Annotated in this window: 38 protein-coding genes and 1 pseudogene (1 of these 39 running past the window's edge); 6 read left to right on the top strand and 33 right to left on the bottom strand. The window is 43.2% G+C overall.

Annotation, left to right across the window (positions count from 1 at the left end):
• Positions 1-806: 806 nt before the first annotated feature.
• The 4 genes from AC58PV_RS21415 to AC58PV_RS21430 are packed head-to-tail and all read left to right on the top strand — an operon-like array spanning position 807 to position 4,913.
• Complete coding sequence (locus AC58PV_RS21415) at positions 807-2,411, top strand: spore germination protein (protein WP_497434443.1); 1,605 nt, start codon at positions 807-809, stop codon at positions 2,409-2,411.
• Positions 2,408-3,583, top strand: coding sequence for a Ger(x)C family spore germination protein (locus tag AC58PV_RS21420; protein ID WP_497434444.1), 1,176 nt, complete (start codon positions 2,408-2,410; stop codon positions 3,581-3,583). The genes AC58PV_RS21415 and AC58PV_RS21420 overlap by 4 nt, the downstream gene beginning before the upstream one ends.
• Positions 3,580-3,804 (top strand): hypothetical protein, encoded by a 225-nt coding sequence (locus AC58PV_RS21425; protein WP_497434445.1) that lies wholly within the window; start codon positions 3,580-3,582, stop codon positions 3,802-3,804. Before AC58PV_RS21420 ends, AC58PV_RS21425 begins: the two co-directional genes overlap by 4 nt.
• A 14-nt stretch (positions 3,805-3,818) precedes the next feature.
• Positions 3,819-4,913, top strand: a complete 1,095-nt coding sequence (locus AC58PV_RS21430) for a GerAB/ArcD/ProY family transporter (RefSeq protein WP_497434447.1) — start codon at positions 3,819-3,821, stop codon at positions 4,911-4,913.
• Between the two features lie 117 nt (positions 4,914-5,030).
• Here AC58PV_RS21430 and AC58PV_RS21435 read toward each other — a convergent pair whose 3' ends face one another.
• The 28 genes and pseudogenes from AC58PV_RS21435 to AC58PV_RS21570 all read right to left on the bottom strand — a co-directional run bounded on the left by AC58PV_RS21435 (position 5,031) and on the right by AC58PV_RS21570 (position 45,032).
• Positions 5,031-5,957, bottom strand: coding sequence for a dihydrodipicolinate synthase family protein (locus tag AC58PV_RS21435; RefSeq protein ID WP_497434448.1), 927 nt, complete (start codon positions 5,955-5,957; stop codon positions 5,031-5,033).
• A gap of 26 nt (positions 5,958-5,983) precedes the next feature.
• Positions 5,984-7,012, bottom strand: a complete 1,029-nt coding sequence (locus tag AC58PV_RS21440) for a succinylglutamate desuccinylase/aspartoacylase family protein (protein WP_497434450.1) — start codon at positions 7,010-7,012, stop codon at positions 5,984-5,986.
• A gap of 16 nt (positions 7,013-7,028) precedes the next feature.
• Entirely contained in the window at positions 7,029-7,763 is a 735-nt protein-coding gene (locus tag AC58PV_RS21445; RefSeq protein ID WP_497434452.1) for an MBL fold metallo-hydrolase, read from the bottom strand.
• A gap of 3 nt (positions 7,764-7,766) precedes the next feature.
• On the bottom strand, positions 7,767-8,783 hold the full coding sequence (locus AC58PV_RS21450; RefSeq protein ID WP_497434453.1) for a Gfo/Idh/MocA family protein: 1,017 nt from the start codon (positions 8,781-8,783) through the stop codon (positions 7,767-7,769).
• Positions 8,784-8,810: 27 nt separating this feature from the next.
• Positions 8,811-9,986 (bottom strand): pyridoxal-phosphate dependent enzyme, encoded by a 1,176-nt coding sequence (locus AC58PV_RS21455; RefSeq protein WP_497434454.1) that lies wholly within the window; start codon positions 9,984-9,986, stop codon positions 8,811-8,813.
• Between the two features lie 99 nt (positions 9,987-10,085).
• Positions 10,086-11,591, bottom strand: coding sequence for a glycoside hydrolase family protein (locus AC58PV_RS21460; RefSeq protein WP_497434456.1), 1,506 nt, complete (start codon positions 11,589-11,591; stop codon positions 10,086-10,088).
• Between the two features lie 31 nt (positions 11,592-11,622).
• Positions 11,623-12,513, bottom strand: coding sequence for a carbohydrate ABC transporter permease (locus AC58PV_RS21465; RefSeq protein ID WP_497434457.1), 891 nt, complete (start codon positions 12,511-12,513; stop codon positions 11,623-11,625).
• Between the two features lie 13 nt (positions 12,514-12,526).
• Positions 12,527-13,456, bottom strand: coding sequence for an ABC transporter permease (locus AC58PV_RS21470; protein WP_497434458.1), 930 nt, complete (start codon positions 13,454-13,456; stop codon positions 12,527-12,529).
• 154 nt (positions 13,457-13,610) lie between these two features.
• On the bottom strand, positions 13,611-15,161 hold the full coding sequence (locus tag AC58PV_RS21475) for an extracellular solute-binding protein (protein WP_497434460.1): 1,551 nt from the start codon (positions 15,159-15,161) through the stop codon (positions 13,611-13,613).
• A 219-nt stretch (positions 15,162-15,380) separates the two neighbouring features.
• On the bottom strand, positions 15,381-17,636 hold the full coding sequence (locus AC58PV_RS21480; RefSeq protein ID WP_497434461.1) for a helix-turn-helix domain-containing protein: 2,256 nt from the start codon (positions 17,634-17,636) through the stop codon (positions 15,381-15,383).
• 365 nt (positions 17,637-18,001) lie between these two features.
• Positions 18,002-18,190 (bottom strand): annotated as a pseudogene (locus tag AC58PV_RS21485) (IclR family transcriptional regulator domain-containing protein); the annotation flags it as partial.
• Between the two features lie 32 nt (positions 18,191-18,222).
• The gene (locus tag AC58PV_RS21490) at positions 18,223-18,615 is read right to left on the bottom strand and encodes a RidA family protein (protein WP_497434462.1); all 393 of its coding nucleotides are present in this window, start codon (positions 18,613-18,615) and stop codon (positions 18,223-18,225) included.
• Positions 18,616-18,853: 238 nt separating this feature from the next.
• Complete coding sequence (locus tag AC58PV_RS21495) at positions 18,854-26,602, bottom strand: S-layer homology domain-containing protein (protein WP_497434463.1); 7,749 nt, start codon at positions 26,600-26,602, stop codon at positions 18,854-18,856.
• Between the two features lie 32 nt (positions 26,603-26,634).
• Positions 26,635-27,000, bottom strand: coding sequence for a cytochrome-c oxidase (locus AC58PV_RS21500; RefSeq protein WP_497434465.1), 366 nt, complete (start codon positions 26,998-27,000; stop codon positions 26,635-26,637).
• Positions 27,001-27,038: 38 nt separating this feature from the next.
• Positions 27,039-27,791 carry an SDR family oxidoreductase gene (locus AC58PV_RS21505; RefSeq protein ID WP_497434466.1) on the bottom strand — a complete coding sequence of 251 codons (753 nt, stop codon included), beginning with the start codon at positions 27,789-27,791 and terminating at the stop codon, positions 27,039-27,041.
• Positions 27,792-27,849: 58 nt separating this feature from the next.
• Positions 27,850-28,305: a DUF2269 family protein gene (locus AC58PV_RS21510; RefSeq protein ID WP_497434467.1), complete on the bottom strand. Its 456-nt coding sequence runs from the start codon at positions 28,303-28,305 to the stop codon at positions 27,850-27,852.
• Positions 28,306-28,791: 486 nt separating this feature from the next.
• Entirely contained in the window at positions 28,792-30,846 is a 2,055-nt protein-coding gene (locus AC58PV_RS21515; RefSeq protein WP_497434469.1) for a LuxR C-terminal-related transcriptional regulator, read from the bottom strand.
• A 114-nt stretch (positions 30,847-30,960) separates the two neighbouring features.
• Complete coding sequence (locus tag AC58PV_RS21520; RefSeq protein ID WP_497434470.1) at positions 30,961-31,776, bottom strand: carbohydrate ABC transporter permease; 816 nt, start codon at positions 31,774-31,776, stop codon at positions 30,961-30,963.
• A gap of 15 nt (positions 31,777-31,791) precedes the next feature.
• A complete protein-coding gene (locus AC58PV_RS21525) occupies positions 31,792-32,685 on the bottom strand; it encodes a carbohydrate ABC transporter permease (RefSeq protein ID WP_497434758.1) in 894 nt (297 codons plus the stop codon).
• A 121-nt stretch (positions 32,686-32,806) separates the two neighbouring features.
• Positions 32,807-34,129: an ABC transporter substrate-binding protein gene (locus tag AC58PV_RS21530; protein ID WP_497434471.1), complete on the bottom strand. Its 1,323-nt coding sequence runs from the start codon at positions 34,127-34,129 to the stop codon at positions 32,807-32,809.
• An 11-nt stretch (positions 34,130-34,140) separates the two neighbouring features.
• Positions 34,141-34,971, bottom strand: coding sequence for an HAD-IIA family hydrolase (locus AC58PV_RS21535; RefSeq protein WP_497434472.1), 831 nt, complete (start codon positions 34,969-34,971; stop codon positions 34,141-34,143).
• Positions 34,972-35,192: 221 nt separating this feature from the next.
• Complete coding sequence (locus AC58PV_RS21540) at positions 35,193-35,741, bottom strand: glycerol-3-phosphate responsive antiterminator (protein ID WP_497434474.1); 549 nt, start codon at positions 35,739-35,741, stop codon at positions 35,193-35,195.
• 97 nt (positions 35,742-35,838) lie between these two features.
• Positions 35,839-41,247 carry a glycerophosphodiester phosphodiesterase family protein gene (locus tag AC58PV_RS21545; protein WP_497434475.1) on the bottom strand — a complete coding sequence of 1,803 codons (5,409 nt, stop codon included), beginning with the start codon at positions 41,245-41,247 and terminating at the stop codon, positions 35,839-35,841.
• 262 nt (positions 41,248-41,509) lie between these two features.
• Positions 41,510-41,992, bottom strand: a complete 483-nt coding sequence (locus AC58PV_RS21550) for a hypothetical protein (RefSeq protein ID WP_497434476.1) — start codon at positions 41,990-41,992, stop codon at positions 41,510-41,512.
• A 121-nt stretch (positions 41,993-42,113) separates the two neighbouring features.
• Positions 42,114-43,337, bottom strand: coding sequence for a C39 family peptidase (locus AC58PV_RS21555; RefSeq protein ID WP_497434477.1), 1,224 nt, complete (start codon positions 43,335-43,337; stop codon positions 42,114-42,116).
• 259 nt (positions 43,338-43,596) lie between these two features.
• The gene (locus AC58PV_RS21560; RefSeq protein ID WP_497434479.1) at positions 43,597-44,103 is read right to left on the bottom strand and encodes a hypothetical protein; all 507 of its coding nucleotides are present in this window, start codon (positions 44,101-44,103) and stop codon (positions 43,597-43,599) included.
• 131 nt (positions 44,104-44,234) lie between these two features.
• On the bottom strand, positions 44,235-44,672 hold the full coding sequence (locus AC58PV_RS21565; protein WP_497434480.1) for a hypothetical protein: 438 nt from the start codon (positions 44,670-44,672) through the stop codon (positions 44,235-44,237).
• A gap of 117 nt (positions 44,673-44,789) precedes the next feature.
• Positions 44,790-45,032: a hypothetical protein gene (locus tag AC58PV_RS21570; RefSeq protein ID WP_497434481.1), complete on the bottom strand. Its 243-nt coding sequence runs from the start codon at positions 45,030-45,032 to the stop codon at positions 44,790-44,792.
• A gap of 219 nt (positions 45,033-45,251) precedes the next feature.
• On the opposite strand from AC58PV_RS21570, the gene AC58PV_RS21575 reads away from it, so the two are divergent.
• A complete protein-coding gene (locus AC58PV_RS21575; protein WP_497434482.1) occupies positions 45,252-45,395 on the top strand; it encodes a hypothetical protein in 144 nt (47 codons plus the stop codon).
• 122 nt (positions 45,396-45,517) lie between these two features.
• Here AC58PV_RS21575 and AC58PV_RS21580 read toward each other — a convergent pair whose 3' ends face one another.
• From AC58PV_RS21580 to AC58PV_RS21600, 5 genes are all read right to left on the bottom strand, one after another.
• Complete coding sequence (locus tag AC58PV_RS21580; protein ID WP_497434484.1) at positions 45,518-46,783, bottom strand: hypothetical protein; 1,266 nt, start codon at positions 46,781-46,783, stop codon at positions 45,518-45,520.
• A gap of 12 nt (positions 46,784-46,795) precedes the next feature.
• Complete coding sequence (locus AC58PV_RS21585) at positions 46,796-50,170, bottom strand: ABC-three component system middle component 1 (RefSeq protein ID WP_497434485.1); 3,375 nt, start codon at positions 50,168-50,170, stop codon at positions 46,796-46,798.
• A 22-nt stretch (positions 50,171-50,192) separates the two neighbouring features.
• Positions 50,193-51,893, bottom strand: coding sequence for a carbon-nitrogen hydrolase family protein (locus AC58PV_RS21590; protein WP_497434486.1), 1,701 nt, complete (start codon positions 51,891-51,893; stop codon positions 50,193-50,195).
• Between the two features lie 75 nt (positions 51,894-51,968).
• Entirely contained in the window at positions 51,969-52,253 is a 285-nt protein-coding gene (locus AC58PV_RS21595; RefSeq protein WP_497434487.1) for a hypothetical protein, read from the bottom strand.
• A gap of 2,359 nt (positions 52,254-54,612) precedes the next feature.
• A complete protein-coding gene (locus AC58PV_RS21600; protein WP_497434488.1) occupies positions 54,613-54,873 on the bottom strand; it encodes a hypothetical protein in 261 nt (86 codons plus the stop codon).
• A 1,871-nt stretch (positions 54,874-56,744) separates the two neighbouring features.
• On the opposite strand from AC58PV_RS21600, the gene AC58PV_RS21605 reads away from it, so the two are divergent.
• Positions 56,745-57,671: the start of a fibronectin type III domain-containing protein gene (locus AC58PV_RS21605; RefSeq protein ID WP_497434490.1), read on the top strand. It continues 1,953 nt past the right edge of the window; 927 of the gene's 2,880 nt are visible here — the first part of the coding sequence; the start codon lies at positions 56,745-56,747; its stop codon lies off the right edge, out of view.

Consider the following 57,671-nt stretch of genomic DNA (forward strand, 5'->3'; position numbering starts at 1 on the left):
CGCCAGCCATACTAACAAGTATTGACAGCAAAACACGCAATGAAGCAGAACGAACCGCACAAACTACACATTTTCATTCATCATATCGTCGCGTAGCGGCGGGGAGACTACTGTGAAATCAAGCTCATTCAACGCGACGGGCATTATGGTAACTTCCGGCCACAGCTCCAGCTAGATATCACAGGCACTGAGCAACACTATCGTGTCATGAGAAATGGTGCAAGTGGCGGCGGAGGTCAAACCCAAATCACCTTCCTTGTTTCACCGCGTTTACCTGACAACTTAGAGGGCTTGCATTTTGCCCTAATTCCATATGCCAGCCCACTCGAATCTCCGCCTAAAGAGATCATTTTGGACCAGGAAGTTCGATTTGATTGAAATGTACGCGTTTATAGCAAAAAAGCCCATCACTGGGCTTTTTTTCATTTCATATAAAGAATAGGCTACAAGCTACTTCGCTTGTTCTATGTTGCTAATCGCTACCGTTATCGTCAGTGCTGCAAGGTATAGAGCCAGAGGTGAACGTCTGCGCTTTGCGAGTTTTTTACTCAAACTTCATCCCTCCTAGATATGATCTTTATAAGAAGAATTAACCAATCTAGGGAGGGATGAATCATCTACCTCTTTATTTCCAATCTTATAATGAGGCACATTTTTAACAGCAAGAATTTTTGTAAATATTACTATCGCTTCCATTTTTGTAATAATCGGATTAGCTGGTGGAGATACTCTAATATATAGAAGATGCTTTATTTAACAGCATTGGAATAGCATAACTTCAGCCAAGATGAGGGGATATACTGATCATGTCGTTATTTCAATGGCTTAGCCGGAAGCAATATAGAAGTGTGAACAAGCATCAGAATGAGGAAGCCCCCCTCACCAATCAAGGCCAAACTGATGCTGACATTGCCATAATAACCTCTCTACAACTTGAGAAACGGCTGGACTGGATTCATCAACAGTTAGCCAATTGTTCTGATGTGGTATATCATACATTTGTTGCAGGGCCTGATCAAAAGTGTGCATTGGTCTATTTGAGCGGAATGGTTGATTTGAAGACGATACAAGAGGAAATTCTGAATCGTATCCTTTCTCTTCATGCACAGGACGCGAAACAATTTCGTAGTCAAATCTTTGAGCACAAGCAGTTGTCTGTAGCTGATCAAAACGAGATAACAACCTTGCAGCAAGGAGTATCAACAGTTCTAAATGGACATGCCCTGCTGCTTGTCGAGGGCGAACAGAGAATGATCGATTTCTCAATCACTTCCTATGAGACTAGATCAATCGTAGATGCACCGAATGAAGCCGTGTTACGAGGACCACGAGAAGCTTTTATAGAAAACATTGACATCAATCTGACCCTGATCCGAAGACGACTGAAAACTTCTGATTTAAAAACGGAAACGATGTTAATCGGAACCCTGACGCAAACCCGTGTAGTAGTCGCGTATATTCATGGAATTTGCAAACAAGAGTTGATAGACGAAGTGAACAAGCGATTGTCGGCTATTGAAATCGACAGTATTCTCGGAAGCAGCTATATAGAAGATTTCATAGAGGATTGTCCATTTTCACCTTTCCCTCAGTTGCAATATTCCGAGCGGCCTGATACAGTTACGGCTTCCTTATTGGAGGGACGGGTGGCCATTTTGGTAGATGGCACACCAATCGCTTTGCTTGCACCGACTACTTTATTTATGCTGATGCAGTCCGCAGAGGACTACTATCAAAGGTATATCGCAGCAACATGGATCCGTTGGATCCGTTACATCTTTGTCATGGTTTCTTTGTTCTTGCCCTCCTTTTATATCGCAGTCACAACGTTTCATCCAGAGATGATCCCAGCTAAACTGCTTATCACGGTAACGTCTTCCAGGGAAGTTGTGCCCTTTCCTGCACTGATAGAGGCACTCATTATGGAAGTTTCCTTTGAAGCTCTGCGTGAAGCGGCCGTCCGAATTCCCAAAGCGATCGGTCAAGCGGTGTCCATTATCGGGGCGCTCATTATCGGTACTGCCGCCGTTCAGGCTGGGATTGTATCCGCATCGATGGTCATTATTGTTTCATTAACAGGTATTGCCTCCTTTATTAATCCGCACTATGATCTAGGTTTGGCCTTGCGGTTGTTACGGTTTCCAATCATGATTTTGGCTGGGGCCTTTGGCTTATTCGGAGTATCCTGCGGAATACTTCTTATCTACATTCATCTAGTCAATTTGCGTTCTTTTGGTACGCCATATCTGTATCCAATCATGCCTTTGGTGATACGTGATCTTAAGGACACCTTATTTAGGGTCCCCTGGTGGCTTATGAAAAAGCGCCCTTTAATTGCTGGAACAAATCCTTCAAGACAACCGGTAGTTTCCCGTAAATGGGCGCAAGGAATGGAGGAGGAAGGGGATTGAAATGCCTATATGCTTTACTGCCCCTGCTGATACTTACCGGTTGTTGGTCATCCGTCGAATTGAATGATCGTGCTTTTGTGCGAATGGTGGTTTTGGATAAAACCAATTCTGGTCTCGAGCTCTCCCTCGATTTTACGTTGCCCAGCCGACTAATTCCCGGATCGGCGGGAGGAGGAGGAGATCAAGCAGGTAAGCCCTACACGTACTTTTCCAATACTGGAAAGGATATTGTTGAGGCATATCGTAAAATCCAATCAGATTTGTCACGGCATATCAGCTTCGGCCAAACACGAGTGATTGTCATCGGCAGGCAATTAGCCGAAGAAGGAATAGAACCGATTCTGGATTTCTTGGCTCGTGAACCGACGATGCACATGAATGCTTACCTGTTTGTAACACCGGGAAGAGCTAAGGAAATCGAGGTGATCTCGCCCATCATGGAAAGGTTTCCTACAGATATCTTAGTGGGATACGCCAATTCACAAGTAACTGTTGATACCACAATTAAAGATTTCCTTATGCTCAACTACACCGGAGGTGACATTATTTTGCCTATGCTTAAATTTGGAAATAAGAGAATTGAAAGCGAAAAAGAAAAGAATCAAAAATGGATGGGAACCAGTGGTGCGGCTCTTTTTAAGCAAGGGAAGATGGTGGATACATTAAATGTTAGTGAAATGCGAGGAGGATTGTGGATTCTTGGAAAATTGAAGGATGCAGAGATCTCGATTCCTTCTCCGACCGATGGCAAAGACATAAGCTTTATGGTCAAAAGGCCGGAAACTCATATCATTCCAAAAGTTAGAGAAAATGAGATTGAAATTCTCATTCAAAGTAAAGCCGAAGCTGAAGTGCTTTCTACCAATTCGAATATCGATTTACTGGAAAGTAAACAATTAGAGAAACTGGGTCAAAGTCTTGACATGGAAGTAAATAAACAAATGACTAGTACGATTGACAAGACAAGAAAAGTACAATCGGATCCCTTCCGTTTTGGAGAATACATCGATTGGAATTATCCTAGGAAGTGGAAAAGTATGAAGCCACGCTGGCGGGAGCTATATAGCAGCGTCAAGATAGAGATGCAAACGAACATCAAGGTCAAGCAGGTAGGTACTTATCGTAATTATGTTCATGTAACAACAGATCCACTAAATGAGGTGGGGAAATGATCATCATTAGTATCCTGTATGCCTTCATTATTTGGTACGAATGGCGCTATATGAAAAATAAAAAACGCAAAAAGCGTACTTTTCAATATGTGATTGGTACTGCAACCTTGTTATTTCTATGCTTGGAAGCATTATACTACTTCAGGGAACAATGGACTTTGGCTGAGGGAATTCAATCCATTTTCAGACCTATTGACCAAATCATTCGAATAGAAAAATGAAAGGGGATAGCACCTTGGAGCGGGTATCCCAGTTGCAGATTTATATGCTGTTCTCTCATTTTCTCTTTACAACCACACTGGGTTTCTTTATGAGTACACTATCTAAAAATGCCCATTACATGTCATGGCTATCCTTAATTCTTGGCGCTGCTGTGGGGCTTATGATTGCTTACTTGTCCTATAAGCTAGCAATCAGGCGGCCTACTCAATTCTTAGGGAATTATGGCAAGGAGATTGTAGGGTGGCTGCACTATCCACTAATTGGCACCATGATTATCTCTTTCTTAATATCGGCAGGTACTGTTCTAAGACAATTGCAGGATTTTATCGTCATAGTTTACTTGCCAGGCACACCAGAATGGGCTGTTTCAGCACTGTTCGGAATTTGTCTTGCCTATTCCGTTCGTTCTGGAGTTGGATCCATTTTTCGCAGCTCACAAGGCATCTTTTTTTTGAGCGTTATGGGTGTGTTGTTTGTTCCCTTTTTTGTGCATCATGAAATCAAGCATCAAATGGCGATAGCATTGGTGAATCATTTTGATTTCAAAGGGGTTTGGAACGGCGCCTATTTGGTCACATCTCTTTATGCAGAAATGGCGTATATCCCGCTCATATTTCCTTTTTTCGCGAATTATACGAAGACAATGAAGTCTTTGGGATGGGCAACGGTTACATCGGTAATTATTGTGTTATCCAATCTTATTCCTGCTATTCTAGTCTTCGGCCCCTATTTAGCCGCTAACCTGCCCTACCCTCAGCTCGAATTGATACGCAACATCCGTGCCGGCTCCACGCTCGAAAATTTGGATCCTGTGCTCTTTGCTGTTTGGTTAGCCAGTTTGTTTATCAAAGTTAGTTTATTCATATATTTAGCTGTTATCGGCTTAACGCATACTTGCTCGTTAAAAGATCATAAGCCATTTTCCTTCTCCATGACAGCTATGGTGGTAGGCCTCGCCATCTTCTTGGTCAGGTCGAAGCCTGAACTAGATGAATTATTTAGAAACGGAGAATTCGCTCTTCTCTTGATTACGGGATTAATTCCAATTCTCTATTTAATAGTAGATTGGCTACGTTCTTCACGTTGGAAACAGGGAAAACCCGGTTGAACAGTTGGGATAGTTGGGTATCAAAAAAATCTACCACATCTACAGAAATATAGAGCCCACTTGCAAGCGGACTCTACTCGATAAGTTAATCGTTGATTAGCTGTATAAATGCATGTTTCATTCAGGAACCAGCCTCACCATCTCACTGATTGCCTGCATAATTTTCCTATGTATTTTCTGCACAAGCGGTGTTTGAGACTCTTGTATTTCTTCCATCGGCGCACGGACTGTACCGCAATTAATCCCCCTTAAGCGCATGATTTCTTTCAACGCAGAATGGGTTGGGAGTGTAAGCAGATCGGAAATAATATCATTTATCGAAGACTGTAGAAGCTTGGCTTCCGTCAACATACCTCTGACATAATACTGTTCAAGACGCACGAATAATTCAGGCATGCAACCGTAAGTCCCGCCGATACCGCCATCTGCCCCCATAACTCGACCAGCCAAATATTGTTCATCGGGACCATTGAAGACCAGGAAGTCATTACCACCGATTGATTTGAAGCGCTCCAGCTCGAAAGTGCTGCTTACCGATACCTTGACGCCGATAACCTTAGGATTAACAATCATTCGGCGTAACAGGTCCGTTGTAAGATTAAAGCCTGTTGTTGCGGGAATATGGTATATGATAAATGGCAGTTCAGTGCTGTCCATTATAGCCGTCCAATGTTTTTGCACCGTATCCTCACTGTGCCGGTAATAGAAAGGTGGGACCGCTGATATAGCGTCAGCTCCAACACGCTCAGCGTGAATCGCAAGTTCAATACTATCCCTCGTATTCATTGCTCCGATATGTGCAATGACCGCAATCTCCCCTTGGCTTTCCGCAATTACTGCTTCTAGCACCAGCTTTCTCTCCTCTACACTCTGCAGCAGACCTTCGCCGGTGCTTCCACATACGTAGACCCCGTTCACTCCACTTTGGATCAAGAACCGAATCATCTGTTTGATAGCGTCCGGGTGGACATCCCCTTTATTATCGTAACAGGAGTTTATAGCAACTGTAACACCTTTAAATTTATCAGAGTCAAATGACTTCATTGTCTGTTCCTACCTTCTATATATGGTTATATATGAGCGAAGCTACCGCTCATTTCCGATGCTAGTAAGTATACAGGGTCTCCCTTTCGGAGGACGGGAGTTCCTATAATCATAACGAGAAAACCATCGCTGCCTGCAGTAATCCGCTGACGCTCTGAACCGTCCAATCCATATATCGTTCCTACTAAGTCCCCCTGCCTAACTTTACTCTCCAGTGAAATTGCAGGAACGAAGAAACCATCCTCCTCAGCTGTCGCCGAATGATCGAAATTGCCGTCACTGTATATCGTTTTACGTTCAACATCCAGCTTGCCGACGGGCCATTCGAGCGGATCAGCAAGCATTTCAAGATGGTTCATGAGTCGAATGGTACCGTCATAGAACAATCTCGCGTCTTCTTGGCGCACCCTGCGTCCTCCATAAGCCTCTGTGTATAGCCATGGAATACCCAGCGATTGGGCCGATGATACGCTTCTACCAGGCGCGATCACGTTGTGAGCCCATAGCAGTGAAGCTCCGAACGCTTCTGCAGCCTCCCTGCATCGGCGACTGAATGCAGATTCTTCTTCGTGATAATAGCCAACGAGTGACGCAACGGCATAATGGGTTCCACCACTGTGCAAATCGAGCATGAAATCTGCATGGGCAATCATGCGATGATGAAGCTCATAAGCCAATTTCTCCGTCACCGTCCCCCTCTGTCTTCCTGGGAAAGCACGAGCCATATTCACACCGTCATCCGGGCTTACTCGAGCCCCCCCACGGTAAGCGTAGGGATTCGCACAAGGGATCATCAAAATATTCCCTCTAATATCTCCGGGCTGCATAGTATTGAATAATCGCAGAATTGTCTCGATCCCTTCATATTCATCGCCATGAACCCCTGCTAGAATCAGTAGATTAGATCCATCTTCCTCACCTGCCAATTCGAAAGCAGGGATCGATATTTCTTCCTCATCCGTATTGTTTCCTAATAGTAGCTGATACGTATGTTTCACTGCACGTGAACTTCGATTCCATGTAAATTGTTCGATCGGCATCCGTTCTGCTGTCACCTGACACATCTCCTCCTTATACAATACTTAACGGCGGGCGCTCCTGCTCGAAACGCTCATGAGCAAGACGCACGGCATCACCACCGCGTTCGAGCATGGCTTCTCCGTGTCCAGCAAACAACCGTTCAACGCTCAAGGAAAACAGTTTGGCTATTGTTGATCGGTACTCTTTCATAGAGAAATCCTCTGTACCGATTATAGCCAGCTTGCCCCCCATGAAGACAGTATCTGCGGCAAATAGCGTCTGAGAATTGTCATCGAATAATGCGATCATGTCTTTGCTATGGCCGGGAACATCCAACACTCGCAGCCGATAATCCCCTATGGAAATGATATCTCCTTCGCGAAGGATACGATCCACAGGACATGTCTTGAAAAGGTACGCCTCAGGATAAATCCCGTCACGTCTTGCCTGTACGAGCCCGAGTCGCTCCTCATCCCCGCTTTCTATGATCGCTGCAGTATGCTCCGAAGCCATCACGAACAAACCAAGCTGATCTTTTAAACCTCTTGCGCCTCCAGCATGATCGGAATGGGCGTGTGTAAGCACCAGTGCATTCACACGTTCAGGCATAAGCCCATCCTCCCTCAGCCGATCTAGAATCGCAGCTTCTCCAAGCCCGGATCCGGCATCTATTAAGAGTACGCCTTCCTCGCTATCAATCGCATACACATTGCAGTCATAGGGACTACTTAATCCGTAACCCAAGCTGCCGCCTCCAACGACATAAACCCGATCAGTCAATTTCACACTTTACTCCTTACCAATCATCGGCAACAGGTTCATAGGCTGTCCCGTCTTGGCTGACTGAAGCACAGCCCATGCAACACGCACCGCACTGTAAGCATCTACTGGCTTCAAAATATCCGACTGTCTGCCAGCGGACACACAATTGACGAAATGTTCAAGCTCGTCAACGAGCGGACCTCTCAGACGTCCGTGTGTTTCATGAAAGTTAAGGAGAGCGGGAACATCCATTCCTGATTCGTCGATATACGTAACGCCGTATTCAGGGTCTATGATTTGAACGCTCCCCGATTCAGCCATAATTTCCATGCGGACGTCCTGGGGGGAAGGACCATGATCAGGCAGGAGCCAATTGCATTCAATGATCCCGATACCTCCCTTATTAAAGTGGAGTATAGCCCAGTTCATATCAGCAGCTTCAGAACCGTCTGGTGCGGAGCGGGTCGCATAAACCTGACGTACATCGTCTTCCATGTACCAATGCATAAGATCAATATCGTGAATGCCAAGTATGAATACGGGCTCTATACGGTTATAAGTGGAGAAAGCGGTCTTCCAATTGTTACGCTTCGCATAAATAGAGCGGATGGAGCCGAAGTCTCCTCTAACAAGACGCTCTTTGACGGCCGCATACCTCGGGTCAAACCGCAACAGGTGACCGGTCATCAATAAGACTCCGTTCGTCTCCGCCTGCAGCACCAATTCGGCAGCAGATTCAGGATTATGCGCGAGCGGCTTCTCGACGAATACGTGAAGTCCTAAGCTTAGGGCCGCTTTGACAGGATCCATATGAAGATGCTCCGGCGTTAATACATCAACGGCATCCAATACGGTGGTGGCTAACATATCAGACCATTCCGCATAGTAACGGGCATCTGGGAACCATTCTCTAAAGCGGGCATGTCTTTCGGGATTACGGTCGCAGAGGGCCACAACTTCAACGTTCGGAAGACGGCTTAATATGCGGGCATGTAACTCGGCGAATCTGCCGAGTCCAATCATACCCAAGCGAATCTTAACCATGGAAACATTCCCTCCTCTGTGATAGCTTTATATTTCCAAATGGTCGACATCCAGGCAGGGAACATGGATTGCTGAGGTCATAGCCGACAATCGGTTGCCATCCTTGAAGCCGTTGCCGCTAATCACACAGACAACTTTATCCAATGACCGACCGGGGTTTTCCTCACAATCGCGAATCAATCCAGCTACAGAAGCTGCACCAGCCGGCTCGCAGAAGATGCCTTCCTCCTCCGCAAGTAATCTCTGAGTCTCCCAAATGAGCGGATCGCTGACAGCTATGCCTTTGCCTCCGCCACGATTCATAATTTGCAGCGCCAGCTTGCCGTCTGGAGGATTCGGTACTTGTAAGCCTGAGATTTGAGACGTTGACGAACCGGGCAATGGATCCATAGATCCGGTTTGATACGCTCTTACGATATTGGAACAGCCCTCAGGTTGAACGGCAACCATGATAGGTGCAGTTGCCGTTCGCACACTATCCGAAATTTCATTAAAGCCTTTCCAAATACCGCAGTATAATCCGCCACCGCCTGCAGGTGAATAAACATGTGAGGGCATGCCCTTCAATTCTTCAAAAATTTCATAAGCAATGGTTTTAACACCTTCCATTGCATACGGATTGTAGCGGAAAGCGGTGATCATAACTTCCCATCCATGCTCTGCGGCCCCACCAAAAATACGATCGAAGACTCTCATTCCGATTTCCGGATCGCTTCCGAAATTCTTTATCTTGCGGACATTCGCTTTGTACAGAAGCGACTGGGCCAGCTTAGCCTCTGCCACATTCTCAAGGACGAATAAATGGTATGGCATACCGGCACGGGCTGCATAAGCCGCAATAGCGGCTCCAGCATTACCTGATGAAGTGCCGATACAGGCCCCCTTTCCCTGTCCAAGAGCCCAGGATAAACCCATAGCAGCAATTCGATCCTTGTAAGAACCGGTCGGATTACCGCCTTCATACTTAAAATACAATTCACCGATACCTAGCTTCCTTCCAAGACGCGCACTCGGGATAAGTGGCGTCATGCCTTCTCCCAAGTAAAGCCTGTTATTCTCAGGCACCGGGGGAAGACTCGCATGATAACGCCAGATTCCTTTCTGCGTGCTGTCGCTCATCGCGAAATGACGGCTCTCATACTGCGGGAGCAGAATGCCTTCGCACGATGCGCACGCGTACACGTAAGAATCATGATGTTCCATACCGCACTCTGAGCATATATGCCACACGTTATCACTTCTTTTCTTATTAAATTAAGTAGTGCGGAACGATTCGAAATTAAGGTTGATCACCTGTTCTGTCTAACGTTCAATACGCAATTCTACCCATTGAATCGTCGTAGGCGACTGTTCACTACTGCCAATAGACATGAAGTCGACCATCTGGTAGCCATCCTTCAGAACGCAGACTGGTATGGAGTACGCATATGCTAGCCCTTGAGGTTTAGGCATCGGCAACTCTATTGGATAGCCTATTCCACAAGCCTCTCCATTCACATAAACCTTTAGCTGTTCCAAAGTAACTTCGGATTCTACTGCAATCACAACCGCTGCCTTTTCTTCCGGCAGTGGCTTGTGTCCAATCGGAATGCGAACCTCACAATTCTGACCGGATCTTAGATCAATAGGCAGTACTGTTGCCCGTGGATCCCCGGGTGACCAGGTATCTGCGTATGTAATCACATGGCGCCTTGGCTTATTCCGCAACGTAGCAAGTTCCCCCGCTTCCCGCAGTAGTATGGGGTAATGATGCAAATCCGAGATTGCCGTATCCGCGTCCATATAATTAAACAAGTAGATCCGATCGGCGCCACGCGCAAGGAATGATGCAGCTGCTCCGCGAACCGTCTCTAGCGTATTAGTCTGCCGCAGAGGGCTTGCCGGATACGCACGGAGCAATAATTCAAGTCCTGCAGCCAGCACCGTACCGCTGCCTTCCAACAACCTCTTCCATAGCTCGATCGGCATATCTGTTTCAATTGTCTCCCAGAATGGAGTCGGAACCAGCATATCGGCGAGTCCTTCGCGTGCCCATAGCATCACATCCATTCCGAGATCGAAGGCTGTCTGTGGTCGTGATGGTACACGGCAGCCGATCTTGATTTGAATGCCGCGTTCCGCTCCTTTACGGTCGAGCAATTCCCTAACTCGTCGCAAGAATGCAGTCAAATGAGCTCTACCGGATTCTTCTTCACCCGGTTTAAAGTGAAAGGCAAATCGCATCCAGTCGAGTTCAATTCCGTCGAACTCATATCTGTCCACCACTTCCTCGATTAAACGGAAATGATACTCTCGGGTCTCCTCTTTGCCGAAGTCGAACGCTTTGTCCGTCCACGCTGCGAAGCGATGCTGTACCCGCCTCAGTTCCGGGTGTTCACGCCAGAATCCGCCGATCAACGGGTGAGTCTCATCATTCACGCAGTGAACATCATTCATGCGTACCGACACCCACGGAGAAAGTCCTTTCTCCCTTGCACGTTCCAGTTGAATGCCGCAGAAGTCCAGACCATCCTGATTCATTTGCCAAGCTCGGTGAATCCATGCTCGCGTAGCTTTGCGTGATTCTTCCGGCAGGCTCTGAAAGAGCGGCTGATCGTCTCCGGCCTCTGGATCGTATCCTGTCCAGAATGAATCCCACACTTTACTGTCGAATGAAGTTCGCATGGCATTTACATTAACGAAATATTCCTTTACCTGGGTACCCGCATATTGATCTACAAGCGCTTCGATGTCCGCGCGAGACACCTCACGATCGCGCCGATTATAATAAAAATGGTTGTTGTCCTCATTCATGCACAAGCCAGCCATGTCATCTCTCCCCTTCGAATGAAATCGTTCTTTACCCTTTGACCGAACCTGTTAGTACCCCTTTTACGAAATGCTTCTGAAGAAAAGGATACACGAACAAAATCGGCAATGTCGTCACCATGATAGCCGCTGCCTTGACACTTTCCGCCGTAGGCTTCTCAGCTAAGCTTGCAAAGACCGATTGATTGATATCAACTGCGCTGTATTGAAGCACAATTTGCCTCATTATTGCCTGCACCGGAAGCTTATCGGTGTCGTTAATGTAAATCATCGCGTCAAACCACGCATTCCAGTGACCAACTGCATAGAACAGCCCGATTGTCGCAAACGTCGGCAGACTAAGTGGGACTACGATACTAACAAGTATGCGCAGTGGCGAGGCGCCGTCAATCGTAGCCGATTCCTCAAGACTTTCAGGAATTTGCGTGAAGAAATTTTTCATGATGATTAAATACCAGGCATTGATAAGCCCGGGAAGGATCATGACCCAAAACGTATTGGTCAGATGCAGCCCCTTCATGAGCAAATAATTCGGAATAAGCCCGCCATCGATCAGCATGGTAACGAAGATCAGGGAAATTACCACATTCCGTCCAGGCAACTGCTTACGTGCCAAACCGTAGGCCATCATTGCCGTCAAGATGAGATTGAGCGATGTACCGACAATGACGCGCATAATCGTGATGTAGTACGCATGATACAAAGTTGATGTTCCGCTAAGCAATACTTTGTAAGCCGTAAAGTCCAATTCCTGCGGGAATAGGATGAGGCTTCCTCTGCGGATTAGCTCAGTCTCACTAACGAAAGATGTCGACAGAATCACCAAAAATGGAAGTAGGAACGTCAGTGACACAAGTGTCAAAAACAAATAATTGACGATTTGAAAAAATAGCTCGCCGAATGAAGTTTTTCTATTTATCATAACGATCCACCCTCTACCAGATGCCTTCTTGATTTAATTTTTTGGCCAAATAGTTGGTGCCTAACAGCAAAATCATAGCGATAAACGATTTAAACAGAGCAACAGCCGTTGCGAACGAGTACTGCATCTCTACCATGCCCTTGCGATATACATACGTATCGATGATGTCTGCTACTTTATATACAGGTGGTGAATACAGTAAGAAAATTTGCTCGAACCCCGCATTCAACAATCCGCCTACTGCAAATATAAACATGATGACGACAATGAACATGATTCCTGGAATGGTGATATACCATATTTGTTTGATCTTGCCGGCTCCGTCTACAACAGCAGCTTCGTACAACTCAGCATTGATTCCAGTGATCGCAGCCAAGTATACGATCGTGCCCCATCCGACATCCTTCCAGATACCCGACGTTACAAGCACGCTGCGAAAATAGTTGTTGTCTCCAAGAAAATAAACCGGATTTATCCCAAGCTTCTGCAGAAATACATTGATAATGCCTCCGTCCAATGCAAAGACGGTTGTGATTAAACCCGCCATGACGACCATGGAAATAAAATGTGGAAGATAAGAGATCGTCTGCACGATCTTTTTAAAAGCGGCAATTCTGACTTCATTCATCAGCAGTGCCAGCAAAATCGGGGCTGGAAATCCAAATAACAAACGGTAAAAACTGATTATAACAGTATTTCCTAATATTTCCCAAAAATAGTAAGATCCAGTGAATGCTTGAAAATGCTTAAGCCCGACCCATTCCGAGGTAAATATGCCTCTTAGACCATCAAACGGCGCCACATCTTTAAAAGCAATAATAATTCCGTACAGCGGTATATACTGGAAGATTAGAAAATAAAGCAGTCCGGGTAATATAAGTACATAGTACAGCTTGTTCTTGCGCATGAACTTCATCATACCGTTAGTTGCTTGTGCCTTCATGTTAACGCTCTCCTTCCCCCAAAAATCTCCCGACTACCGTCCCGTCATACAGACCAGTTGCCGTTGATTGGCTGCGAAGAGGCCCGCCCAGCCGAAGCCGGGCGAACACCGCGCATGTACCTATGTTTACCGAGCACTATCGTGCCTGAAACAATTAGTTTTTCGCCGACTTAACCTTCGTATTCTGTGCCGTGTAAGCCTCAATCCATTTGTCCATACCAGCTTTGTTCAACTCTTGAAGGAATTTGTCATACTCCGACATCGGTCTTGCTCCCATGATGAATTTCGTTATTTCTTCTTCCATCATGCGGTTCAAATCCGAAAGTGCAGGCACTTGTTGGTTGATGGCAACGTTATCGTATTTATACGCTTCTTTGGCATCGCCAGGCATTGCAGCACGGTTGGTATTCGTAATATATTTGCGCATATAGTCGAATTGCGGCGCATTGACCGGGTCCTTTGTTTCAAACTGGACCGTATAGGCAAAGGTCGATCCGAGAACCATCTCACCGGCATAATCCGTGTTCAACGTCTCCAACACATGATTTTTCTCATCTACATACTGCCAGTGCTTGCCCTTAATACCGTAAAATGCAAGGAAGTAATTTTCAATATCTGCATGCAGCCAATTGATATACTTCATAACCGCTTCTGGATTTTTAGAGTTTTTGCTGATAGCCCATCCGCTCACATCAATACCGCCCATACTGCTCACGGAACCTTTAGGTCCTTTCAGATCAACGGCAACCTCATATTTGGCATTAGGGTCGTTCTGCTTCAGCGCACTTTCGTTTCCTGCCAATGTCGAGTACCAACCTGCATAACCAGCTGCACGATTCTGTTTGATCAATTCAATGATGCGTTCATTTTTTGCAGAGAATGCTTCTTTATAGATATAGCCCTTCTGATACCAGTCAGCCATCTTGATGATGAACTCTTTATATCCTGGATGCATAACAGCTGGCTTCACTTTGTTGTCCGTATCAACCCAATTGCCATACCCAGTACCCATGAAACCAGCAGCCAGTGAGCCGTTCAAGCCAGACAATGTCGTGAGTAACGGAATCGTTTGGCCAGAACCGGACGGATCCTTCTCCTTGAATGCTTTCAGTACATTCTCTAATTCATCGACTGTGGTCGGCATTTGCATCCCAACCTTGCTCAACCAGTCCTTACGCAAGTAAACCGTATTTCCTGCTATCGGAGGCAAACGAGGAATTCCCCATATTTTCTTGTCAGGTGTCGATACAGCATCCCAAGAGTCTGCCCATTCCTTCGGCCACAGTTTTTTGATATTCGCACCATATTTGTCCAACAAATCGTTCAATGGCAGGAGAGCCCCTTTACTTTGAAAATCGGGGATTTTGCCAGCCAGGAACACATCAAGTGGTTCATTAGAAGCCAACAAGATATTTAACTTCTCCCCCTCTGTTCCTTTTGGAGGAATAATGGGAACGACCTCAATACCAATCTTATCGATGATGGCCTGCTTGACGAGTTCAAGATCCTCAGGTTTACTAATCTTTGTTTGCGATACTTGACCACCATTAGCGTAAGAATAAATTTTTTCTATCTTTTTGGATGCTTCTGACTTTGGAATGGTTGAAGTACTCGTACCACCGTTCTCTTTGGATTCCGATGAACAAGCCGCAACCGATACGACTACAGAACTTGCCAGAATAAGTGAAAATGCTTTTTTCAACATACATTGAGCCTCCCTTATATCGCTAGATGGAACCTGATTGAGTCTGCGGGGTCCGGAACCCGCCATGTGGTTAACCCTTTTCAACATAATAGGAAATCGCTTTCTTAGAAATGCCCCATTCTTGCTCTGCATCTTCCTTAAAATAACTATGTCAAAAAAAAAGCATCCCGAAAAATTGAGGATATGCCTGAAAAAAGAAAAGGACGGATTGCTCCGCCCTCATGTACCATCAAGTTCTGCCGTTCGGACATGCATTTTACGAAACTCTCCCGGTGTCGTTCCTGTGCACTCTTTGAACAATTTGATAAAATAGTTCACCTTTACATACCCGAGCCGTTCGCATATATCCTTGACTTTCAAATCGGAATGAATTAGCAACTCTTTGCTTTTCTCAATCCGAACAGCGGTCAAGTACACAAGAAACGTCTGTCCTGTCTTTTCCTTAAAGCTGCGACTAAGGTAGGATGGATTCAAGCCGAGCTTTTCGGCGATAAGCGTCAGCGACATAGCGTCACCGCAATCCCGTTCAATCATCGCCATCACTTCCTGAACGTGCCTATTCGTCTTCTCCCTATGTTCCATACCAATCGAGTCAGCCATGGCTGAGACGATTGAAGTGAACCAGGTGCGAATTCCATCGAGGTCACCCATGTGCAACAGCTCCGAATACAAGTTGTGCTTAGCTTGCATCGACTTCTGCAAATCAATTCCGTATTGACCTGCAGTATCCATCAACCCTACCAACAATCGTATCAATGATTGCTGCATTTGTCGAAATTGCGGTTTACCTCCCTGACCTTGAACACTCTGATCGATCAATTCACCTAACACGCGAAGAGCTTCCCATTTATCGCCAGTCTTAATATAGTGCTGCAACGAATCTTCTCGGTCCTTCGGATAATGAAAAGTCTTCCCGTTCTCAGGACGAATATCTTCAATATAGATAATATCACCTTGCCCAGTCATATCTCGATAGCCGAGTGCCTCCACTGCTTCTTCGTACGCTACCTTTAAATCCGTAATCTGGCGGCAGTACGTACCAATACCAATTGAGCAGTAAAGTCCTATCTCGCTGAGGATTCCCGTTTGGATTCGTTCAGCAAACGTGAATATATTCGCGAACTCGTCTTCATTGCAATTGACCAGAAGCGCCAACGTGTCTTCGCTCAGTTCAACGAGCACTATCTCACCTAAGCCTACTTGTTGCCGCTCGATCATATCGGCCGCCCGAAGCTTATTCATACTTCTCTTCTCGACATCGATTTTCCGCTCCTTTGGTTCTTCTACCATAATTAATAGCAGCATGATGTTCTCCAACCTAAGGTCGATACCAAGAAAACGGATCCGCTCGCTGATCTCTTCTTCTGTATATGTGCCCGTTTTGATCAAAGTGTGCAAAAACTTTTCACGATAAGCGGGCAAGCTCTCCTTCAACCTTACCTGTAAACTCTTACGGTCCTCGTAAGCTTCTACCAACCAGTTGCGAATTGTCCTCAGTTCACCGAGCTGACCTTGACCGGGAAGGGGAAGTGCCGAAACGGAGTTATTGTTATTGATAACGTAATAGAGCAAATTGCGGATGGGGTTGTAAATGTTGCGGATGGTCAGTAAGGCGAGAAGTGTAGTCGCAACAAACAATAGTGTGCCAATTGTTGCCATAATACTGCGCAAATTGTTGATGCTCGTGTAGAGGACATCTAGATCGGTTAAGCTAACGAATGTCCAGCCGAGCGCAGAGGAATTCTGAAAGGTTGCCATAACGCGATAATGGTCGAGACGAATCTCAAGTGCTCCCCCAGAGTCGCCAAGCAGCTCCGATTTCTGTAAATCTTCTTCAGCCTCCAGAGCCAGCTCATCTGCTTGATCGTATAACATGAGCTTGTGTCCCTGAGAGTAGACTAAGATGCTGCCGTTCTGCTTGCCGCCCAGCCTCTTGAATATGTTATTGTATACGAGCTGCGCATCCAGATTAAAGACAATATAATTGTCTTCGTCGCTGGACCTGAATACGATCGGAATGACTAGTTTGCTCGTCCCGTTCGATTTAACAGCGTTGCGCACATCCATAATGATCGGATACGCATGACTTTTCTCCGACAAACCAAGATCCCAGTCTCTGTCGTAGAAGCGATCTATGGGATATTGCAGATCACTTTGCGTCAACATCATATTTTTGCTGCGATCGAACATGTAAACAGAATCAATAAAGCTGCTCGACATCCTCAGATTATCGATATTAAAGCTCAGCTTCGCCTTACTCATCAAATATTTCTGCAAGCCCGGCATATCTTCAGCATGCAAAGCGCCATTCAATCGCTCATAATATTCTCCCCGGGGAAATTTGGCGTAATCGCGATAGGTACTGTCGGAAATAAATTGCATGAAGCTGATTCCGATCTGATCGATGACGAGCTCCATCGCTTGAACGGATTTGCTAAGCGAAGCTAGATTCGCTGCCTGTAACTCAGTTTTCATCGTTGATCTCGTATTTTGATAAAACAAAAGACTGAGCAGGAGGAGAGGTACCACGGATACGAGCAGCGTAAGCGTTACCAACTTGACTAGAAAATTTCGGCCCTTTGAAGCCTTTATTAGTCTATGGAGCATCAGAATCACCCTCGTCAATAGATTAAAGTCAATTGTACCATATAGATGTAACCCCATACAGAGAATGAAATGATCCATGCTGCATTCCGTTCTGTTGCCAAACTGCGGTATGCCTTTTGTTTTACCTGTCATAAATAAAAGGGAGGCTCCATGCCTCCCTTATCTCTCAACTCTATTTTGCCGCTAAGTTCAATGTTATTTATTTCCTGATGTACGTCTGCTAAGATCAAAGATTATTGATAGCCTAATTTCTGAGAAATCCGACTAGCCGCAGCTTGAATGCTCTGAGCGATAATTAAGAGCTGCTCGTCTGGGAATCGGTGCCTCGCTCCTGATAAGCTGATGGCACCCTCAACCTGTCTAAACATATTGAAAACAGGCGCGGCAATACAACGTGCCCCCTGCACAATTTCTTCACGATCTACAGCAAAGCCTTATCACTGAACCAGCATATCTATGCTTGAACCCGTTTAGATGGGGCATAAGCAATCACATCGATCTCCACCAAATAAATTCCCATATCAACGGGGGCTGTGGTACGAGCAGGATACGGTTGCTTGAAGATTTCTGAATACGCTTGGTTATAACCAGGGAAATCCTGCGTACGACTTACAAAGGCATTGGACTTAATCACGTGATCCAAGGTTAATTCTTCTGCTGCGAGTATTATCTCGATATTACGCAGGCATTGGCGTGTCTGCTCTTCAATCGAATTACCCACAATCTCCCCAGTAGTTGGATCTACGCCTACCTGTCCCGATACATATACGAAATCTCCCGAACGAACTGCGTGTGAGAATGGCAACGGAAACTGCGGAGCTTCTGGTACGTTTTTAGCTATTGACATGGTGCATGTTCCTCTCTTTGGTTAAATTTATGGTTAGATTTAGATAATTCATCTCACGATAAGATAAAGTGAAACCAATGTTTCACTTTTATGTTACAGCAAGATTCCCTATTTTGTAAACACTGATTTTACCAACACGCGGCTTAGGCGAACACCAACAAAACCCAATCCGATTAGGAATGGGTTTTGAATGGTTTTACTCATGAGGCACAACGCTCATTTACAGCTTTCACATCGCCTACCAACGGAGACTGCTGCACAATTTCGTCTTAATGGAAGCTTCTGCTTTCATACCGCTTTTCTTAAACAAATCTTTGATTTTCTTCTGCAAATCAGCTTCTTTGCCCTTCACTGCCGACTTCTTAGGCTTAAGTAAATCAACACGGAAAGGTCCCGCTTCCGCCCTCAAAATAGCCCCATCCGTTCGGCACTTGGTATCTAAATCCTGGCCCCATTTGTACCCTGCCTGTAAATTTCCGATCCCAGCCGTAAGTTTGGCCATTGCCTCCAGGGAGAGCTCATTCTTGGCAATATCCTCGAATGGCGAGATTTCAAGTCCAAGCCCTACACCAAACCCAGTGTCCCCGCAGGAAGATACGCCTTCTTCCGTGACGCACACTTTACCACCAATTCCAACAACGGCATACACAGATGCTCCCACACAGAATTGTCCGCAAGGATCCCGGAACATGATCGGGTTGTTATTGACATAGGTATACATATTTGTTTGACCGCTTTCGAGAAGTATGGGATCACGTGCTGTCCATCGGCCCGAAAGGGAATCATAGTCACGGAATCCAAAGCGTACAAGTCCCGTATCCCAATCCTCCAAACCGCCGGCATAACCAATTAGCAGCTCAAATGCCGAATCTGAATCGGATTGCAACACACCATAGCTGTCATAACGTAGTTCCTTCACCACTGCACCGTTCTCATCCATCACCAATTGCGGAGTGCCTACAGCGTCAGTCACCACATAATAACGCTTCCCGCCACGTTCTAGCGCGATCAGCAGCCCCATCTCATTATAGGAATAGATCGTCGGCTGTCCGCTTGCATCTATGGATGCCGTCATTAATTGCAGAGATTGGGGATTGCCATATACAAATTGTGTCTTGCGTCCCATAATGTCTTCCTTCGCCACTCTGCGGCCAAGGCCGTCATACGTGTACTTGTACGTGCCATTCGCCATACCGTTCATATACGTAGCGCTCGTCACTGTTGCTTCCAGCAACTCGCCTCGTACACCGTAGCTGAACGCATCCGATCCCCGTTGCGTGAGAAAGCCGTCTACATCGAAGCTGTAGGCAAGTGCTCCCACACGCTCCAACACATCGTGCTCTCCGTAAGCACTAACCACTTGTGCAGCACCATTCACCTGACTTGTGATCCGATTTTTATTGGCATCATAGCTGTACGCTTCCGTAACCGTTATGCCTCCCGGCTCTGTCTGAGTCATGCCAATCAGCTGTCCATCCAGATCGTAGTCATAATGCGTGTTCTCTCTGCCTTTCGCGGAATCGACGATGATGTCGGTCACGAAACCTCTCTTATCATACGTGTAGCCTGCCTTATATACTTGGATTCCCTTCAATACATAAGTGACACTGTCGATTTTGCCATACCTGTCGTAAGCGACTTGAATGTCCATCTTGCCATCTGCTATCGAGCTGACTGCCTTCAACGGACCACCACGATTGAATTGGAAAGCGCCAAACTTCGTGAGATTATCTTCGTTATCGTATTGGAATGGTGTGTTATACACTACGCCACCGACCGTCATGGCCATATTCGTCATGTTGAAGAAATCATCATAGGTATAACTAAACAAAGCGTTGGTTTTGCCTGTCAGCACCATTGATTTCATGTTCTCGCCTGTATAATCATAGGCAATCTTTTGTTGTCTAGTGCTGTCTGAAGACATCACACTTTCAATGCTTTGAGCCAAATCCGACTGACCCACGTAAGTAAACGTTCGCTGTATATCCCCATCGTTGATGCCAATAGGCCTCTTGCCTCCGTTTGATTCTAACACGTGGTCTATGACTCGACCGCTGCCCATCGTCGTATTTACTAGATTACGACCGTTATCATACTGAGGATTGTACCAAAGCCCAGAATTTTCTGGACCAAAGCCATCGAACTGACCTAATTTATTATATTGCTGCTCATACTTTGAACCGTCCGGCAACGTGATTCCTGTTAAACTGCCATGATCATCGTATCCTTTGCGATACACTTTATTGCCTGGCGTTGTAACAGAGACAATCCGCCCTGCAGCGTCATATTCGTAGGTCTTCGCGTTTCCGAAGGCGTCGGACTCCTTCTCAATTAAATTTTGAGCATTATACGTGTAACTAACCCATTTCTCACCTTGTTGGACCCGTTCCATCCGCCCCATAGTATCGTAGAAGGATTCAATTGGGAAGAGGTTGGTTCCCGGCCATGCCACTTTAATGATCCGGTCTTTTCCATCGAGATAGGTTTCCGTTTTGGTGCCTTCAGCTGTTGTTTCCGTGAATTTACGATTTGCCGCGTCGTATTGAATCGTGAACACATCACCGTTCAATGTATGCTTGACCGTATACGATACCAACTCGTTGTTATTATTTGTTACTGCGGAACGTTCTTCCTTAAGTGTAGTTACTTTACCGTCAGGAGAAGTGTAAGTCAGTTCCGAAACAAACGGTGTATTTTTGCCAAAACGTGAATCCGTCCCGAACTTCTTACTGATCTTAGTACCGTCCGGTAGTACTGCCATTTCACTCTGCTCATCAATCTTCTCTGTGATCGTTGTGGCCCCGTTCGAATCTGTCAACGTATACAGTGTTTTACCGTCCGTCACCACGGTCTCATACGTCGTAGTACGATTGCTTGGATCCGTAAAGATAACACGAGAACCTTTGTCGATGATCGATTTGTTCAGCGTTTTGACACCCCCCTCTGGATTGGTCGCCTTCACCAACAGCCCGCTGTCATCGTAGTCGTACTTGCTCACACCTTGCACGGGATCCGTATACTCGGTGAGCAGTCCTCCTTCATATTGCATCCGATAAGTTTCGCTTGCCGGGTTGGTAATAGAGCTAAGTTCCCCGCTGCTATCCACCTCCAAGATCGTTCGTTGCCCACCTGGCGCGACAATCGCTGTTGGCTTCCCTTGCGTATCACGCTCGATGCGCGTCAGATTTCCACTGCGATCCGAAATCGATAAGAGGCGTCCGTCATTATCATAAGAGAATGCTTTCAGCTTAGCACCGGACAGGGCACTTTCATTATGCAGGATCTTTCCGGTTGTTAAATCAAATACATTAACTGACAAGCCATCCTCCTCTGGAATATCGACTTGCTGGAGCTTAGACTTATCAACCCGGTAGATGCCGGAACCCACATACAGATAACTGCCGTTATAGTCTATCGCTGCTAATGAAAGATAAGCTTTAGACGTTGCTCTAGCATGCTCGAGGCTAACTTCCTCTATAAGGCCATCCTTCACCTTGTATAGCTTTTCTTGTTCCCAGCTGTTTTTCAATGCTGTGAACATGATGTTTCCTTCCCCATCAATGTACATCTTCAGCATATAAAATAACGCTTTATCAGCAACCAAACCATGATTAATCTCGGAACTGCCCGTATACGTATTTGGTGATTTTCCCGCTATCTTGGTTATTACACCATTCGCATTTATTTTCCTTATTCTTGAAGCATACTGCATGTGATTAAAGTTATCATAAATACGATCATGAATATAAACAGATCCATCCGGTCCTGCTAGGACCGATACCGCCTCGCCAATTGTATTCTTATTAGCCTTTCCGCTGTCTGCCCCTTCACCGCTGCCCATGAACTGAACGCGGCCGTCAGCGCAAATCCGATAAAAAATATTTTGCCGAGAAATAGGGTTGTGCCCTGACACATATAAGGTTCCATCGGACGCTGCAGCCATGCTGTAGACCGTATACAAATTCAATTCTACGGCTTTATCCCCATCGATAATATCGCTGTTGACAGCATTACCTGTTCCCGCAAAAACCGACCAATGCGTCTCGTCTGATTTTTTGAGGTAAATCTGCTTCTTCGTTGGTGAGAACCGATACACGTTCCCAAGGGTGTCTGAACTTACCAACATGTAACTTTCAGCTGGAAATTCTTCACTCTTCTGAAAGCTTCCATCGTGATTGAGACGTGCAACGATTTGAGGATACCAGCCATTCTTAAGGCCTCCGGTTGCTGTAAAATATACGGAATTTCCAGGTCCAGGCGTAATGATTTGATTATCGGGACGGTAAACATCTCCAAGACCAGAGAGATCCAGCTTATTCAAGCTTATATGAGACACAGTCTTCTTATTTCGGTCTCCTTCATACATGGTATTCTCTTCGAAACTAAGCATATGATGAGCATCTAAACTCCACCCAGCGATTCCCACCTGCTCAAACGGATTGTTGGGACTTTCCAAGGAGCCGTACCAGACGCGTGAAATGGGTATTGTTGTTGTCTCTCTCAGCCCTCCGATTATGACTCCTGAACCGCTAAGCCGTCCAAAGCTCTGTTGGAAATCACTTGAAGCTGCATAATATTGAAGGTTGTAGTTATTAGATACAGTAATTTTATAAGGATGTGAGCCGATCAGCTTCCGTGCGTAAGCATCGATGCCATCCCACTGAAACGTATGGGTGACATTAGGAGCCGGGTTGAAGGTTTTCCTGTACGATTTACCTCCGATTTCGACTGTGACCGTCATGGAACGCAGCGAACTAGGAACGGAGTCTCCACTAACTGGTATCGTAAGCTTCGACCTGCTCTTGTACCCCGGGGTTCTCGTACTGCTATAATTCAGGTTCATTCCTGTACCTTCAATCGGAATCGCTTGCCCTAAGCTTTGATTCTGGCAGCCAATGATGGATCCAGCTTGTTCACAAGGGTCCAACTCCTCATCCTCACTATTCGGGTCCTTGTCAACAGGAGGCTCTGCATCAGGAGGTGGACCATATGGCCAATTGCAATCCCAAGGAGTGAAGTGTTCAATTGGCACCCGCCAGAAGCTTTGTCCAGCTGTGAACATAACAGCTAACTGTTGTCTTTCCTTGTCCGTAAATCCAAGGACCGCTAGTTTATCTGCGCTGTCAATCGCTCCATCCCCATCCGAATCGATGGCGGCAATTCCCTCGTCAACACTTAGGATGCGGATGACCTTTCCGTTGTCAGACGCAATCCAACGTCCAGCTTCACGGTCGTAATAACCCATGGGTACAGTCTCACCGACTGGGAATTCCAAGTAATTTTCCACATAATAAAATAAGGGTTGATTAAAACGAACCTCAGTTGCTCCCGCTTGCACAGCCTCATCAGCAGACAGTTCAACGGCATGGGTATAACCGACAAAATCAGGAAGATCACCTGGCATCGCACTCATCCCATTCTCCCCGACAGTGTATTCTGTCGCACGAAGGTGGATTTCAGCCAGCGGCACGCTCGATCCATCCGGCAACGTCATAGATGCCGACGTCCCCTCTGGAAAAATTACCGTAGGCTGCCTAGTACCATCTGCATCAGTTACTTGGGAACCTTGGGCCGCTTGAACATGCCCAGCCGTATTCAAATCAACAACAGTTACCATGGTGTCGTATTGGTTCAGCACCACATCCGGCAGTGTCTCGTATCTCCCGGCAATTACGGTTACTTTACGCTGAACAGGCATGTATCCCTCTTTGGTTAATGCAATCGTCAGGACGCCGCCACCGTTTACTGCTAGATCAAACATCCCGTCGGCACGGCTCTTCGTTACGCCCAACTCATTATGGTCAAGAATGTTAATAAGTACGCCTGCCATTGGCTGGTGGGCTGAGTCCAGCACTTGGCCACGGACAACAGATACGAGACTAGCTTCTATTGCTCCTTCAGCGACCCCCGTCTGCACCGGCTCGCTTCCCGCATACAGAAACTCAACTGTGGAATGGAAGGTTGGCAGCGCAGTCGTCGGTATTTGCGTAGCTACTTCAACAGGATCCGGCGTACCACTCGACGCTTTCGGCGTAAGCGTGATCGGGACGGATCGGTCCGAGCGTTGGCCGGCCGAATCCGTCGCTGTCACGGTGAAACTATATGCCGTGCCATTAGTCAAGCCTGTAACGGAAGCTTCCGTCACTTTGCCCAATTGAGGGCCGTTCATCCAGGAAACACCGTTGTCTGAGGAATAGTGAATCTCATAACCCGCTAGGTTAACCTCGCTGTTCGCCAACCATTGTAACGTAACCAATGTATTACCAGCCTTACCTGTTAGGCCTGAAGGTGCAGCAGGTTTCGTCTCTACTGGAGGAGCTTGCGGTGTCGCGCTTACTTCGGCAGACTTCACAGACTCGTTACCTGATGTATCCACCGCTGTGATCGCGAATAGATACGTCACCCCGTTCGTGAGTCCACTCACCGAATACGTTGTCACGCTTCCCCCAGCTACGTTGGCTCTTGAGGTCCAATTTGCACCATTGTCAGTCGACGCATACACCTTATACCCCATTAGATCGCTCTCGGTGTTCGCTGCCCAGCTTAAACTCACCGCACTATCGCCAGCTGTGCTGGTCAAAGCGACTGGAGCATTCGGCGGAGTCGTATCACGGTTCCCATTGTTATTTCCCGAGCCTGATCCTCCGCCACCCCCACTGCCTCCTCCAACGCTAACAGGCCGTGCGCCATCAATTGAAACATGACCTATCGTTAACGTTTGTCCTGCACCTAATGATGTAAACGTCTGGAGGGCGTCATATTTATGACAGCTGCAGTCTGTTAACTGAGATTGTTCCGAATCCAGCAGCGACAAACCTGGATACGTTGAGGAGCTCGCTCCATAAATAGCCGCAGTTCCTCCGCCTTCTGCGGCGATTCGCGACAGGCTCGCATCCTCAACAAGTGTCAACCGATACGTCTTATCTGGCAGCACATTAGCGCGAAACGTACCATCCAAACCCGTGACTGCATAGAACGTTGGGTTCGTCGTAAACGATAGGAAAGCCCCAACTGCTGGCTTGCCGTCCACACCCAGAACGGTTCCTTCGATTTGCGCGGATGGCTGAGCTGTAAGTGCCAGTTCCGTTCGTCCCTTCTCATACACGATAGACTGATAACCTGCATATCCTTCTTTCACGACATGTACATCGTAATCTCCATAAGGAATCGAAGCCGCCCAAGCACCTTGATCATTCGTACGTCCCCAAGCCTTGTACATCCGCTTCCCTTTCTCCTGAATGAACACATCCGCACCTTGCAATAGCGATCCATCCGTTTGGCTGACCTTAATCGAAAGCGTTGCAGCTGTAACCTCACCATCTTCGCTCGCAAGCTTCTTAGCCCGGTGAAGAATAACAGCCACTTCCGCCCTCGTGATGTTTCGGTTCCCTTGGAAGGTGTTATCCTCATAACCTTGCATGATGCCTGCTTCGACCAATGCAGCAACGGCTGCCTGCGCCCACACGGGAATCAAACTCTTGTCACGTAAGGTTAACGATCCGGCGGCTGACTGCTGCACCACCCGGTTCAGCATCACCGCTGACTCTTGGCGGGTAACTTCAGCTGCTGGTCTGAATTGGCCTGCTTCATTACCTTGAACAATACTTAGACGTGCTGCTCGGGAAACCTCCTCCGCAAACCATTCTTGCCCAACGTCTGAGAAAACTGGAGCTTGCGTATCCGGCAGTTTAATAGCAGTTGACTGCACGAAACGAAGCAGCATTACAGCGATTTCCGCCCGTGTAACCGTACGTTCCGCTCTAAATGTGCCATCCTCATATCCTTGGATAACACCAAGCTTAGTCATCTCGGCGACCGACTCTTTGGCCCACTCGGGTATATGCTCTTCCGACTTCTGTATACTTAAACCGACATCACTGGCCATGACTCCCTCAACTCCATAAGGAGGGAATACCTGAAGACATATGGACAAGGTAAGCAGCATAGCACTCAGCTTTTTCGTCAATCGTTTATTCATCAAACTCATTTAAACACCACCTCACTAGCGTCAATCTGGGTCTATCTCATATAATGTATCGCATTCATAAACAATAGTATGGCTCCCACCACAACGAAAGTGCCACCCAGTGACGTTGCGATGATGAATCCTGGGTTTTCCGTATAGAGTAATCCAGCGAGTCCGGCCATCATGAGCGGAATCCCGATCATATGCAGCCAATAATGCGTCTTGCCTAGCAAGGAATTCCCTGCAGCGGGAAACAGATGATACAGGATACCGCCAATCGCCATGGACACCCATCCCAATAAATTAATGTGCGCATGCACGGGCGAAAACGTATAAACTTTCGATATGGACATCGCCATTCCCATAACCACGCCAATAACAAAATATAATGTAGACCAGACTATCATTCTCCTTGCCATATTCATCCACCCTTTTTGGTTGTTATCTCTTATCCGACCTACCCCATCTTGATGCCACCGTTCACACTTGTACATGTACCCGTAAGGAAACGACTTTCCTCACTAGCTAAAAAAGCAATCACACCTGCCACATCATCAGGAACAGCCACTCTCTGGAGAGGTGTCATCGCAGCAAGCTGCTGCTTAACGGATTCAGGCGTAACACTTGAAGCATCTGTTTGGACGAGTCCAGGCGAGACCACATTGGCCGTTATTCCATAGGGAGCATTCTCCAAAGCTACGTATTTGGCAAACGCATTTAATGCTGATTTGGCCGTACCATGCGCCCCCATATAAGGCAGAGGTCCATCCGCAGCATCACTGGAAATATAAATAATTCTTCCATAATGTCTAGCGGCCATCCCAGGTACAATCGCTTGTGTCAGTGTAAAATTCGCCTTCATCTCATCATTGAGCTTCTGAGCAAACTCCTCCCATAGCATCCCGATCAGCGGTTTCATGACGAAGTTCATATGAGCATTGCTAACCAGAATATCGATGTCTCCAAGTGTCGATTGAATGCGAGTTACAACCTCTTTCACCTGTTCCGCATCGCGCACGTCAGCCCTAGCGAGCATGGCTTCCCCGCCAGCGTTGCGAATCTGATCTACGATTGCCTGCGCAGCCGCCTCTTGCTGAATATAATTTACGGCAACCTTAGCCCCCTGCTTTGCAAGCATTAGAGCTGCAGCCGCTCCTATTCCTCGAGCCCCTCCCGATACGAAAGCTACTTTTCCAACTAAATTTGTCATATATATTTCCTCCTAGGATTAGATGTGCTGTTCTTCCTGAAATCATCATCTGTTTCGTTTACATGGGTTTAACAATCATTAGAATAATTAATACCGTACCCAAGATGGAGGCTGTGTTGTAAAGCTTATTGGCTTTGGCAAGCAGAACCCCCTTCTTAGCAACTGTATCTGGAGCAAGTGATTTACTTTCCTCCTCGCTCAGCCATTGATTCAATTGACCCATGACAGGTGTCAGCATCCCGACCACTACAACCTGAATAATCACATACAGGACAAGTGAGCCTAGAATCCACAAATCCGAGAACTCCCACCCTGTCAAAGCAACGAGGGCTATACCTGTAACGACAGCAAGCGTACCGCCAATTTTGGGGAAATAGTTGAGTTGCTGAAATAGTGCCAGGGATTGTCGAAGCTGCTCATTGTTCTGACTCTTTCTCAGTAAAATATGACCAAAGTAAGTTGGTCCAATGCCAAGAATTGCTGACACGATATGAATTAAAACTAACCATTTCATAGTAATCCTCCATCTTTCTTCCTATTCGTCTAACCTTTAGAGCTTTGGTCGGTTGCAGGCCATCCTGCACCCACCCCCTTTCATTCAACCACCTTAGCCAATCAGCTCACTTACCAAGTAATTTATCATGGCTATTCTGATTTCTAAATTATACGAACGTATAATATCCGACTTATACGCGGGCGAAGCGATCCCCAACAGAACCCAAAAGACCGTCAGGGAAGTTGATCCTGATGGCCTTTTTAATTGGAAAATGTACAGCTATTTATGAGTAATTTCCTCGTATATTCGATTTAACTGTAGACTCCAGTTATTCGCCTCTGACTGACAGTCTCCTGAGTCAAAGGGATAGTGAGAATAGCCTAGCCAATACAGCTTTAGTGGCTCTCAGGACCTCAAAATTATCCAAAAAGCCCACACCGCAAACGGTGTGGGCTTCATGAACGTATAAATTCCTAAAACGGTCTTGTTTCGTCCGTCAGCTTACTAGCTTATTAACGGATTACTCGCTAATAGCTTGATCAATTGGGTCCTTCCCTTCACAGAGAGCTTGCTGTAGATAGAACTCACATGCTTCTTAACTGTAATTTCACTGACATACAGCACCCTGGCGATTTCCAAATTGGTCAATCCATCGAGAACAAGCGCAACAACTTCCCGTTCCCGCTTCGTCAGCTGCAAATCCTGTCCACTGGATACTACTTGCAGCTCATCGGGGAACCCGCCTCTTTTTAATAAAAATCGTAGAAATGCCTCCAGCTTATCCCCGCGGGTATCGAGCACGAAGGTCGGGGTTGGTGTCTTGTCATCATAATTCTGATGGATAATCCCCGGTGCCAATTGAAATCCGAGATTCAAATGCGCATCATAAAAAAATCCCAAAGGAGGCGGGGACGTAATAAATATACCGCCTGAACACATATACGAGAACATCAAATACATCGTCTCAATGACCATATCTGAATTTTGCCAATCTACATAATCAATTGTTCGTATAAACCATCCAGCCTTGTCAGGAGGTTCAACCTCCAAAAGTGCGATTTCATCTTGCGACAGGGAGGATAAATAAGGTTTCGCGAACGGATCATCCAGCAGAACAGGCAACGTCGACTTGTCTATAGGAACGATTACAGCAAGACCTACCACTCTTCCATCAGCGGAACGAAGATGCATGGCCGCTTGTTGATCAAGCTGGACCCACGTACGTAAATCCAAATGCTTGATTGTAAGCGTCATATCCTCCTTCCCGACGAACTCATCGTAGGACTCATCCGTTTCTGGATCCATCCCAGCGAGTGTTAGCGGAGTCGCTTCATCCAGCCTTAACCGCATATAAGCTTCGCCTTCGTGGAGATTAGCTAACGTTAATGGCTCCCATGTATATTGACCTCTGGCATAAGATTGAATGAGTGCTCGAATGACCGGTATGCCCGTATAGTAAAAAAGCTCGCCAACCTCCCAATCGGTTCTCCGGTAAGGTGCGGAATGACGAATCCGTGCCGCATAATATTGCGCCGCTCGTCCCCGAAGTCGTTCAAAATAAACCGGGGTTCGCTCCTCCAGTTGCTTGCGCATCGCGAGCCGCATTAAGTCGTGGAGCATCCAGCCTCGTTCTGTCTTACGCACAAAAGATAACGAAATCAGATGACTGAATGTTTCGTCATCTACTTCTTGATCCATAATCATTTGCAGAACCTCGCGATTAATACGTAGCAAGACGCCCGCCGCCTCTACCACTTTGCGTAGATGAGCGTCAGGTACTTCGCGTAACCACGCCTTGGCTAGGTGATCAAACCATCCAGTATCTTCCGTTGATGTGTGGATCCAATCCACATTGGGATTAACATCCGCCGCCAGTGAAAGCGCTAGTGGGTGACCGCCTGTTTTAAAGCAGATCCGTTCGATTTGTTGAACTTCCGTAATGCCACATTGCTGCAGATAAACCGCACTTTCTGAATGAGTTAAATTCCCGAGCGGCATGAATAGTAAGCGCTCCCGAATAGCGGGTGAAACGACCCATGTCCCCTTCAGTTTATATCGGCCCGCGATCAGCAGCAGCATGTTGTTTGGCAGCCATTTAATAAAGTGATCCCGCAGCCAGCCGTCCAATTCACCCATTTCTTCATAGGTGTCTAACGCCAGAACGATCTTCACTTCCGCCGCTAACTGGTTAAGCTTGGCCAAGCAGGCTTCCACCGGATTCCGGTGCAATATCCGCTCACCAGGAGACAGTTGCATAAGCAGCTCACGGCACAACAAATCACCCTTATGATTAAAGTCACGGCTGTCTAGATACAGCATGATAATCCCTGCCCGCTGCGCCTGTCTGCGAAACGAATCAAGAAGAAAGCTTTTTCCAACACCTGCCGTGCCGTATATGTTCCAGATGGTCTTGCCGTCTACGGCACCCTCCGTGATACTGCGTCCAAAAAGTTCAAGCTGCTCACTCCGACCTCCAATAAACTGATCCTGGCGCTCATCGATCATACTCATTGTTGTCACGTGAGAACTTGAAATCGGTGCTTCCTTTTCATTTGCCATGATCACCATTCCTACTTATTGGCATTGCTATCATACAAATTTTAACACAATTTCTAGAAATGATCCTAGGTTATTTATTTGTACAAATGAAAAAAAAGGACCAAAAGGTCCCCTTTATTTGATACCTGAGTGCATGAAACTTTCTACAAACTGACGTTGAAAGACGAAGAATGCGGAGAGCAGCGGGAGGATAACCAGCACAGTAGCCGCCGTTACCGTTCCCCATTGTGCGCCAGTCTCGAACGATTGGGCAAAAATCGCAATGCCGACGGTGAGCGGTCTCGTATCGATAGAGTTTGTGATAATTAGCGGCCACATGAAATCGTTCCAGTGTGCACTGACCGATATTAATCCAAACGCGATATAGGTCGATCTAGCTGACGGCAGATATACATGCCAAAGCGTCTGCCACCACCGACAGCCGTCCATCCTCGCAGCTTCATCCAAATCCATGGGAATTTGCTTGAATGTTTGTCTCAGCAAGAACACGCTGAATGAAGATGCCCAATACGGCAGCATGATCGCTAGTTTCGTGTCGACCAGGCCCAATTCTTTCATAATCGTGTAGTTCGGAAAGATGAGAATGTCAGGCGGTATCATGATCTGGATAAGAAAGAGCATGAACATAACGCCTCTACCTATGAAATGTAATCTGGCAAAAGCATAAGCTGCAAGTGTTGCCGTAATCAGTTGTGCAGCCAGCACACCAAGGACAATGATGATCGTATTCGAATAGTATTGAAGAAAAGGAATCGTTTGCCAAGCGGCCATATAATTATGAAAAGTGGGATGCTGAACCGCAAAAGGGTTCACTCGGGTAATGACTTCACTGGAGGGTGTAAACGAAGTAAAGACAGCCCACACGAGCGGTACAGCAAAAACAATCGCCAGCAACGCGATGACCAACCGATTGGTGACTTTTACAACCATGATGCTGACTCCTCTCTAGTAATGGATACGTTTATCCAGAAATGCATAATTAAAGATAGAAATACTGAGCAAGATAACGAGCAGCACAACGGTCAGGACCGAGGCTTTGCCCATATCCCAGAAGCTGAAAGCCGTCTCATATATATGATATAACAGCAAATTACTTGCGTTGTTCGGACCACCTTTTGTCATAATGTACAAGTGATCTACCAATTTAAACGAATTCGTTGTGGCTATGACCATCACGAACAGTGTTGTCGGCATTAGGAGAGGGAACGTCAGATTACGGAAGGTTTGAAAAGGACGCGCCCCCTCCATTTCTGCAGCTTCGTATACTTCTTTCGGTAGATTTTGCAGGCCAGCCAGATAAAAAATCATAAAAAATCCAGCTTCCTTCCAGATCACCATGACCATCATCGAAAAGAGAACCCAATGGGGATCACCTAACCAATGCTGGGTCGGTATGCCAAACACACCTAAAAACTTATCGAGCAAACCATAACTCGGTGTATAAATAAACAGCCATATATTGGCGATAGCGATCATTGGAATGACCGTCGGATAGAAAAATAGTGCGCGCAATAAGCCTGTGCCTCTGAGCTTGTTATTGACCCAAATGGCTACGTACATGGCTAGTAAAATACTTACCGGAACCGTGCCGATGGCAATCAGCACATTATTTCCCAAAACTTTCAAGAAAATGTCGTCTTGAAAGACATGCCTATAGTTATCCAACCCGACAAACGTCTTGTCGGTAAAATCGGAGCTGTACAAGCTCCAATACATCGATTTTATGATGGGATAGAAGGTAAACAAGCCCAAGAATAGCAGGGAAGGCAAAAGCAAGGCATAGGCGAAACCATTTTCTCTCCAGTTGATCTTCCTCTTCGTTCGAAGTGACGGTTGCATCAAGGAAATTCCCTCTTTCTTACAAGTCGTGAAATCCTGAGGAAGGGAAGCGCAGGCCACTAACATGGAGTTAACCTCCGTTAGCCGAACGCTTCCCAGCCTTTGGTATATCTACTTGCTGCTATTTTTGAAAGCTTTTCAGAATGTCATCAGCTTGCTGTTGGGATTTGTCCAAGGCTTCTTTCGGCGTCATCGTTCCTAGCAAGGCTGCTTGGATGTTATCGTTGAATAGCTTCGTCACTTGACCATTCTGGTAGGTGGAGAGCTCGCTATCCGCATACTGCAGTTGATCTCTGGCTACAGCCGCTTGCGGGAAATCTTTGATATAGTTCTTCAGCTTGTCTGTTTCATAAGCAGCTTTCGTCGTGCCTACATAACCAGTGTCGATGGACCATTGCGCTACTCGATCTGGCTGTGTTAGGAATTGAATAAATTTAATGGATGCAGCTTTGTGATCATCTGGAATATTTTTGAATACATACAGATTGCCGCCGCCTGTCGGTGAACCGTACTTTTTGTTGGCAGGCAAGAACGCTACCCCAAAGTTGAATTTCGCATCGGTTTTGACCTTGGTCAGATTCCCTGTCGTATGATACATCATTGCCGTTTTCCCACTAATGAAATCGGAAGGAACCGTTGCCCACTCGAGTGTGCCTTCTGGCATCACTTTATCCTTACGGCCTAGATCCGTGTAAAATTGCAAGGCTTCCAGCACTTCCGGTTTGTTGAAGAACACTTGCTTGCCGTCAGGTGAAAAAATATTAGTACCTGTTTGGAGGGATAAGGCTTGCGTCATCCAATACTGATACCCCGTACTTGGGATTTCAAGCCCCCACTGCGATTTGTCACTAGTCGTGAGCTTAGCTGCATATTCTTTCAATTCCGTCCAGTTCTTAGGCGCCTTCTCTGGGTCAAGACCTGCCTTCTTAAACAAATCCTTGTTGTAATACAGCACGATGGTACTGCGTTGGAAAGGTACGCTCCATACCGTATCCCCAGACTTGGTGTTCCCCATGAACGCTTCATAGAAGCCGCCAAAATACTCTTTGGAGAAGCGAGGCGTCAGATCTTCAATCGCCTTCATGGAAATTAAGCTATATAAATCAGTGGAAAGCAGCACGGCTAGATCAGGTGAATTGCCCCCTTGTACAGCAGTTGCAACCTTGGTCATCGTATCTTGATAGCTGCCGCCATATACAGGCTTTACCGTAATCGTTGGATTTTCTTTGTGGAAATCATCAGCTAGCTGATCAATTAACTTGGTAATAGGGCCGCCTACCGCTACTGGGAAATAAAATTGCAGTTCAACCGGCTTCGCGTTCGTTGTTGCTTCCGTGCTTGCTGTAGGTGCTGAAGCTGTCTTGGTATCCGTGTTGCTCTCACCCTTCGCGCAAGCTGTTGCTACCAAAGTTACCATTAGTAAAGATACGAGTGCTTTTTTCATTGTTTTTCCTCCTAAAGGTGATGTAATGTAATTTCGCTCAACGCATTCAAAATATAATCAGGTTCAATGCCTGTCCTTACGATGTCGTTCTTAGCGTCAGCACCAGTTAGCACCAGTGCGGTGTACATATCGTTCGAATTCCCGAACTGAATATCTGTAGATAACCGATCGCCAACCATTAAGCATTGTGATGGCAAAATATTCAGTTGATCGAAGGCTTTCTGCGCATAGTACGCGGACGGCTTGCCAATCACATGAACCGTCTTCTGAAGACTGGCTGTTTCCAGTGCTTTGACGAGCGACCACGTATCCGGAATCACCCCATCATCAATCGGACAGAAGGGATCGGGATTAGCAGCGATCAGCTTAGCGCCATTTCGCAGAGCATTCACGCCTGCGGTTAGCTTTTCAAATGTAAACTGCCTGTCCAATCCGACAAGCACATGCGTTGCGAGCAGCGGATTCTCCGTCGTCTTGACTCCATTACGCGCTAATTCTTGCTCCATGGCCGCCTCACCGATCATCAGGACAGTTGCATTCGGCTCAAGCTCTTGAAAAAACTTTCCTGCCACACATAAAGCGGTGAGAACTTCATGTACTTCACAGGGAACACCTAGTTCGTTCAGTCGCTGATGTACGCTTTCCTTGGTCCGAATTGTCGTATTCGTAACGAACATGAGCGATTTGTCTTGCTCTCGCAGCCAGTTCACGGTGCTCAATACACCTGGTAGAAGCTTACTGCCCGAATAGATGGTACCGTCCAAATCGAATAAATAGCCTTTGAATGCATGCAACGCCTTACTGCTTTTCCTTTCGTCAGGAAATCTAGTTGTATCTGCCACAGTACTGCCTCGCTTTCAATAAAAATAACCCTTATCCAAAAATGCACGAAAACAAGCCAATTCAGAGTATGACGAGCATGCTCCTGCTTATTTTCACATTTTTCTGGACAAGGGTTTTCTCCTGGTCTCGACCCGATGTTTCAGTTCGTGTGAAATTCATATTTTAACTATAGCCTATCATTGTAATCGGAAAATTAGCGGAATATAGTTGTTTTGTAAACTTAACGTCTGCTCCACATACTTGGATCTCCAATGGAAATGTAATCTGCACCACTATCTAGTGCTTCTGCAATTTCATTTTCGTATCGAATAAGACCTCCGACGATCAACGGTTGCTTGATTGTGCTCTTCAACTCTTTGATCACTCTTGGCATTAAGCCGGGCATAAGCTCAACTTCATCTGGCTGTGTGCTGTTGATCATCCGGACTGCCGTTTGTAGGGCAGCCGTATCAATAATAAAAATACGCTGTATGCTTTTAATACCAGCTTGTCTAGCTGCCGCAACGGCATTGGACTTTGTCGTAACGATACCGTCCACCTTGAACTTCTCAGCTAAATACCCGACTGCGTGTGCATCCCGGCCCAGACCGCCAACCATCTCTAGATGAACATACACTTGCTTGCCAGCCTGATGAAGCTGTTCCATGATGGATTCCAAATTACCAATATGACCCGTCATTAAATTAACTCGAGTTACATCACTTTCAAGCACTTTCGCGAGCTGATCGTCTTTGGTCACCGAAGCTATAATTGGGTACTTCTTCGACATGCTTCCCACCCCCACTTTAACCTTAACAAACATTTGTTTGCTCAGGATTAACATCCCCTCCGTCATTCCTTTCTTGAAGGGGATGTTGCCCTAGCTCTTAGTTAGAAAAGTGTAGAGCTTGCAGCATGCGGCTTAGCATCACTGCACTTTCTGCACGAGTGCCCGTACTCAGCGGTGAAAAGGCATTGCCATCTCTGCCGTTAATAATCTGCAGGGTGGAAGCTGTTCGGATCGCATTCTTGGCCCACTCGGCAATTTGCGATTCATCGCTGAAGGTGACCGTGCCGGTTGGTTTCAATTCCGCTTTATAACCTGCGAATTGAAGTGCTCGGCTAATCATAACCGCCATTTCCTGTCTAGAAATCGGCGCATCTGGTCGGAATGTGTGATCTTCATACCCACTCACGAGTCCAGCATCTACCGCAAGGTTAACTGCAGTCGCATACCAATCCGCAGCTTGTACATCTGTAAAGCTTGCAACCTTCGTATTGGATGAAGATAAGCCAAACGATCTCACCAATAGAGCAGCAAACTCGGCTCGCGTTACTTGTCGATCAGGTGCAAAACTCGAAGCTCCTACACCTTGTACAATCATTTTATTCGCCATGGATTCCACGGTCTGTTGGGACCAATGATGCTCCAAATCACTGAAAGTCACTGGGTTAGCTAGTAGAAGATACGTACTGTTCGTACGGCTGTATATAAGTACATCATTGCCTTGTTTTACAAATGGAACTGGATTATACACGGTATTGCCTCTCGCATCCCTTTCTACGCGCACAGCAGCCATTGCCTTCATGTCCGTTGCAGGATCCAGTTTGATGGATCTAGCAATAAACTGGTTGAACGTAGATATTTCTTCACTCTTGCCTTCTCCTGTTCCAATAGTAAGTGTAAACTCAACAGCTTTCTTAACATTTTTGCCAGTTGCACTAGCATCTGCTGCAGCTTGTGCATTCAATGAAATCTGAATGGTCAAGTTCAGCTTATCTTGTGTCGTCCCTATTTTTGCTGCCCAAGCTTGCAGATCTACTTCAGGCAGATTCAACTCGTAAGAACCAAGTTCTGACTGAATAACTGCTGTACGATGGCCAGTATCTGACAACGCTTGAATGGCAGCAGGTGTCAGGATCGCAACCGCTTGATCCTTCTTCTCATTCAATGGTACGTTAACCATTAACTTATTGCCTGCTCCAGATTGTTGGTTGGCCGATTGAATCATCGCTTCCGTCACTGTTAAAGCAGGATTCTTCGTTTCCGTCCCACTACCAACGCTGCCAGCGCCTTGCTCACTGTCGTCTGGTACGGTTGGTACGTTTGGCTCACTTGGAGCTTTCAGTGTAATTGGTTGTGAATACAAATCGTACTTATTGCCGTCATTCATCGTATACGTGTATCGTAACAACGCATGTCCTGCACCTGAACCCTTACCAGTCGATGTAATCTCATTACCGTTGACTTCAAAAGACGTTTGCCCATCCAACATTACAATCTCAGGAGTGATACTTGTCCGATCTCCTTTGTACGTTGTCATGCTAGCCTGAATAGGGAGTGTTTCATTCTTCTCAAACGTGAACTCCGATTTCTCCGGTGTCATCGCTGCTGCCATATCTGCAGCCCAGTTGGCATAATCGGTTGTTAGACCCCAAGCCCCATTGATGAAAAACCGATTAAACGCTGTCCGATCATTGAGTGTCCAAGGTGAAATTAAGATGCCACGATGTTTAGCGGCCTCCATGAAACTCTGCGAGATACCACCATACCCATTATTGAATGTTGCATTCAAAGGCTGGATGGAGCTAAGTACAGTGCGCAGCATGCCTTTCACGTTGTTCCCGCCAGATAAGCTGGATAGAAGGCCGGAAGGCATCGTCGGCATCAAGCTGTTCATACGCGTGATCTGACTGGCAACGAAGGACATGTTGTCGATATCAGCTTCCGCATTCTTCGATTGAACCAACTGAACGAAAGCGTCAATGGCCGCAGGTGTGGACGTCTTAATCTCGTTCATGATCATTTTGCCCCGCTGCTGAACAAGGTCAATCTGTTCTTCCAATGTTGGTATTTTCACATTTGGATAGTCCGTAGGATGAGGCTTATTGGCATTCAGCGCCTTAATTTCGGCCAATGTATAGTTCTCGATGTTGCCTGTGCCATTCGTTGTTCCAGATAATTCACCATCATGGTGAATGACAAGGTAGCCATCTTTGGAAATATACACGTCATTTTCAATGAAATCTGCCCCATTATCTAACGCCAAAATATTACTTTCAATCGTATTCTCTGGCGCCGCCGTCGGCAATCCGCGATGCCCAATAATGTAAGGTTTGCGAATTAGGGTTGCGTTCTTATCGTACACACTTAAAGCTGTGAAAGCCGCACTTGGTGTGTCCGTCACAATCCCATTAACCCCAGCTGTGATCAGCGTATGCAAGGCAAGATTTTTCCCAGCAGCTGTCGAAGCACTTTCATTTTTGACCCATACCATGATCGTTCTCAATTGCAGAAAGTTCGTATTGTCTCTTGTAGCAGCAGCTTGTGGAAGCACAGCAATATGTGCAAGGCTTGTATTGGCAATCTGACGAATCTCCAGCAGCTGATCTTGGTTCTCAATCGTTTTACTGGAAAAATCCACAATTCCTCGTATAATCGGATACGCCTGTCTAGCCTTTTTAACCAAATCGCCATTACTAGATATCACAAATACATCCTCAAGACTATTCGCTTTCAAATACGGCATCAAAGCCTCTACTGTCAGCTCATCCTTCACATAGAAAGCAGCCATCGTTTTAGTACCAAGCGTACTTAGAATTGTATCCAAATCTCCAATCACCGTTTGGTTGCCTGCTTCTGTCACTTTAAGCTCTTTGTTAATATGCAAAATAGCCGTAGCAGGTGTGGCCGTACCTGTCAATTTGGATACATCGCTTGCAGTCGCAATCTCAGTAACAACCGTGGAAGCCATCGCAATTTTCGTAGTAGGCTCCGTTACACTTACATATTTCTGAGTCGCAGATAGCGGCAATGCACTCTGTTGTAACGTAATTCGAATATTGTCTACTCTCATTTTGCTGCCGTTTGCTTGTAAACCAATTTTTCCTTTGGTGTACGAACCAGCATTGTCCGTATCCACAACAACCTTGTCGTTAATCATCTGCATCACGCGATTGTCAAATGCCTTGACTGTATAATGGTACAATTTGCTTGGGTCGATAGCTTCTGTGAAAGCCCCCGTATCCATGACATTCCACGCATTCGATGAATTTCTTTCCGCGAATTCTACACCATTTGCAGCTGTTGCGTCTTTTCTAACCGCCATCTGATAATACGGATAATCATTGTTCTGAATGCGATACATGAGAGAATGCCATCTAGCATTATCATTCGCTTGCAAATGCGTCACATCAGCTTCAATTTTATAATTGCCAAATGCCCCTAAGAAGTCAGGTAAAAGTACACGCGACGGATTATCTGGTGATGCTGCTGCATCCAATTCAAATCCACCTGTTTTAACAACAGCTTTGCTTGCTGTCGTTCCTTCTTTGCGTGTCCAACCTGGAGGAAGTGTTCCTTCCGTTAGCTGATCGAAATTTTCTTCATAGAGCACATACTCACTATCCGCTGCTTCTTTCGCTACAACATACATTGAAATGGTAACGCCGTCTTTTTGAGCAGTTAAGCTGTACACGCCTTTTTGGAGAACACTCAGACTGCCATTATTCACAACAGCGGAGGGACTGCTAGATGTCCAGGTCAACTCACTGCCTGTCACGGTTCCCGACGTAAAATCACTAAAGTCTGCCTTTAAGGTGACACTAGATAGGGATAGCGGTTGGTTCACTGTAGCTAAAAAATAACCATTATCGTGCTTGAGAGAAGTTACTTTCGCTGGCACCGTACTCGGTGTTACAGTTACTTCTTGCAAGAACTCCGCCCTATCGTAGACTACCCTGATCGTAGCTTTTCCTGCCTTGATTGGGTATATGGCATTATTCGAAATCTTGATAATCGACTCATCCGAGGAGTAATATTTGAATGATTTATTGGTCATAGCTTCACTGATACCATCCGAGTAGTACACACTGCCTGTAACACTAATTGGTCCGCTCAACGCTTCCATCGTGGCAGGTACAACGAGATCCAGCCGATCAGCCGTGATTCGCTTTACCTTCAGGTTGTCGAACGAGACCTTGCTTTGATCCACTTGCAGTCCTACCTTGCCACTTTCCATGACGACTGTCGCAGGCAGTGTTGTGTCGGTTAACATGGTATAGCTCGCATCTGACTTAGCCTTCATATATTCCTTGACGTTATTACCAAAAATCCGCACCTTCATCGTATAGTCGGAATTCAGCGTCAACGCTCTCCAAGACCCCGAAATTGGCGTTGGTGAATACCAGCCGCCGTCCGATTTGCGATAGGCGAATTCATAGGTACCATTTTGACGGATAGCCATCTGATTGTAAGGCACTTTCCCCGTCGAAGGCACTCTGAACATGAGGGATGCCCATCTCGCTGAATCCAGTACGGATTCGAATCTTACATCTGCTTCAACCGTGTAGTTGTCCCACTGGACCGGAGCGACAATTCGCCCCTGCTTTCCCGAAGCCTTGCCATCAAACGTCATTCGGCCATTGCCGTATGTATCCTGCACGACAGTAAACGATGGGCTTCCCGCATTCACATCAGAAATCCATCCGTAAGGAATCGTACCTGTTGGATTCGCATCGAAATTTTCTTGCAGCAGCACCGGATTCACCGGATCTGTCACGGGATTGCTGTCCACCAGGTTGATCACACCGAAACCTGAGGTATCATTCCAAAATGAGCTCGATTGGTACGCACTCCAGTAACTGTTTCTTTGCTGCGCTGCGTCCGCTCCATAGCGGTCTGTTACCCCAATTTCCAAGCCCAGCTTCTTCGTCAGCACAGGATCCATCTTCAACATATCCCATGGTACTGCCGTTTCTAGTGACCAACCTGTTGCCGTTTTCTTGATCGCCCGCAAAATCTTATTCGAATCCTTACTGCTTTGCCCGTTGGTCGCAGCCCCAAAGTGAAACTCAGGAGAAGTCGAATCCGCTCCATACACAAATCCAAGTTGCATATCATCTGCAGCATAAGGAGCAGATTGATGCATCGTCGGATCTAGAAAGAAATTAATATTATCCTGCTCGAACCAATTCCCCGTGCCAGCTGCTGTCAGGCTCTCATCGTCGGCCTTAACTCCAATGTACAGGTACTTATTGTCCCAGAGCATACCGAACTTACTATCTTTGAACGTTCCATTCCCCGTTTGTTTCGTTAAACGTTGGTTAATTGACCAGATGGACTCGTCCAAATCTCCGTCAATCACCGGTGCATGAACCGTTTTCCTCACATCGAGCGAATTTCTTGCATCATCCGCGGCGTGTGCCTCTTGGACATTTATTAGACCAAATGGTGCTAAACTTGTGACTAATGTAGCGACTAGTAGACTATTCAAAACCTTTTTATACCGTTTCATAGAATCAGCCCTTTCTCGTAAAATGGATGAATGCATAATGCCACTCTCTATCGTCTTGACATCCTCCTATCTGTTTTGGAAAACACAAAAAACCCTTCACGCATACAAATGACCTCAACTAGTTTTCACTAGCCGTTCATTTGCTGCCATGAAGGGTTTTCTCCGCGTCTCCTACCCTTGCCCTGTTCAGTTGTCCTATTGCTATTCTAGCTATAGAGTGTTATTGAAGTGTTATCGGTGGGATAAGAAATTGTAAAGTATTTTATGAGGACTGACTTGGCTTATCACTAATTGGATCTCCTTTTAATGTAAAATACAGATATTCTCCCTTGTTTCCGTTTATAGGTATGGTCCAATAGACTAGCTTTTCTTTTGTTATTTCCAAAGAAAGATTATTATCAACAAAATCTGTTTCATCTTTCAAATACACTCTCACTTTATTTAACATTTCAGAATATGATAAATTTCCATTTACTTTGGTATGTAAATCATAACTTTCAATTGATCTACCCGCATAAATAATAACAACTACTTCTTTTTCAGTAGTCTTATTTTTTCCTAATGCTAACCACGGCCTTTCATTATGCGCGTAATTCATGCTATATCTTATTTTAATGGGTTCTACATTCATTTCTGCTAGTATCTTTTTTACTTCATCTGCCGTTACTTCCTTCTTGGACTCAAACATATAAAATCCCCCGATTAGAATAAGTAGGCTAATTATGCTAATAATCCATTTTTTCATTATTAACACCTCTAGTTGAAAGATTAGGTGTTGCATTATCTGTTTTAGATAATGCAACACCTATATAGACATTACTATGGCGTGAATGTGGCTAATACATTAGTATTCCAAGTTCCCCATTTTATACGTTAAAAGTACTATCGTTAACAAAATTATTCCGAGCTACAACATAATAAGAATCCGGATAGCTACTACTCCTAACGTAGTGCTTATAGCCGACTAATGTAACTGTATGATTGCCAAAATATGATTGATTCCAATAACTTTGTAGAGCTGGTCGTTGTGAGTCAATTTCCGTTTTTACTGAATTGTATGTTGCAAAATTATCGTTTGTAGCAACCGCATTTGGTCGTTGATGTGCCCTTGCGTATGCTTGAAGGCCATCATCAATATTATATGAATCAGTTACTCCCGCCCCATTGGAATCTTGATGTGTTCCCATTTCAGTTCTTAAGTCGCCTACTACCTGCGTTTGAAATACAGGAACTAAACTTGTGTAGCCCTTATCTGACCAATATTTCATAATATTAGAACCCGCCGTTGGAGAACAACCCGTTGCTTGTTGCACACCACCTGTTGTCGCGTAGTACCATTGTTTTTGATTTACACCCGTATCAATATAATTTCTATCTATACTAAGATAGTTCGTTTCCCAACCAGCAGGATCAATATCAGTTACCCCATCTGAGGGATTCGTTTGTCCAGGCGAGCCTACGACTATTTTATCAATAGTCTTCCATGAGTTCCGATATTGCTCGTTTAATTTAATTGGCTTAGGATATTTCTCATCCTTCACATTTAATTTTTTAGTTTTATCTTCTTTTAGCTCTTTGCCTTCACCATTAATAATACTTATTGAATTATCCATATATACAAATTTTCCACCAATATCAATACCACCATACCATACAAGCTCTTGCTTTTTAACTTCTTTCTTATTTATAGACGTAACATTATTGAATTTATCAGGAGATATTCCATCTCCCGCATCTGCCCAAGATATAATCGGTTCATCATCTAAAAATGCACTTACCATAACATATCCAGCAGGTTTTTCACCATTATAGGAATTAACCAGATAAGCGACATGTTCTCCAGATGGATCATAAACTTCAATGGGTTTGGCCACTTTAAGCTTACTGCCCTTACCCCAAACACTAATATTACTTCCATCTCTGGTTTCAGATATCATTTGCCATGCCGCCGCTTTCATAACAGCTTCAGGACTTATTTTTTCTGGAACATAGCCCTCTCCAAATTCAGATGCAAAAACAGGCATTGATGAAAATACACTTGAAATAGATAATGCTAAAACTAGTATTTTTGCTTTTTTGATAATTTTCATGAGTTCCTCCAATATTTTTGTATTTTCCTTATTCACATTCAATTCTAACAATAACCTATTTATACCATTTTTACCATAATATACTATAGGAATAATAGACTACCTTTTATTTGAAATCATTAAGCAAATTAAAGCAATATAAAAGTGCATTGATCAATTGAATAGTTATCCTATTTTGGCCATAAAAATATCCCCTCTAAGTAGTAATACTTTTAGGGGATAACCGCTCGCCTATTGTGTAATTAAATTCTTCTAACCATTAATAAGAACTTACCCAGTACCAGTTTTTATCAATTCGCTTTACTTCTTTATAATCCCCACCAAAATCCTCATTCTGTGGCTCTTGGTCATAGGAGGAATAAATAAATCCCGAAAAGTTATCAAGAATCCCCCGAAACGTAAAGAAAAATACCTCTTGCCCATTATTCTCAATCAAAATATCTCCTCCACCTTTTGAAAGGTGTTGATATTTTTCAGGTAAGTGAATGAGTGAATTGTTATAGGAAACATTGGGAGATATTTTCTCTGATTCAATTAGTTGAAGTACTTCTTGTCTTTCCTCTCTATTAAATGCGAAGTCAAGATTTATCATTAATTGCGTAAATGGGAAAAAGAAATACAATAGTATGGAAATCATGTGTATTAAGATAGGTTTCCATGATTTCTTTTTAACTAGAAAACCGAGCGAAACAATTAACGTAGTAAGAAAAATACAGAATACAAATAACCATACAAATAGCATTAAGAAGGGCGTGACGATATCCATTAAACTCCACTGAAATAGACAAGTTAACATTAAAAGTAAACTACTTAGAAGTGATATAAGTAAAACAATGATGTTCGAATAATTTCTTTTTTCGTTCAATACTATCTCACCTTTTTGATAAAATCGTGCTTTTACTTACTAGTAAGCTTTTCTCGTAGCCTATGTAACCCTTTAGTAAGTTCTTCTCGATTTTTTCTATTCTTTATCCATTCAGGAAGTCTACTTGCTACGCTCTGATTTTTATTAGGGATTCGTTCTCGCAGTGAGGAAGTAATATAATTATCCAAAAAATCTAGATGTTCTCTGTTATAAGCCCATAGCAGATGACCACAACTGTTAGTTCTTAACCATAAATTTAGCCCCATGAAAGTACCACTGCCCCAAGAGACACTAGCTAAATTAGGTAGTATTCCACAATTACTGCAAATCAGCTCATATTCATAATTTGTACCTGTCTTTACACCATTAGAGCATCTATTGCAGTAAGGGCATTCAATAAGAACACCATCTGACCTAAAAAGGAAATCATATAGACTTTTACCTTTGTCTTTAAATCTTGATTCGGTCACAGAAATTAACTCCTTTTTAATTTACGTACTACAAAGTAAGCGATTACGAATACTAACCAAACAATCGCTATAGATAGAAGAAAATCTGTTTTGATGAAATCCAATTCAAGGTCATGGTCAAGAAAATCGGTCTGCATCGAAAAACGAATGTGGAAATCTACCTCCATAACCATTTGCACCCGATTTGAGTAAGTCCTGCCTTACGAAGGATATTGGCGGACCAAAACTAGCACTACTTAACTCCTGTGGTGTATTGACTGTTGTCGGCAGAAATAATGCAGAACCAAGCACCATTGTAATACTCGTTATTGGAGCATTAATAAGTACAAATATCAAACGATTATGAATTTTCTTGGTCATTGTTTTATCCTCAACTTAATAAGAAAATTACAATGCATCACAACAAATAGCATACCATATTTTGGAACTTATAATGATTGTATAATTTTTTTTCATTTATTAACACCACCATATACTCCACAGACATAAGAAAAGGAACCTAGCCAACGGGGCGTAGGTTCCGAAATTCGATGGGTTTTTAGGGGGTTATTGATAGGTAAATCCAAGGGGTAAAGCCTTGTGTGGCAAGGACTTGAGCGGTTTTATGAAAATGAAGGCATTTCATTTTCTATGCGCCGCGAAAAAGCAAATATCTCTTTCCCTACCAGAAACCCTAGCAAATTAATTGGTGTGTATGCCTTGCAACAAAACATTTTTAGATAATTCACAATAATAGGCTCCAATTAATTGGTCAATTTCTTGTGAAATTTTAGAAAGCTCAACTTGTCTTCTATTCACGTTGTGTAGTCCGTCTCGCTACCGTACTTCATAGAAGGTCATTTCTATCACAGCCTTGTAATTTGGACATATTTATTCCAGTGTAGAACTCGCTTGTTTAATGACCCTACAAGCTTCTCAAAATGAACTTCAGATGTCATTAGGTGTAGCATTGGCTGATTCGATTCACTAGTAATCATTTCGGCTTTCAGTTTTTCAGCTACACAATGGTCAATCTTTGTCCAGTTATCAATATGTCCTGCCCCTGACATAAATCGATCCCATATCTGCAATTCATCACACAATACGGCCAAATAAAGCAAAGGATCCTGCTCAAGCGAGTATGTTACATTCGGTAAATTATGGTAAGCCGCGGCCTTACAGGCAGGAAGAACATGTTTATTAAAAATAATCGGGTAGTAATGGAATTTTGTATTTAATTCAGTGTGTAATTGTGGATAATGTGATTCTGAATGCTTATTTAGCCAGTACCAAATAGAAGTATACTTTAAGAGCATTAATCCACTTGCAACACCATGATCGACAACAGGTGTGCCGTCGTACCCAGTACTAGCCATATCATAGGCAAAGCTCTTCAGACCAGGACCTATTATTTCTCCTAGTTCCATTGCTAATAACCCCGACTCACACCCCGGAATAAGATCAGCAAGCCACGGAATTAGATCTAATGACTCTATTAATTCTGATGCATTATGGTTAGATGCATGCTCCCTCATACCATATGTTTTTATAAAACTATTCCACGCTTGTTCAAATTCTGATTTTCCTTTATCAGATAACTCGTCAGTATATTGATTTAAATATCCAATCGAAAGCATTCTATCGTATGTTTTCCAAGAGGTAACATTAGCCCCACTATCAAAATCATAAAACAAATAGCCCACATCATGGAGTAGAGATGCAAATGTCCATTGAAATAGAAATAACTTAATAGGTTTTGAACTATTGATACTTTCATCTAAAGCAGACCTAATCTCTGTGACGTTATCGTATACCCATACACCTAGCAAATACAAATACAATGTATGAGCAGTATGATCTGTCTGTTTTTTATACGCAATCATCCGCTTAATTTCAAGCGTTGCTACCTCAGAACGCAAAGGAATCATATCGGCAAAATCAGTTAATGATAAAATACACTCACTTAAATATTCAGCTTTTTGAATTCGTTCGATATCTGAACGGCTTGCGAAGAAATCTGACAAAAGATCTGTGAGTCCTGGAATTCTTCCTCTTAAGTATCCAGCGGCATTACCTCCACTCTTAAAATGCTGTAATAAAAGGCTATTTATGTTTGAAAAATTATTCATCATCTAGTTCACCTCTCACTCTGATTTTGCCTGCTTAATAGCAGGGAGTTCCATATACGGGGAATAGTAAATCGGCTTGATTCGGACAGTTTCTCCTGATGACCGCATAAACTCAAAATGTGTGAATCGCTTGTGGTAAAAGCTAAATTTCCTACGGAAAAGATTTGCTACATCAGGGTTGGCAGTTGTAAAGAATATCTGTCGCCCTGATAACGACAAGTCTCGGAGTAGATCAAGTAAATTCATTAGGTGAAGATCATCCATATTAGCTACAGGCTCGTCCATCATTAGAACTCTTGGTGCTTTTGGCGCTGCCAAATGAATCGCGAACATAACGGAAAGAGCTAATGAAGCACGTTGTCCTGTTGACATCTGATAAGCTTTCACAGGTTTTCCATCCCATTTTCGACGAAGTGATAACCCGTCTTGAATTAATTCCAATTGATCAAACTCTCTAGGAGTATGAAGTAAATTAAAAAATCTTTCGATTTGAGAAATATTACGTTCAATAAAACCTTTTGTATAATCCCGTAAGAACTTAAGATTACTCAGTGCAGAAACAGCATTTGTACACCTTTTAATATAGTTCTCTACTCCAATACATGTCTTCGTTTTATCTTCGATTTCCATTTTTAACTGAGCCTGCTCTTTCAAGCGCTCCTGATTTCTTATAAACAGTTCCAGGTAAGCCTGCGTCTTTTGGACTTGACCTGACCATACAAACAATTTATCTTCAGTGCCTATGTCAAAATCATCAAGTAGCAACTTCACGCCCTCAAAAATCTTTGTAATATGCTTCAATTTTTGTTCAAAATCGTTTATAGAAGCTTCCACGGAATTTAGAGAGTGTTGCTTAATTAGTTCGGTAAGATTCTTACGTTGATTATCTAATGCTTCTTTAACCTTCTTAAGCTCAGATAGCTTGGTTAATATCGAGGCTTCTTTTTCCATTAGGAAGTCTTCAAATGAATCACAATTATTATTGGCTTCGAAATCCATATACAAAACATTCTCTTTGCGGAAATGTTCTGCTTGAAGTATTAATTGACGACTCATACCAGTTTCATCAAATAAACGAATTTGTGCCTGTACTTGGGTAAGTTCCCCCATAAGTTCGATTCTAGATCCAATAATCATTTTAAACTCATTCAGCTTTTCACTTACCGGTGCATCGAAAGTATTACTTATGTAAAAATGACTTACTGAAAGATCTACATATGCTTTATCTATGAGTTCTATATGTCGTGAATTTTTGTCGTGAAGTGAAAGGTCTTGTCTCACTTCTATGATTTCTTTCTCCAATGTTCTAATTTTCTCATGAAATACTGCTAACTGTTCACTATTATTGTTAGTAATGGTTTTTGCTTGCTTGAAAGCATCAACAAGAGCTTGATGGGTGCCATGGTCCTGTGTGCACATCGGGCATAATGTAGAGTCTTCATGATGTATTAAGTATTCTTCACCAACTGTATGAATGCGAGACAGAGCAACCTCAATGACCCCCGCAAGTTGTTCAGCTGCAGAAAGCTGTTGCTTTAGAATGGATAAAGCAGCATCCTTCTCTTTATACTCTATTAATAGAGCATTGTGATTTTCGGTGGATAATATCAACAAATCATTTTCTGTTATCTTGTCCAACAACTGGTGTTTGGCATTTAATTGATTGATCCAATCCAATCTCTTATTAATTTCTTCTTCCTGGATATCTAAGTTTTTCCTTAAAGTAACTTGTTCTGATTGCTCAATAATTTTTTTTATTTTCTTCCATTCTTCGAAAATCCCTTTTACATTCTGATAATCCTGATTAGAGTTTATGAGAATAGATTCATTTTGATATAATTGTTTATCGAGTGCTGTTTTCTCCGCTATCAACTTACTGATGCTTGTCTCCAAATCTCGCTTCTGATTGATAAATTCATTCATTGTATTCTGAATCTGCTTTTGGTAGGCATCTATATAGCCTAACGACAAAGTATCAACATTTAATCCAGACTCTACAATTTCCTTCCGTTGAATTTCTGCAGCATGAAAAATTAGAGTTAAGCGATCTAGATAGTCGTTAAGCGATTCATTGATGGCCCGCTGACTTCTAGTTGATTTTAAACTCGCTGTGTTTAGATATTTTTCAAGTTCATTAATTTGGGTACCGTCATCTTTAATAATTTGGGAGAGTTTTTGTTCTAACACTTCCAAATCATTGAGGACTTTTTGATGTTGCTTAGTAAAGTTTTCTGATCTTGCTTCGAATTCTTGAAGATATCGTGTCCATTTTTTTTGTGCTTCGTTAACCTCTTCACCAAAGACCAATCTACTTAGATTATCGGAATACTCAAATTTGTTCTTCTCACCTTGTCCACTTTCATTCAAAGCAAACCTATAAGCCGCCTCAGAATCAAAAAAATTATAACGATGATAAAAGCTGTTTAATTCAGAGGATTGTCTGCCTGCAGGCACACCATACCAATTTTGAGCTAACTTTTTATAAAAAGCGGGAGCCTTTCCGGGTTGAAAATATATTTCATTCCTTGATTCAGTAATGCAACTCACTTTAAGCGATTCGGTTGAATTATCTATGTTGTCACCAAATTCTGAACACCTATTAATTTCATTTGTAAAAGCCAGTTCGATTGCTTCCATAACTGAAGTTTTACCCGCTCCGTTTGATCCATGCAACAAATTAACCTGTGTTAGCTGTAATGATTCAGAGTCATCAAAACAATGGGTTCGAAAACCTTTAAGTTCTACTGTTGCTATATTTGCAATGACTTCAGTGTAACTTACATCTTGTCTAGTTCTTCGTTGGATTGAACTACTTTCCGAAGTAAGAAAAACCTGCCCCTCTAGAAACTTCTCAACATGCCCTTGAGAAAATGCTTCTGTTAAACAACCAGTCAACCCAGCATTCACTAATTCAGAATGCCACTCTTGAATAGGATCAATATAAACATTCTCTTCATTAGATAGATTCTTTAACCATGCCTTATCCAACCATTGGAGCGCATCCTTTGAAGTCATTATAAACTTACGAGCATAATCCGCATCATTTTCAATTAATTGCAGAACTCCAGTATCAGTAAATTGATCATAGTTTTCGACAATAAGGATCAAATAAAGATTCCAGCGCAGGTCACTCTTGTGACCAAAAAATTCCTCGGACAACAGCTTTGTTTGAAATCCGCGAAAATACTTTAACTCTGGATCCGCTACCATTTTTCTTAATACATGATCAGAGACCTCAACAAAAATATATTTGGAAATAAAATCCCCATCAGTTACTTCTTCTTTTCGCATAACTTTGTATACTTTTAACAAGTCCTTCTGATATGTGAAAAGTTCGCCCTCTATATCATTACCAAAGCCTAGCTGTTTTACTAGATCACCTAATCTCATAAAAAAACCTCCAAGCCCAAAATTATTCTTTTATCGAACTCAGAGCCTTAGTAACAGTTGCCTTATCAATCCTTGTTTGGCTCAAATCAAAGAAAATATATTCATCTGAATCATCTGGTCGATAATAGACAACTAATTTATGACGAATTTTAGAATGCATCTGTTGCCTTATATCATTAACTTGCCTCTCTACATCATAATGATTAGTATAGGCTGAAATGATGCAAAGTACCGATTGAAATGGATTTAACTCCTCAATCGGAGCATCCTTGGGGTATACGTTACCATACTTCGTCGTTGTCTCTGCGGTTTCCGAATCAATATACAGCCTATGGTTATTTACTAGCTCTTTGAACTCTTTTGGGAATCGCTGTCGTTTTAGCAAGGTAACTAATCGTTTATACAGACCAGCTTTACTTCTCCTTTTAGTATCCGCCTCCGAGTCAGATCCGAACATCATTCGTGTGACTAGTTCATCGTCTTCAGCTTTCAATTCACCTTCAAAAAAGTGTCCGAAACAAAGCCCAAAGAAAGCATCCGAATCATGTGGATCTGCATATAACGGGAAATCATACTCTTCACCGAAACTATCGACCAAATCTTGAATGGAGTAGGGCGGATCACATGGTGCAGGCATCCACCTTCGTAAGGTTTCAACGAAGCTATAACAGGATACTGTCACTGGTTCATGGTGCGCTGTAAGCACAGGAAAGACACCGAGTTCAAAGCCCTTGTTAATATCAAAACGCTTGCAATGCTCTCCCCTATGGCTGTACCAAATTTCTGTATGTTTATGTAAAGCGTAAAATGTTCCTTTATCAAGGTTCTTTGTTCTTATATCTTTTTTGGCAACTGTACCATCAGATGACTTTTTATAGAAAGCCGACCAAGGCTTATTAAATTGTATATTATCTATTACGGTTCCATCTGCCCAGTTTAGCGTTATAAGCCTAATATCTCTACCCGCATTCCTATTAAAAAGCCCATCTCTAAAAGTACGAAAGCCCTGATGTCTTGGATTGGGATTCAACTGTGCATGAAAAATGGTTAGATTTTTCCCCTCAGTCTTATCTAAAAATTCTTGCGGACTAACACTTAACGCATCAGAACATATCAAAGAAAGGAAGCGATTTTGATCAGCTTTGGCACCTGATAAATCAAATATATAGACAAGTTCTCCTTTACATAGACCGGGCACTTCATAATCATTCCATACCTCTGACATTGGAACTGTTTTGAATTGAGGAAGAATGCACAAGGTCTTCTCATCAATTAAAAACAAATAAATAAGTACATCGACAAAATTCCTTTCCAAAAGACGAGAATATGCATTCCGTATAACTAATGTACAACCTGTGCTTTCCCAATCATCCATTTTTCTACGGAATTCTTGTAAAGAATAACCCTCCATCCCTAAGCACCATAAAGTACCTTTTGCTGGCCAAAGATCAGGGTCATGAACAATCTGATTCAACATTTCGTCTGGAAACGAGTATTCTGGGGTAAGCACAAGATCAGCACGTGTTTCCTTAGCTAAGTGAATAAATGATTCGGCTTTCTTGAAATGAGCTGAGGATCCTGAGTATACACCACGTTGTAGATCTGCATTAGGTACACCCTTGCATTGCCATTGAAGTACTTGCACCGGGTTAGTATCAGAAAGACAAACTTGAAGTCCAGAATGTTTTGGTATGAGTTCAGAAACGTTAATAAAAGCGGCCATTTTACACCTCAAGCTGACATTATTATCCTAACAACATTTTACATGCCAAGATGGTTTCTGTAAAATATTATCGTATTAGCCTGGAATTTCTTGTCGATAAATAGAGAGTAATTCTTTTTCTAATGAGTCTATCAATTCAATTCTGTCTAAATAGCAATAAATTTCCTGGAGATAAGCAAGAATTACATGGTGTTGAAGTCGCACATAGTGGAGAAAATCCGCCTCAGTTTCCCCTTTATAATAATGCACCCATTTTTTTTGTGTCTCCATTATGATTCCATTGAATAAAGCAGTTCCTAATTGCCATAAGTCATTCCGATCCATTTCAATAATGACGGATTTATCTTTAATATTTAACATAGCGCGAGAACCTCCTACTGTATTCATAAGATTCTCTTACTATGTATACTTTAACTTCGGGTGGATTTAGAATCATCAGACTAATTTTATCGGCTTCAATCTACACTTACTTTTGTCATTTACAATGATTCGTTAAATTGCCTTTATTGCTTTAGTAAACCCATTGGTTTTAATTTTTATTATATTCCTGATACCTATACATGATAGGTAGTCCTCGAGAGAGGACATCCTGCTGGACGCAAAATACCGAACACAATTAAACGTGTTCGGTATTTTTATTTTTCAATCCCCAAATCACAGGAAACATGTTCTATCAATCAGAAACACAATGAACATCTGAAAAAGTTATTCACCGAATTCCTAATAGAGCATCTAGACAGCGTCATCTAAAGTTATACCTACACTTCTTGACAACAGTAGAGCTTATGGACGCCTCTAAGCAGCAGCCAGTTTCCATTAAAGGTATTGGCTTTGATAAAAACACGCCAAATCACTGCAATGTTACAGTTAGTAAAAATTCTTACAATTCCTATCCAAAATCCTTATATCATTCGCCACGTTCAAGCGTTGCAGCGCATCTCTTATATGCGCACAAGATCGTTCAAGTGGAGACTCAATCCCATCGTCTGAATACGTAATTTTGAGAAAACACTTAAAAGAGGCTGGGTAAATCATAAGCATTGAAGTGCTCGACCATCTCGTAATCGGCAAAAACCGTCTGTAAATAATGTATTTGCATGTTAAACAATACGCTCCTCACTTATTCCAAACTATATCGGTAATATCCCTACTATTTCATATTGAGACCTTTCAAAAGGAAGTCTATCTTTTTTTGGGGGGAGAGATGAAAAAACATGGAAGCTATAGGCGAAAATATCTGGAAGTTTAGGCAAAGGTGTAATGAAGCAAGAGCTACTTGCCCTGAATGAAAGTGTGAAGACATCTTACATGGGTCAAATCGAACGTGAAGAAAGAACCAAACGATTAAGGTTCTTGGTTAAATAGAATCAGCTTTGGGAACTCTCCTATTTTATTAACCTCCTATGATCACATAGAAGAGGAACAGGCTTCATTTGTCATAGTAATCAGTCATTTACCATTCTAACCTTTGAAGAAGTTAAGCATTATCTGTTAGAAGTACTTAAAGATAATACCAACATCGTTATCGATAATCCAATACAATACGACTCGTACAAGTTGCTTGGGGGCTAAGACTCCTACCAAAACTTCTTTTTGAAACTTAGAATAACACACACGCCACGAAAAGCCTTCCCCCACAAGGGTTATTCTCCACGACAAAAAAAAAGGAACCCAGCCAACGGGGCTGGGTCTCCTGTATTTTTGCGTGTTACCGTGGGTATCCTATAATGAACTAAAAGCTCCTTGAGCCTTGATTTATAAGGCTTTCGGGGCTTTCCCTTTTTCATAATTGTCTTAGTGTTACCCACAATAACCCGCAATTATTATTGGTTGCCGACCAAAAACCGACCACCTCTTACTCTATCTTGTAAGCTATGGTTAGGCTTAGCGGTAATTCATAGTAATATTTGTCGTATGCTGATCACGCTGGATTTATTTTGATTTATTTGAGAAGATATTTACATGCAATACTATGGATGATTTTATCTTCTATAAAGCTTTATTTCTTTATTTGGATTATACTACTATTTTTATATTTATGTCTAAACACTTCCTCATAATTGTATGAGTAACTACGTTTTTCCCATATAGAATGATTTGCATCCTCTATTTTATTATAACCTTTAACTTTCACTTCGAAATCCTGTATTTTGATCTCAATGTCAGATATGTTTTTAGCTAAATCATATGTATATTGCTTATACTCACTCCTATGTCTAAACTCTGTAATTACTACTTTTTATCGGTAACAGTGATACTATTAATGGGTTCATGTGGGAATTCATAGGCGTGCATATAACCTAAGATACCTCTTTCTTGTCCACATTATGCACCCAATTGGTTTATCTCCACTCCAAAACAACCGCAGACCAAATTAATTGATAATTTCTAAGTTTAATTTTATTAAAGCACCATTCTCATAAATTTTTGCAGAAAAGGATTTACCATGTTAGTCCCCCAAATAGGAGAGTAATACACCTCATATTCTGACTTGGTATTATTATCTAATAAGTCAAACATATAGACTGTTGAGAAAAAATATGTTTCCTTTTGCGCCGTTCATCCCATTTATGATATTTATAGTTATGCGTATTATTAATATAAACTTTTTCATGATCTTCGTCATACGAAACTGTATTATCAAATAGTTCCGAATGATTTCTATCAACTGCATACTTTAACCAACTTGCTTCATAAGCTTTGCCAGCAAATTAATGCTTTAACCAAACTTTTCCTCTTTTTGCTCATCCAATAAGCTATCAGCTATCCAAATATTATAATAACTCGCTACAGCAAAGAACTTTTTCCAGAGTAGTTGATCTTTTGTAGTCTTACTGCAAAGAAACTTTTCAGCCACCTCCATATATCTCAATAAAATATCTATTTTCACTTGCGTAATTTCATTTACCCACATATCAGATATACTTAATAAATATTGAATTTGCCATTTACCTGATTTTTCTTTTAATGATACAAACAATATCTTGATTAAGTCTTCTAATAATATTTGCTTTAATACACTGCTCTTTAAAACTAATTTTTATATCTTTTACATCGGCAATCTCATTATTTTTCCATATATTTTCAACTTTGTAATCACTTCTTCTCCGAAATCTTTGTGCATGTTTTTATTTCTAAATGCAGTCACAGTGCTCTCTAATTTATTTCATTATAACCATTAGAAGTAAACTGAACGGCATATCAATTTCTATTATTTATAAAATCATTAGCAGAGTAATTCTTTATTTCTATGCTCTTTTGTTGAAAGCTATACATTCGATCAAAAACTCCGCAAAAATTGGTTTCTCCCCTCAAGGTCCTCGTAAAACACGTCAAAGAACCTCGGTTTATTTTCTTCTCGGATTATTATCAATAAGACACTACGTTCATTTAACGGAACAGCCGTATACAGAAAGTAACATATACTGGTATGGAGGGTTGGTGATTCAATTAATGGGTAGCCTCCTACCCGATCTTAACTAATTTTTCTTTTAAGAAGGAGATTATCATATTAATTGTTTAAATCTCACAACTATGTATTAGAACTATAAAAAAAACAAGATTTTAGTTAATTAATTATTTAGTTTGAGTAACCCCCCTGTTTTCTCGACAAAAACCCTATGATTTCGACATTTTCTCTTACTGCAAATAGAATTAAAGTAATATATAGTTAAAATTGTTGTTATAAGTTATCGAAAGGGGTATATAAATGTCTCTATTGTCTTGAGTGATGAGTAGGTGTAGAAACGTTGGGGTAGTTTCCGTAAGTATTTCTCTTTTATGAAATGTGCAGATGTAAGGATCGAACACCCACTACAGTAGTATGAAACCTTTACGAACGCGATAAAGTTTTAGTCGTATGAAGAATACAGCTATAAGAAGGAATGGACCAATGGAAAGAACGAAAGTATGTTTGTAGGATTTAAAGTTCCTATATCCTACGTGAGTTATCAATTTATATTTTTTAAAAAAGGTACAATTAAATGATTGGTTTTAGATTGTTTCTCTCATCTGCAAAGCAGGAGTTGTTTACTCAACTTTCGCACTGAAAAGCGCCTCAAATGGAGTACTTGAAGCTCGCAAAACGATGGTGGAGCGTGACCATACAGAGATCACAATTAAGCTTCAGGCAGAACTGCGGGGTTAGAACAGGACCAGTGTCTATCGCTACAGATACAAGAACAGTGACAGCGATGTGAATATCCTGATCATGCGTCAGATCGATAAAATCTATAAGATGCAACTTACATTGGTTATCGACGTTTTCTTCAAGGCCGGGGGCATTGAGGTCAACCGTAGGCGTGTACGACATTTTATGAAAACATTGGGTTAGCAGCAATCTAAAACCGAAACCTAATTTAAGCAAGCGATTCCATGCCTAACATATCCATCCCTACTTATTTCGAGACCTAGCCGTTGACCAGCTGAACCAAGTTTTGGGGATTGGCGTCACGTATATCCGTATGGACAGTATCTGTTCAACATCATCAATAGGATAGCCACAAAGTGATCGATTATGAGCTTTTCAATACGCATGAGAAGTGCTTTTTTCACAGTGTCTGAAGCGTGTATTCACTAATTTGGCGTGGTCGTCGCACTTCAACAACTGGGTGCACGATGAATGAAGTTGCCGCAGAGACAGGAAAGAGAATCTCAAAACTGATTCATTGTCAGCTCCAGGATTAGTTTGCCGGTTTGCCAACTTGCATCAAGGTCTATTTACCAATTTCGAAGTGCGAAAGTTGAGTTATTAAATAGCAGACCAATCCTTCCATTTTTTTGTAATATTAGTAATTTGACAGATGTATTACTGTTGTTGCCATTTTTTATCTATAGGGAGGCAAGATTATTGTGGTATATTACAAGATTCCCAAAATATTTTTAATGGTTTTTCTCCTTTTAAATTTTTATGATGTTTCCTATGCAGCCTTTGATAATTCTCCTCTTTCATTGAATTATTCGAATGAATTACCAAATAGTCCTACAATAGAGAAAAATTACGAATTAGAAGAACACAGCAATAATAGACTAATGAATTTAAACTCAGAAAATCAATTAACAGTCAAAGAACAAGTTTATGGCAAACCATTTATTTCTTTGAGAAAACAAGAATTATTAAGTAGGAGAACTTTAAATAGTAAACATTTTAGAAATGACGATGGCACAATTGAAGCACTAATTTCTACACAACCAATGCATTTTATAGATGAAAGGGGCGTATTTCAAGATATTAATACTGAGCTAATTGATGAACAGCAATTATTATCTGATGATAGCAGAACTTTATCTATAGATTCAGTTGCTGAAGTTAAAACTTTTAAAAACGATGCAAAAAACAAAAATTTAAAATCCAATGATATGGATTTTAGAGCTACTCAGGTCCCATTTAGTCCAGTTATACCGAAAAACATAAAAAAAGGTTATAGCATAAGTAAAGAAAAAGATACTTTAAAATTCATACCTCTTAATGCCGAAAGTGTTACCGGTTCAGTATACTCTAAGGACTCAGTACATTACTCAAATGTTTGGAAATACTCGGACCTCATATTGCAAGTAACTCCCGAAGGAGTTAAAGAGTCAATAGTGTTAAAAAATTCACTTGCACCTTCATTATTCTCTTTTGAGATTAAAGGTAAATTAAATAGTGACTTTTCATCAGATATATTTAGTATTAGTCCTGCATGGTTGGTGGATTCAAATGGTATTACTAAAGAAGTAACACAGAAGATGAGAAAAGAAGGAAATAAATCGTATTTAGACTTAAGCGTAGACACCAGT

This window comes from Paenibacillus sp. J22FR83 (assembly GCF_059691955.1).

What these genes read in the sequence shown, in the direction of transcription:
- AC58PV_RS21415 (WP_497434443.1), top strand. Translation starts at nt 807, where the DNA reads ATGTCGTTATTTCAATGGCTTAGCCGGAAGCAATATAGAAGTGTGAAC.
- AC58PV_RS21425 (WP_497434445.1), top strand. Translation starts at nt 3,580, where the DNA reads ATGATCATCATTAGTATCCTGTATGCCTTCATTATTTGGTACGAATGG.
- AC58PV_RS21435 (WP_497434448.1), bottom strand. Translation starts at nt 5,957, where the DNA reads ATGAAGTCATTTGACTCTGATAAATTTAAAGGTGTTACAGTTGCTATA.
- AC58PV_RS21450 (WP_497434453.1), bottom strand. Translation starts at nt 8,783, where the DNA reads ATGGTTAAGATTCGCTTGGGTATGATTGGACTCGGCAGATTCGCCGAG.
- AC58PV_RS21455 (WP_497434454.1), bottom strand. Translation starts at nt 9,986, where the DNA reads ATGGAACATCATGATTCTTACGTGTACGCGTGCGCATCGTGCGAAGGC.
- AC58PV_RS21460 (WP_497434456.1), bottom strand. Translation starts at nt 11,591, where the DNA reads ATGGCTGGCTTGTGCATGAATGAGGACAACAACCATTTTTATTATAAT.
- AC58PV_RS21465 (WP_497434457.1), bottom strand. Translation starts at nt 12,513, where the DNA reads ATGATAAATAGAAAAACTTCATTCGGCGAGCTATTTTTTCAAATCGTC.
- AC58PV_RS21470 (WP_497434458.1), bottom strand. Translation starts at nt 13,456, where the DNA reads ATGAAGGCACAAGCAACTAACGGTATGATGAAGTTCATGCGCAAGAAC.
- AC58PV_RS21475 (WP_497434460.1), bottom strand. Translation starts at nt 15,161, where the DNA reads ATGTTGAAAAAAGCATTTTCACTTATTCTGGCAAGTTCTGTAGTCGTA.
- AC58PV_RS21480 (WP_497434461.1), bottom strand. Translation starts at nt 17,636, where the DNA reads ATGAAAACTGAGTTACAGGCAGCGAATCTAGCTTCGCTTAGCAAATCC.
- AC58PV_RS21490 (WP_497434462.1), bottom strand. Translation starts at nt 18,615, where the DNA reads ATGTCAATAGCTAAAAACGTACCAGAAGCTCCGCAGTTTCCGTTGCCA.
- AC58PV_RS21495 (WP_497434463.1), bottom strand. Translation starts at nt 26,602, where the DNA reads ATGAGTTTGATGAATAAACGATTGACGAAAAAGCTGAGTGCTATGCTG.
- AC58PV_RS21500 (WP_497434465.1), bottom strand. Translation starts at nt 27,000, where the DNA reads ATGGCAAGGAGAATGATAGTCTGGTCTACATTATATTTTGTTATTGGC.
- AC58PV_RS21505 (WP_497434466.1), bottom strand. Translation starts at nt 27,791, where the DNA reads ATGACAAATTTAGTTGGAAAAGTAGCTTTCGTATCGGGAGGGGCTCGA.
- AC58PV_RS21510 (WP_497434467.1), bottom strand. Translation starts at nt 28,305, where the DNA reads ATGAAATGGTTAGTTTTAATTCATATCGTGTCAGCAATTCTTGGCATT.
- AC58PV_RS21515 (WP_497434469.1), bottom strand. Translation starts at nt 30,846, where the DNA reads ATGGCAAATGAAAAGGAAGCACCGATTTCAAGTTCTCACGTGACAACA.
- AC58PV_RS21520 (WP_497434470.1), bottom strand. Translation starts at nt 31,776, where the DNA reads ATGGTTGTAAAAGTCACCAATCGGTTGGTCATCGCGTTGCTGGCGATT.
- AC58PV_RS21525 (WP_497434758.1), bottom strand. Translation starts at nt 32,685, where the DNA reads ATGCAACCGTCACTTCGAACGAAGAGGAAGATCAACTGGAGAGAAAAT.
- AC58PV_RS21530 (WP_497434471.1), bottom strand. Translation starts at nt 34,129, where the DNA reads ATGAAAAAAGCACTCGTATCTTTACTAATGGTAACTTTGGTAGCAACA.
- AC58PV_RS21540 (WP_497434474.1), bottom strand. Translation starts at nt 35,741, where the DNA reads ATGTCGAAGAAGTACCCAATTATAGCTTCGGTGACCAAAGACGATCAG.
- AC58PV_RS21545 (WP_497434475.1), bottom strand. Translation starts at nt 41,247, where the DNA reads ATGAAACGGTATAAAAAGGTTTTGAATAGTCTACTAGTCGCTACATTA.
- AC58PV_RS21550 (WP_497434476.1), bottom strand. Translation starts at nt 41,992, where the DNA reads ATGAAAAAATGGATTATTAGCATAATTAGCCTACTTATTCTAATCGGG.
- AC58PV_RS21555 (WP_497434477.1), bottom strand. Translation starts at nt 43,337, where the DNA reads ATGAAAATTATCAAAAAAGCAAAAATACTAGTTTTAGCATTATCTATT.
- AC58PV_RS21560 (WP_497434479.1), bottom strand. Translation starts at nt 44,103, where the DNA reads ATGGATATCGTCACGCCCTTCTTAATGCTATTTGTATGGTTATTTGTA.
- AC58PV_RS21570 (WP_497434481.1), bottom strand. Translation starts at nt 45,032, where the DNA reads ATGACCAAGAAAATTCATAATCGTTTGATATTTGTACTTATTAATGCT.
- AC58PV_RS21580 (WP_497434484.1), bottom strand. Translation starts at nt 46,783, where the DNA reads ATGATGAATAATTTTTCAAACATAAATAGCCTTTTATTACAGCATTTT.
- AC58PV_RS21585 (WP_497434485.1), bottom strand. Translation starts at nt 50,170, where the DNA reads ATGAGATTAGGTGATCTAGTAAAACAGCTAGGCTTTGGTAATGATATA.
- AC58PV_RS21590 (WP_497434486.1), bottom strand. Translation starts at nt 51,893, where the DNA reads ATGGCCGCTTTTATTAACGTTTCTGAACTCATACCAAAACATTCTGGA.
- AC58PV_RS21595 (WP_497434487.1), bottom strand. Translation starts at nt 52,253, where the DNA reads ATGTTAAATATTAAAGATAAATCCGTCATTATTGAAATGGATCGGAAT.